Genomic DNA, 54960 nt, shown 5'->3' on the forward strand with positions numbered 1-54960 from the left:
CGCCCTCCTCGGGGCGGCGCTGCTGGTGCTCGTGGGGCCGCCGCTGCTCTCCACGGGCAGCGGCTCCGACACCGGCACGCAGATCCCCGGCCTGCGCTTCATGGTCCCCAACACGCCCGGCGGAGGCTACGACATCACGGCCCGCACCGCGGCCAAGAACGCCGAGGACGCCGGCCTCACCCACAACATCGAGGTCTTCAACCTGCCCGGCGCCGGTGGCACCGTCGGCCTGACCCGGCTCGTCGGCGAGCACGGCAACGGCAGGCTCGCCATGTCCATGGGCCTCGGTGTCGTCGGAGCCGTACACACCAACAAGACCCCCGCGACCCTCGCCGACACCACCCCGATCGCCCGGCTCACCGAGGAGCAGGACATCGTGGTCGTCGCCAAGGACTCCCCGTACAAGACCATCCAGGACCTCCTCGCCGCCTGGAAGAAGAACCCCGCGAAGCTGCCCGTCGGCGGCGGGTCGTCACCGGGCGGCCCCGACCACCTCGCGCCCATGCTCATGGCACAGGCCGCCGGAATCGCCCCGAAATCGGTGAATTACATCCCCTTCGACGGTGGTGGCGAGCTGCTCGCCTCCATCCTCGGCAACAAGGTCGCCTTCGGCGTCTCGGGCGTGGGCGAGTACCTCGACCAGATCAAGTCGGGGGAGCTGCGGCTGCTCGCCGTCACCGGGCCGAAGCGCGTACCGGGACTGGACGCGCCGACCCTGCGCGAGGCGGGGCTCGACACCGAGTTCACCAACTGGCGCGGCATCGTCGCCCCGCCCGGCCTCTCCGGCGCCGAGCGCGACAAGCTCATCGGTCTCGTCGAGAAACTGCACGCCTCCAAGCAGTGGCGCGACTCCCTGAAGAAGAACGGCTGGGACGACGCCTACCTGTCCGGTGAGGAGTTCGGGAAGTTCCTCGACGAGCAGAACGAGCGCGTCGGCTCCGTCCTGAAGGAGCTGGGACTGTGACCACACCCGCCACGAACAGCCGCCGCTCCTGGCTGCGCGAACACTCCGAGCTCGGCGTCAGCCTGCTCCTGCTGGTCCTCGGCGTACTCGTCCTCACGGACGCGCTGACCATGGACATCGCGGCGGGACAGCGCGGGCCCGTCGGCCCCACGACCGTCCCCGTCGTCGTCGGCGCGGGCCTGCTCCTCGTCGCCGTCCTCCTCGCCGTCGACGTCCTGCGCGGCGGCCGGGGCGAAGCCGAGGGCGGCGAGGACATCGACCTGTCCGAGCCCAGCGACTGGCGCACCGTCCTGCTGCTCGCCGGGGTCTTCCTCGGCGGCGCCGTCCTCATCGGCCCGCTCGGCTTCCCCATCGCCGGCACCCTGCTCTTCTGGGGCTCCGCGTACGCGCTCGGCAGCCGCCGCGCCGACCGTGACCCGCTGATCGCGGCCGTCCTCTCCCTCGTCACCTACGTCGTCTTCAACAACCTGCTCGGTGTCCCGCTCCCCGGTGGCCCGCTGATGGGAGTGCTCTGATGGACTCTCTGAACTCACTCCTCGACGGCTTCGGCACCGCCCTGACGCCGATCAACCTCCTCTGGGCCGCCATAGGCGTCCTGCTCGGCACGGCCATCGGCGTCCTGCCCGGCATCGGCCCGGCCATGGCCGTCGCGCTGCTGCTGCCGGTGACGTACGGACTCGAACCCACCGGCGCGTTCATCATGTTCGCGGGCATCTACTACGGGGCGATGTTCGGCGGCTCCACCACCTCCATCCTGCTCAACACGCCCGGTGAGAGCGCCGCCGTCGTCGCCGCCATCGAGGGCAACCCGATGGCCAAGGCGGGGCGCGGCGCCCAGGCCCTCGCGGCCGCCGCGGGCGGGCACTTCGCGGGCGGCATGATCGGCACGATCCTGCTGGTCGCCCTCGCCCCGACCGTCGCCGAGCTGGCGGTGGACATCGGCGCGCCCGACTACTTCGCCATCATGGTGCTGGCGTTCATCGCGGTCACGTCGGTGCTGGGCTCCTCCCGCATCCGGGGCCTGGCCTCCTTGCTCATCGGCCTCACCCTCGGCCTGGTCGGGCTCGACCAGATGACCGGCCAGCAGCGGCTCACCTTCGGCTCGCTCCAGCTCGCCGACGGCATCGACGTCGTCATCGTCGCGGTCGGCCTCTTCGCCATCGGCGAGGCCCTGTGGGTCGCCGCGCACCTGCGGCGCAGCGGCGGCGAAGCCATCCCCGTCGGCCGGCCCTGGCTCGGCAAGGACGATGTCAGGCGTACCTGGAAGCCGTGGCTGCGCGGGCCGCTGATCGGCTTCCCGTTCGGCGCCATCCCGGCCGGCGGCGCCGAGATCCCGACGTTCCTGTCGTACGTCACCGAAAAGCGGCTGTCCAAGCACAAGGACGAGTTCGGGCGCGGCGCCATCGAGGGCGTCGCCGGACCGGAGTCCGCCGCCTCCGCCTCGGCGGCCGGCACGCTGGTGTCCATGCTGACGCTCGGGCTGCCGACCACCGCCGTCGCCGCCGTGATGCTGGCCGCCTTCCAGCAGTACGGCATCCAGCCCGGCCCGCTGCTCTTCGAACGCGAACCCGACCTGGTGTGGGGCCTGATCGCCTCGCTCTTCGTCGGCATGGTGCTGCTCCTCGCGCTGAACCTGCCGCTCGCGCCCCTGTGGGCAAAGCTGCTGCGCGTGCCGCGCCCGTACCTGTACGCGGGCATCCTGTTCTTCGCCGCGACGGGCGCGTACGCGGTCGGCGGCGAGGCCCTCGACCTGGTGATCCTGCTGATCATCGGCCTCATCGGGTTCGGGATGCGCCGCTACGGCCTGCCCGTGCTGCCCGCCGTCATCGGCGTCATCCTCGGCCCGGCCGCCGAACAGCAGTTGCGCCGGGCGCTCCAGATCAGCGACGGCAGCGTCACCGGCCTGGTCAACACGCCGTTCTCGGTGACCGTGTACGCCGTGATCGTCGTCCTGCTGGCCTGGCCGTCGCTCAAGAAGGTGATCAAGCGCCGTCGTAATCTGACGGTATGACAATTCGCCGTGCGACCACCGACGACGTCCCCCGGGTGAAGGCCGTGACCGACGCGGCCTACCACCACTACATCGACCGGATCGGTCGCGCACCGGCCCCGATGGAGGCCGACCACGCGGCGGACGTGGCGGAGGGACGGGTGTACGTCACCGGTGACCCGGTGGTCGGCCTCGTGGTCCTCAGGACCGAGGCCGACCACCTCTACCTCGACAACATCGCCGTCCACCCCGACGCCCAGGGCACCGGCCTCGGCCGCCGCCTGCTGGCCTTCGTGGAGGAGCGCGCCCGCACCCTCGGCCTGCCCGAGGTGCGGCTCCTCACCCACTCACTGATGCGGGAGAACCGGGCGATGTACGAGCGGTACGGCTACGAGGTCGACGAGCCGCGCACGGCGGACGACCCCGAGCGCGTCCACTACCGCAAGCCGGTCTCCTGACCCGCACCCGGCAGCCGGCCCTCGCGGGCGAGGACTTCGAGGGCGTCCAGCGCCTCGCGGGCGGCGGCCGCCGCCCCCCGGTCCCGCTCGGCGAGGCCGCTCGCCTCGAACTCGTCCTCGTCCAGCCGCAGCACCTCGCCGCCGTCGGCAGAGACCCACAGGTCCAGGTCGAGGTCCTCGACGACCACCTCGGAGCCGGCCACCGACACCGGCCGGGTGATGTCGCAGTACCAGCCCTTCAGGACACCGTCCCCGCCCCGGACCTCCTTCACCGCGTACCACCGGTCGCGCCAGTAGTGCTCCGTGAAGACATCACCCGGCTCGAACCGTACGAAGCCGAAGTCCCGCACCCCGTCCGCCGCCCACGGGGCGCGCACGGTGAGGCGGGTGCCGTCGTCGGACACCACCTCGGCCGGGTAGCCGATCTTCGTCCGCCCGGCCTTGACCAGGCGGATCTCAACCGAGCGTGCGGACATGCCGGACCTCCGTCGCGCAGATCTCGTACCCGAACCACTTGTTGATCGCCAGCATCGGGCCGTTCGCACCGTCGTTGCTGGTGTACGCGTCGTTACAGCCCGCCGCGCGGGCCCGCCGCAGCGAGTCCGTCTTGGCCAGCTTCGCCAGACCCCGGCCCCGGTGGGCGCGCAGGGTGCCGGTCATGCCCGACACATAGCGGGTCCCGCCGTCCGTGTAGGCGGCGGTGAAGGCCGCCACCTCGCCGTCCACGGTCACGACCGTGGAGAGGCCGCGGTCGAGCAGCGGGTTGTTCCAGGTGTGGCGCACCCAGTCCTCGTAGTCGTCGAAGTCCGTGGCGATGTCGCTCGGCTCGTCGGACGTCGCCTCCGCGTCGGCGCGGAACATCGGGCGCGGATCGGCCTCGTAGTCGGCGCAGGTGCGCAGCTCGACACCGGGCGGGAGTGCCCCGGGCAGCTCGGGCAGGGTGGTGTGCGCCAGGTCCAGGCGCTGGAAGTGCGCGGTGCGGGTGGGGCGGTAGCCGCGCTTGGCGGCGAACGACAGGTTCTCCGGCTGGTCCAGCGCCCAGGCGTACAGGGACGTGCCGCCCTCGGCCGCCAGGTGCTCCTCGGCGGTACGCAACAGCAGCCCGCCGGCGCCATGGCCGCGGTGGTCCGGGTGGACGTTCGGCGTGGCGTACGCCTGACCGGGGTCGCTGCTGTCGTACGCGATGCCGGCGTACGCCGTCCCGATGATCTCACCGTCCTTCTCCGCCACCAGCAGCCGGAACTTCTTGGCGGGGTTGGCGGTCTCGACGTCGAAGAGCACCGAACGCGGCGTCGTCACCTGGAACGGTATGCACGCCTGCCGCGACCTGGCCACGGCCTCGGCGTCCTCGGGGCGGAAATCACGCACGATCACAGTCATGGAGCCGCACGCTACGCGCGCCCCGGCGCCGATCGCCTCCCAATTTCCGCGCCGTCGGGGACAATCGTGCCCGTGACCCTGAAGATCTCCATCGACGCGGCGTCGTCGACCGCCCCGTACGAACAGCTCCGCGCCCAGATCTCCGCCCAGGCCCGCTCCGGCCGCCTCCCGGTCGGCTACAAGCTGCCGACCGTCCGGGGCCTCGCCGAGGAGCTGGGCCTCGCCGCCAACACGGTCGCCAAGGCCTACCGGGTGCTGGAGACCGACGGCGTGATCGAGACCCGGGGCAGGGCCGGCACGTTCATCGCCCCCGCCGGAGACGCCGCCGCCCGTCAGGCGGCCACGGCAGCCGCCGCGTACGCCGCCGAGGCCCACCGCCTGGGCCTGACCCGCGCGGACGCGGAAGCCGCCGTGGCCGACGCGCTACGGGCGGCGTACGGCAAGTAGCGCCCCAGCCTCCTACAGGTACAGCCCCGCGTCCGCGCCCCGAGGCTGGTCCGGGATCGCCGCCGGGCCCGTACCGCGCCGCAGCGCGAACAGCTCCGCCAGCGTCGCCCCGTCCCGCCCGACGCCCTCCTCGGAGCCGAGCCACGCCACCGCCTCCGGGCGGGTCAGCGGGCCGACCTCGATGCGGGCCAGGCAGCGCCCGGGGCGGACCACCGCCGGGTGGAGGCGCTCCAGGTCCTCGTTGGTGGTGACCCCCACCAGGACGTTGCGGCCCTGGCCCAGCAGACCGTCCGTCAGGTTCAGCAGCCGCGACAGGGCCTGCCCCGCCGTGTGCTTGGCCTCGCCGCGGATCAGCTCGTCGCAGTCCTCCAGGAGCAGCAGCCGCCAGCGGCCCTTCGCGGTGCCCTCGTCCTCGCCGATCGCGATGTCCATCAGGTACCCGACGTCGGTGAACAACCGCTCCGGGTCCAGCACGCAGTCCACCTGGCACCAGTCCCGCCACGACCGGGCCAGGGTGCGCAGCGCCGATGTCTTGCCGGTGCCCGGCGGACCGTGCAGGAGCAGCAGGCGGCCCGCGATGTCGTCCGGGGTGACCTTCATCAGCCGGTCCATCGCGTCGGCCACCGGCGCCGTGTAGTTGGGCCGGATCTCCTCCCACGCCCCGGCGGCGATCCGGCGGGTCGTGCGGTGCGGGCCACGGCGCGGCGACACGTACCAGAAGCCCATGGTCACGTTGTCCGGCTGCGGCTCGGGGTCGTCCTTCGCCCCGTCCGTCGCCTGCGCCAGGACCCGCTGCGCCAGCTCCGCGTCGACCGCCGTGACGGTCACGTCGGCGCCCCGGTTCCAGCGGGAGACCAGCAGCGTCCAGCCGTCGCCCTCGGCGAGCGTGGCGCTGCGGTCGTCGTCGCGGGCGGAGCGCAGCACCGCGGCGCCCGGGGGGAGCAGGGTCGCGCCGGGCTTGACGCGGTCGAGACTGGAACTGTGGGAGTACGGCTGCTCGCCCGTCGCGAAGCGCCCGAGGAACAGCGCGTCGACGACGTCGGCGGGAGAATCGCTGTCGTCGACGGTGAGCCGGATCGGCAGAGCCTCATGAGGGTTGGCAGACATGCGCTCCATGATCCGGCACACACGCGTTCCCCGCACGGTGTTTATGTGCGTGTTCCAACCAGCACGGCGGCGGCCCGCCGCGCGCGCCGGACGATCGCGTACCCCTTGGTCAGCGCCCGGTCCCGGGCGAACGTCCGCCCGATGTCCCGGCCCTCGACCAGGCGCCCGAACCGCCCGATGTCCGTCGCCCGCCGCACCGTCACCCGCCGCAGCGCGTACGGGCCCTGGGGGCGCCGCGCCAGCGCGTTGCCCACGGCCAGCCCCTGCGCGAACCCGGCCCGGCGGACCACCTCCCGCACCCGGCGGCTGGAGTAGCCGTACGGGTAGGCGAACGAGACCGGGACGGTGCCCGCCTCCTCCCTGATGATGTCCCGGCACCGCACGGCCTCGAACCGGAGCCGTTCGTCGTCGAGCTGGTCGAGCTGCGGATGGGTGTGGGTGTGGCCGCCGATCTCGGTGCCGGCGGCGGCCAGCTCCCGCACCTGGTCCCAGTCGAGCATGGTGTCCGGGGCGCCGCCCTCGTCGTACGGGCCGCGCAGCCAGCCCGTCGAGACGAACAGGGTGGCGGCGAAGCCGTGCCCGGCCAGCACCGGCAGCGCGTGCCGGTGCACCCCCTCGTACCCGTCGTCGAAGGTGATCAGCACCGGGCGTTCCGGCAGCGGCGCCCCGGTCCGCCAGGCGTGCCCGAGCCGTGCCGTCGTCACCGGGGTGAACCCGCGCTCGCCGAGCAGCCCCATCTGCTCGGCGAACGCCTCCGGCGAGACGGACAGCCCGTACGCCGCCCTCGCGGGACGGTGCCCCACGGCGTGGTACATCAGGATCGGTACGGGGCCGGTCATGACGGGGCTCCGATCGGTCCGTACGAGAAGCCGCCGCCCTTACGGGACGTCAGGCGCCCGTGCGCGTAACCCGCCGCCGCCACCGCCACACCCGTGACGACGGCGCCCGCCCGGCCCGCGCCGCCGGGCCGGGCCAGGACGAAGTCCCTCAGGCCCCGCGCCACTGCGGCGGGCAGCACCCGCGTGGTGTACCGCCGCTCGGTCTCCAGCCCCTTGTCCGCGCCGACGCTCCGGGCGACGAGCGCCTTGGACAGCCCCTCGGCGTAGGCGCGGGTGCGGAAGTAGCGGTACGTCGCCCGGCCGGGCGGGACCTTGTGGTGGATCACCGCCCGGTCGTCGATCAGCAGGACCGCGTCCGGCAGGGCCTTGCCGAGCCGGATGCACAGCTCCGTCTCCTCGCAGCCCAGCGGCCGTTCGTCGCCGTCCCGCCCGATACCGGTGGCGAACCCGCCCGCCGCGTCGAAGGCGCCGCGCCGGAAGGAGGCGTTACCGCCCAGGACGTTGCGCACCCGCACCCGTCCGGCCGGCAGGCCCCGGTACGTACAGCCGACGATCCAGTCGAACTCCTCCGGGAACCAGGCCGGGCGCCGTCCCGACACCCAGGCCGGCACGGTCCGCCCGCCGACGGCCACCACCCGGGGGTCGTCGTACGCCTCGTCGAACCACCGCAGCCAGTCCCGCTCGGCGACGGCGTCGTCGTCGAGGAAGGCCACGATGTCGCCGCGGGCCGCGGCGATACCCGTGTTACGGCCGGCCGAGAGGCCGCGGGGGCCCGCGTTGGCGAGCACCCGCACCTCCTTCCCGGCGTCCGCGTACTCCTTGCCGAGCCGCTCCCGCAGCGGCTCGTTGTGGTCGACCACGAGCAGCGTCTCCAGCGCGGGCAGCGACTGCCGGCGCACCGAGCCGACCGCCGCGAGGATGTCCTCCCAGCGGTCCTCGGTGTACACGCAGATCACCACCGAGAAGTGACGTCCTCTCAAGAGAGCTCACCCCGGGGCACGCCGACCGAGAAGTCGGCCGTACGGCGGCGGCGATCGGCGCGCGGGACACCCTTCTCCCGGAGGATCACCTTCAGGACGCGGATGCCGTCGCGCACGGCGTTGAGGTTGCTGACGCCATGGATGCGCAGGTACTCGTGGCTGGGCACCTCCTGGACCTTCAGGCCGGCCTTGACGACCCGGATGTTGATCAGGGTCTCTATCTCGAAGCCGGTGCAGTCGAGGGTGACCCTGTCGAGGCAGTGGCGCCAGAAGGCGTTGTAGCCGTAGCAGAGGTCGGTGTACCGGGCGCCGAACTTGGCGTTGACGATGGCGCACAGCAGGCGGTTGCCCAGCCGGCGGACCGGGGTCATGTCGTCCGTGCCGCCGCCGTTGGCGAAGCGGGAGCCCTTGGCGAAGTCGGCGCCGCCGACCAGGGCGGAGACGTACGACACGATCTCCTGGCCGTCGGCCGAGCCGTCGGCGTCGACCATCACGATGATGTCGCCGGTGCAGGCGGCGAAGCCGCTGATGAGGGCGTCGCCCTTGCCCTTGCCGACCTGCTTGACGACCTTGACGTCGGGCCGCAGCGAGCGCGCCACATTGACGGTGTCATCCGTGGAATTGCCATCCACCAGGACGACTTCATGGATCCACTCGGGCAGGGTCTTGAAGACGTACGGGAGATTCTCCGCCTCGTTCATCGCGGGGATCACCACGCTCACCGGTGGTGTGATGGCGAGGTGGGATGTGATCGCCCGGTACTGGGCGGCTATTCGGCCGCTTTCGGAGTCGACGGCATCGCCGACGGCCGGGCGCAGGAAGGAGCTCATGGGTCATTTCCCTCTCGTCCGGTGGACCGCCCACCCCCGGGCGGTCCGGATGAGTATCCGGTTCGAAAGGGGGGTTTTACTCACTCGCCCATGACGGAACGGATCTCCGCGCATGACGGGTGAGCAGGTAATTCCGGCCGCGCGCGGTACGCGCCTCGGCACGGGAAACGTCACCGGGCACGGCACCCCCCTACCGCGCCCCGCTCCGGCCCCATCGCGGCGCTTGAGCCCTCCCCTTGAGCCGCCTTGCGTGATGGACCGTTGCGGGTGGATGTACGACGGTATTGATAACCGGGACTGTAAGGCAAGACTTGGGCCGAGGCTCCCCTTTTCGCTTCATTGACCGCACTTTGACGGGTCCGATCGGTTCCGTCGGAAAATCGGAAGGAGATCCTTCCGGGCATGAGGGGGAATTGTGGCCTGAGTTGCGCCTGGGGAATTCCCCACCGGAAGTCGGAATGAGAACCCGAACGGAGGACGCGGCGGTGCGCCGGGACCGACCGCCGTCGGTGGTCCCTGACCGGCAGGGTGTCAGGTCACCCTCCGCATGGGTGAGTTGCCCGCAACCTCCACATATCGACCCTCAAGGGCGGCTAGATTTTGACTCGGAGTCAACTACTCGCCACGCGCGGCTATTGGCATGGACACTGCATCCTGCTACGAACTTTTTAGGCAGAAATCCTGCTAAAGGGAGGTTCCATGAAACTGTCCCGAGCCGCGGCATTCTCGACCTCACTCCTCCTCGGCGCCGTCCTGACCCTCACCGGGGCGGGGGCGGCACAGGCCGGCTCGTCGGCCGCAGCCCTCGACTACGTGGCGCTCGGCGACTCGTACTCCTCCGGAGTCGGCGCCGGCGCGTACGACAGCTCCAGCGGCAACTGCAAGCGCACCCCCCGCGCCTATCCCGCCCTCTGGGCGGCCGCCAACGCACCCTCGTCCTTCGCCTTCACCGCTTGCTCAGGCGCCCGTACCAACGATGTGACGGCAGGTCAGCTCGGACCGCTGTCCTCCGCCACCGACCTCGTCTCCATCACCGTCGGCGGCAACGACGCGGGCTTCGCCGACGTCATGACCACCTGCGTCATGCAGTCCGAGGCCACCTGCATCGCCCGCGTCAACGAAGCGAAGCGCTATGTCGACACCACCCTGCCCGGCCGCCTCGACTCGGTGTACTCGGCGATCAGATCCAAGGCGCCGTCGGCCCGTGTCGTCGTCCTCGGCTACCCCCGCTTCTACAAGATCGGCGGTAGCTGCATCGCCGGACTGAGCGAGAACGAACGCCGCGCCATCAACGGCGGCGCGGACCACCTCAACGCGGCGACCGCCAAGCGCGCCGCCGACCACGGCTACACCTTCGCCGACGTCACCCCCGCCTTCACGGGCCACGAGATCTGTTCGGGCGCGTCCTGGCTGCACAGCGTGAACTGGCTCAACATCGGCGAGTCCTACCACCCCACCGCCGCCGGGCAGTCCGGTGGCTACCTGCCCACCTTCAAGGGCTCGCTGTAGGAGCGGCGCTCGATGACGTGACCCCGTCCGTAGGGATCGGCGTGCCGTCCGTCGGGGTGCCGGAAGGCGTCCCACCGGTCGGCGTACCCGTCGGGTGCGCGTCCCGGCACGTCACCGAGAAGCCCACCCAATTGGACCGCGCCTCGACCGGGCTCCGGATCTCCAGCCGGACCCGGTCGCGGTGCGTCCCGTCCGTCCGTTCCGTGTGCTCGACCTGCCGTACGGTCTCCCCGCCGAACTCCTCCTTCCGCCAGCCCGAGCCCGCGCCCTCGCCGCTCTCCGTCACCCACCGGTAGCCGACGGAGGCCGGCGTGCGGCCCACGGTGATCGTCGCGCGGAAGGCCGGCGCCTCCGCCTCCGGGGGCGGACACGTCCCGCGGTAACTCCCGCGCACCGCCTGGGCGTACACCTGCACCGACTGCGGAGTCACCGTACGGGGCGGCGGGCTCGGCTCCCGCGTGCCCTCACCGCCGCTCGGTGTGCCACTGGGCGTGGCCGTCACGCCCGGCGAGGTGGCGCCCGCGCCGACGCCCCCGGTGCCCGGGTCGTCGTCGCGCAGCAGGGCGTACGTCAGGCCGGCGAGCGCGAGCAGCACGGCGGCCACCCCCGCCGCCAGCGCGGCACCCCCGCGCCGCGACGAGGACCGCCCACCGTCCACCCCGGTGGTGGCCGTACCCGACCCCACCGCCCCCGCGACGACCGTCGGAGCCTGGTCCCCCGCCTCGATCGGAGCCGTACGCGGGTTCCCGCCCGCGCCCACGACCCGCAGCCAGTGCCCCGCCTCATCGGCCGTGAGCCGCTCTGCCGGGTCCTTGCGCAGCAGCCCCTCGATGACCGGCGCCAGCGGCCCGGCCCGGCGCGGCGGCGGCAGCTCCTCGTCGACCACGGCCCGCAGCGTGCTCAGCGGCGTGTCCTGCCGGAACGGCGTGCCGCCCTCCACCGCCGCGTACAGCAGCACGCCCAGCGACCACAGGTCCGAGGCAGGCCCCGGATTCCGCCCCAACGCGCGTTCCGGGGCGAGGAATTCCGGGGAGCCGATCAGCTCACCCGTCATGGTGAGGTTCGACGTGCCCTCCACCGCGGCGATGCCGAAGTCGGTCAGTACCACCCGGCCGTCGTTGGCCAGCAGGACGTTCGCCGGCTTCACGTCCCGGTGCAGCACGCCCGCCGCGTGCGCGGCGCTCAGCGCATCCAGCACCTGTGCCCCGATGTGGGCGGCCCGCCGCGGCGGCATGGGCCCCTCCGCGTCGAGCGTCTCGGCGAGCGTCAGCCCCCGGACCAGCTCCATCACGATCCAGGGCCGGCCGTCCTCGGTCGCCACGTCGTACACGGTGACCACGCCCCGGTGCGAGACCCGGGCGGCGGCCCACGCCTCCCGCTCCAGCCGCGCGTACAGCCGCTGCTCGTCGGCGGAGCCGAGACCGGCGGGCGCGCGCACCTCCTTGACCGCGACCTCGCGGCCCAGCACCTCGTCCTGTGCGCGCCACACGACGCCCATGCCGCCCTGGCCCAGCGGACTCAGCAATCGGTAACGCCCCGCCACTTTCCGCCCGGTGCCCGGCCCTTCGGTCATAGGACCCCAAGCTAGCTCAAGCCGCCCCTGAGGGGAACGTGTCCAACTCGCCGTGGAATCAGTTGTATTCGGAGGGTAGTCGTCAACCCTCGTACATGTGTGGTGAATCCCGCCACCGGGATACACGAGTGTGATGCGGGGAGGATAGGGTTAATCTGCAGCGGCCGGGTGCCCTCGTACGGGTGGGGAGTGACATGGAACAGATAACGGTGCGCAGCAGGCCTCGGGTGCCTGCGATCACATGCGGGAGCAGCGCGACCAGCACGCGCCTGGACCGCCATCTCTCGGTGCTGGGCGGCCCGGCCGTCCCGCAGCGCGAGACGGCCGAAGCGACGCTGCTCATGCGGGAGTTGACGACGCGTGATGTCGCACACACCCGCACCAGCAAGAGCGCCCGCGTCAGGCTCTTCGCGCCGCTGCGCCGCCTGCGCCGCTCGCTCTTCGGCAACCACGCCTGACGGCACCCCCGCACCCGCCGGAAGTCCACCGCGTACATCGTCCCGGCCGCGGTCCGCAGTCGGCGTTCCGGCCGGGGTGGGGCCGTGCAGGGTCGCCCCCGCAGAGGATGGGGGTCCCCCTGCTCGAGCGGAGCCGAGAGCTTGGGGGAGGCGAAGCTGGGGCTCCCCAACAGGCAACCCGAGGCCGCCGGCCTCGAGGAGGTGAGCCCGGAGGGCCCCGCCCCCACCCCACCGGCAGTGACCGCACCCACCCACCGGGCCGCGCGTCAGGCCACCACACCCTCCCGCCGCAAGGCCACCCGCTCGGCATCCCCAAGCCCCAGCTCCCGCAGCACCGCGTCCGTGTGCTCGCCCAGCGCCGGCACCGCGCCCATCCGTGATTCCGGCCCGCCAGGGAAGGTCACCGGCGGAAGCATCGCCCGCAGCGGCCCCACCGCCGTGTCCACTTCCCGCCACCGGTCCCGTGCCGCGAGCTGCGGGTGGGCCGCCACGTCCGCGACCGTGTTGAGGCGGGCGCACGCGATGCCCGCCGCCTCCAGACGCTCGATCGCCTCCACCGTCCCGAGCCGAGCCAGCGACTCCGCCACCACCGCGTCCGTCTTCTCGCGGTGCGCCACCCGGGCCGTGTTCGTGGCGAACGCCGCGTCGTCGCCCAGCTCCGGCCGGCCCAGCACCTGTTCGGCCAGCCGGCGCCACTCGCGGTCGTTCTGCACCGACAGCAGCACCTGCCCGCCGTCGGCGGTCGCATAGGCGTCGTACGGCGCGATGACGGCGTGCGCGACCCCCGTACGCGCCGGGGCTTCGCCCCCGTGCATCCCGTGGTGCAGCGGATGCCCCATCCACTCGGCCAGCGACTCCAGCATGGAGATCTCCACCGGCCCGCCCCGCCCCGTCGTCGCCCGCCGCAGCAGCGCCGCCAGCACGCCCGAGAAGGCGTACATGGCCGCCGCGATGTCGGCCGCCGGAATCCCCGCCTTGACCGGCTGCTCCGGCGTCCCGGTCACCGACACGAGCCCCGCCTCGCACTGCACGAGCATGTCGTAGGCCCGCTTGTGCGCGTACGGGCCGCCCGCCCCGTACCCGGAGATGTCCACCGCGATCAGCCGGGGGTGAGCCGCGCACAAGGCCGCCGCGTCCAGGCCCAGCCGGGCCGCCGCCCCCTGCGCCAGGTTCTGGACGAACACGTCCGCGCCCGCCACCAGCCGGCGCACCACCTCACGACCCCGGGGGTCCTTCAGATCGACCGCCACGGACTCCTTGCCCCGGTTGCACCAGACGAAGTGCGAGGCCAGCCCGGCCGCCGCCGTGTCGTACCCGCGGGCGAAGTCGCCGCCGTCCGGGCGCTCGATCTTGATGACACGGGCGCCCAGGTCGGCGAGCTGCCGGGTGGCGAACGGGGCGGAGACGGCCTGCTCGACGGCGACGACGGTGACACCCTCAAGGGGCAGCGGCAGGGGCAGCGGCTGAGTGCTCATGCAGCCGTACCTATCGTGTACGTACCACCTTTGTCACCCCTTCGGGGAGGCGTACCTCCGCACCGCCAGCGGCACGCACACCGCCAGCAGCGCCAGTGACCAGCCCACCGCCCCGGCCACCGGGTGGGCGACCGGCCAGGCGGCACCCTCCGGAACGGCCGCCGTGTTGCCGAAGAGGTCCCGTACCGCCGTCGTCACGGCCGAGACCGGGTTCCACTCGGCGACCGTCCGCAGCCAGCCGGGCATGTCGCCGGTCGGGATGTACGCGTTCGACAGCAGCGGCAGCATGAACGTGGCGCTGCCCAACTGGCCCGCCGCCTCCTCGCTCCGGGACGCGAGGCCCAGCAGGATGCCGACCCAGGTGGTCGCGAACCGGAACAGCAGCAACAGTCCGAAGGCCCCCACCGCCTCGACCGCGCCGCCCTCGATCCGCCAGCCCATCGCCAGCCCCACCAGCATCAGCGGCACCAGCCCGATGGCCGTGGTGACCAGATCGGCCGCCGCCTGGCCCAGCGGCACGGCCGCCCGGCTCATCGGCAGCGTGCGGAAGCGGTCCATCACGCCCCGGTGGGCGTCCTGGGCGGCGGTGAACATCCCGGTCATGATGCCGTTCGCGGCCGTGGCGACCAGCAGCCCCGGCACCAGGTACGCGCGGTACTCCGTACCCGGCATGGCGAGGGCGCTGCCGAAGACGTACCCGAAGAAGAGCAGGAAGACGATCGGCATCGTCTGCGTCATCACGAGCATCGCCGGCGCGTGCCGGACGCGCTGGAGGTGCCGGCCGAGGACGGCGGCTCCGTCGTGAGCGAGGGCGTTCATATCGAGATCTCCTCACGCGCGGTGAGGCGCAGGAACACCTCGTCCAGCGTCGGCGGCCGCAGCGAGGCGTCCACGATGAGCACGCCCGCCGCGTCCAGCGCGCGGACGACACGGGGCAGCGTGAGCGTCCGGTCCGTCGTTACCGCGCCGACGGTGCGCGTCTCGTCGTCCAGGACCGGCTGCGATCCCGTGAGCCGGTCGAGGACGGCCGCGGCGGCGTGCAGCCCGGCCGCGTCGGCGACGACGACCTCGGCGTAACTGCCGATCAGCGCCTTGAGCTGGGCGGGCGTGCCGGTGTGCGCGGCGCGCCCCTCGTCGATGAGGACGATGTCGTCGGCGAGCTGGTCGGCCTCCTCCAGGTACTGGGTGGTGAGCAGCACGGTCGTGCCCCGGGACGCCAACCCCCGTACGGCGTCCCGGATGGCGTTCCTGCTGTGCGGGTCCAGGCCGGTCGTCGGCTCGTCGAGGAAGAGCACCGAGGGCGGCACGATCAGGCTGGCGGCCAGGTCGAGGCGCCGCCGCATGCCGCCGGAGTACGTCCGGGCCGGGCGCCCGGCCGCCTCGTCGAGCCCGAAGCGCTCCAGCAGCTCGTCGGCGCGGGCGCGCGGGGCCCGCAGCAGCCTGGCGAACAGCCGCAGGTTCTCGGCGCCCGTCAAGTCCCCGTCGACGGAGGCGTACTGGCCGGTGACGCCGATGTGGCGGCGTACGGCGGCGGGGTCGCGCACCACGTCGTGCCCGGCGACCCGGGCGCTGCCGGAGTCGGGGGTGGTGAGCGTCGTCAGGACCCGGACTGCGGTGGTCTTCCCGGCGCCGTTCGGCCCGAGCACACCGCAGACGGTGCTCTCGGGGACGGCGAGATCGAGCCCGCGCAGGGCGCGTACGTCCCCGTAACGCTTCTCCAGGCCTTCACTAAGTACAGCGTACGTAGTTGTCATGCCGCGACCATACCCCACTACGTACGCTGTACGTAACTAGGATGGGAGGCGAGGTGATGATCAATGGCGGGCCGAGCGGCCGAACCGGAAGTGATCTGGGCGCGCCCCGAGCGCACGGGCCGTGGCCCCAGGCCGGCCCACAGCCGCGCCGACATCGCGGCGGCGGCGGTCCGGATCGCGGACGCCGACGGTATCGACGGGGTGTCCATGCGGCGGGTGGCGGCCGAGCTGGGCTGCGGCACGATGTCGCTCTACAACTACGTGCCGCGCAAGGAGGATCTGTACGAGTTGATGGTCGACGCGGTCAGCGGCGAGTACGAGCTGCCCGACGCGCCCAGCGGCGACTGGAAGGCCGACATGCTGGCACTGGGCCGCCAGACCCGCGCCATCATGTACCGGCACCCGTGGCTGACCAGGGTGATGTCGACCGTGTACGGCTTCAGCCCCAACGCCCTGCGCTACCTGGAGCACTGCCTGGACGCCCTGGCGCCGCTCGACGCGCCGGGCGGGGCCAAGATGGAGCTGATCGCGATGGTCAACGGCACCGCCATGATCACCGTCGCGAACGAGCTGGCCATGGCCGAGCGCACGCGTTCGCTGCCGTGGTCCGAGGAGCAGGAGCGGGCCGTGCGCGCCGCCTATCTGGGCCGGCAGGTGGCGAGCGGGGCGTACCCGAGGCTCGCCGAGCTGCTCGCGGAGGCACCGGTTCCGGACGATCCGGACGAGGTCTTCGACCGTGCGATCCGGCGGCTGCTGGACTCGTTCGGCTGACCGGCTGACCGGCTGACCGGCTGACCGGCTGACCGGCTGACTGGCTGACCGGCTCCAGGCGGGCTCCAGGCCGGCTACAAGCTACGAGGCGGGTTACAGAAGCGCGAGCTGTCCCTCCGGGCCCTCTTCCTCCCGGTCCAGCACGGAGGCGGGGCGGCGGGCCGCCTCGGGCGCGGGGAGGACGCCGGCCGCGCGGAGTTCGGCGCGGGTGACCTGCTCCCTTCCGGTCAAGTCCGGTACCTCCGCCTCCAGTTGGGCCTGGAGGGCCAGCACGGTGATCAGCTCGAGGAGCTCGGACGTCCACTCCTGCGGCCAGGCGGCGGGGCGGATCGCCTCCAGGGTGCCGGCTTCCGCCGGGGCGGTGCGGTGCTCGAACCAGAGCTCCAGCACGCGTACCCCGCCCACCCGGTAGTCCCACGCCTCCGCCGGCACGGGTGAGATCCGGCCGCCGTCGCCGACCAGCAGGGCCTCGTCCTCCGCGTCGTACGCCAGCGCGACCGGCCGCGCCGGGAGCGCGGCGCGCACGTAGGGGCGCCGCCCGCCGGGCAGCCGGGGCCGCTCGCCGCCCCGCGCGCCACGCAGTTGGACGTCCCTCATGCGGCGGCCCAGCGCCACGCCCGCCGCCCAGACGGCCGGGTCGGCGGGGAGCGGGACGGCGCACCCGGCGGGGGAGGGGCGGGCGGCGGCCAGCGCCCAGGCCAGCACGTCCTCGGGCGCGACCCCGTGGCCGTACCGCCCGCTCAACAGCGGCAGCAGCCCCGGCGCGAGGTTCGGCTCCCGGCCGCCCGGGCGCCGGTACAGCGGCCGGATACGGCCCGGGCGCCCCGCCGGGGAGCGGCCGTCCGGCAGCGCGGCCGTCACCAGCAGGGCCGGGCCCGGCCCCTGCGGCACGTACCCCTGCTCGACGGCGAACAACTGCCGCTCGTCCGCCACCCGCCACAGCTCCGGGCGGGCCACGTCCAGCAGCCGGTGGTCCGGCAGCAGCCACTGCTCGTCGAACGGTCCATGGGCCAGGCGCACCGGCTCCGGGCACGGCCCCGCCTCCCGCGCCAGCCGCACCGTGCCGGTGCGCTGCCCGGGCAGCGCGGCGACCGAACTCGTGAGCGTACGCGCCCGGCTGGGCCGGAACAGGGCCTCCCGCGTCTCGCCCCCGGCCGCCACCAGCGCCTCCCAGCGGGCCCGCAGGGTGCGCACGTCCGGGGCGACCACCCATGAACGCCCCAGCCGCAGCGGCGCCACGGACCAGGGCATCAGGTCGTCGAGCAGGGGCACATCATCCGTCACCCGCCGCATGCTAGTGACCGCGTTCAGTCCGCCTCCACCGTGACCGTGAAGGAGAACCGGTCGCCCCGGTAGCGGATGCGGGCCACGTCCACCACCCGGCCGTCCTCGTCGTACGTCACGCCCGTGTAGTGGAGGATCGGCGACAGCAGCGGGACCTGGAGCAGCTCGGCCGTCTCCGGGTCCGCGAGCCGCGCCTCCACGGTGTCGGTGATCCGGCTGATCCGTACCCCCACCGCGTCCCGCAGCACCTTCGTCATCGGCCACCGCTCCAGGTCCGCCAGGTCGATCCCGGCCGCGATGTCCGGGCGGACCGCGTTCTCCGCCCAGTTGGTCGGTTCCCCGCTCTCGCCGTCGCAGCGCAGCCGCCGGTACGTGACGACCTCCGTCAGGTCGGGGAAGTGCTCGGTGAGGTCGCCGGGGACCTTGTCCTCGCCGTGGCCGAGAATCGTCGTCCGCTCGCCCGACTGCTGCGCCACGATCGCGTCGATCGAGCCGAGCAGCCGGCGCGGCGCGCTGCGCCGGGCGCCCGGCTCGATGAACGTGCCGCGCCGCCGGTGCCGGCTGATCAGCCCCTCCGCCTCCAGTTCCTTGAGCGCCTGCCGCATGGTCAGCACGCTGACGCCGTAGTGCGCGGCGAGCTGCTCCTCGGTGGGCAGGCGCAGGGACGCGTCCGGCGCGCGGCCGAGTATGGAGGCGCGCAGGGACTGCGAGACCTGGTACCACAGCGGGAGCTTGCGGTTCAGGACCAGCGAGTCGGGGGCGAAGACGGTCACTTTTACTCCGTACCTACTCCGTACTACGGCCGAAAGTGGCGCTCCAGACCCTGCCACACGTCGTCGTAGCCCCGCTGAAGGTGGTCGGCGTTCGCCGCCTGGGCGGTGGCCGTGACCGGCCAGCGCGTCTCGAACATGAAGGCCAGGCCGTCGTCGATCTTCTGGGGCTTCAGCTCGGCGGCGCTCGCCTTGTCGAACGTCTCCCGGTCCGGGCCGTGCGCCGACATCATGTTGTGCAGCGAGCCGCCGCCGGGCACGAACCCTTCGGCCTTCGCGTCGTACGCGCCCTCGATCAGGCCCATGTACTCGCTCATCACGTTGCGGTGGAAGTACGGCGGGCGGAAGGTGTCCTCGCCGACCAGCCAGCGCGGCGCGAAGACGACGAAGTCGACGCCCGCGAGGCCGGGGGTGTCGGACGGCGAGGTGAGCACCGTGAAGATCGACGGGTCGGGGTGGTCGTAGGAGATCGTCCCGATGACGTTGAAGGTGCGCAGGTCGTAGACGTACGGGACGTGGTTGCCGTGCCAGGCGACGACGTCGAGCGGGGAGTGGTCGTACGTCGCGGTCCACAGGTTCCCGCAGAACTTGTTCACCACCTCCACCTCGCCCTCCACGTCCTCGTACGCGGCGACCGGCGCCCGGAAGTCCCGGGGGTTGGCCAGGCCGTTGGCGCCGATCGGGCCGAGGTCCGGGAGCTGGAAGGGCTGGCCGTAGTTCTCGCACACGTACCCGCGCGCGGTCTCGTCGAGCAGCTCCACGCGGAAGCGGACCCCGCGCGGGATCAGGGCCACGTCGCCGGGGCGGGCGGCGAGGATGCCCAGCTCGGTGCGGAGCAGCAGGCCGCCGCGCTCGGGGACGATCAGCAGCTCGCCGTCGGCGTCGCTGAAGACCCGGTCCATGGACGTGTTGGCGTGGTAGAGGTGCACGGCCATGCCGGTGCGCTGGGTGACGTCGCCGTTGCCGCCGAGCGTCCACAGGCCGGCCAGCCAGTCCGTGCCGGGCGCCGGGTCGGGGAGCGGGTTCCAGCGCAGCCGGTTGGGGTCGGGCACGGTCTCGGTGAAGGGCGCGGTGCGCAGGGCGCCGTTGTCGGTGCGCGTGAAGCTCGGGTGCGCGGCCGAGGGGCGGATGCGGTAGAGCCACGAGCGGCGGTTGTGGGCGCGCGGCTCGGTGAACGCGGAGCCGCTGAGCTGCTCGGCGTACAGCCCCAGCGGCGCGCGCTGGGGGGAGTTCCGGCCGAGCGGCAGGGCGCCGGGGACGGCCTCCGAGCTGTGCTCGTTGCCGAAGCCGGAGGCGTACTCCAGCGCCTCGGCGATCTTGTTCGCGTGTTCCCGCGCCTGTTCCCGCGTCTGTCCGGTGCCGTCCATCGTCATCGTCGCCCGCTCCTCGCTCGACCTGCCCCAACGGAATCCTATGGAAGACCGTAGGATTCCGCGCGGCCCGCGTCAACGGGGGGTGGGCCTTGGACGATTCCCGCAAGGCGCCGGTTCCGGTGGCGCGGCGCGGCATCATGGACCCCGTGCCTGAGCCCCCTCCGCTCCGCCGTACGCCCGTGCAGCGGCGCAGCGCCGAGCGCCTGAGCCGGATCCTCGACGCCTGCGCCGAGCTCCTCGAAGAGGCCGGTTACGAGGAGCTGAGCACCCGCGACGTCGCCGTGCGCGCCGGCGTGCCGATCGGATCGGTCTACCGCTTCTTCTCCAACAAGCGCGCCATGGCCGCCGCCCTCGCGCACCGCAACCTCGACCGTTACGCCGAGCGTGTGGCCGCCCGCCTCGCGGCCCGCGAACCGGCCCCGGTCGTCGATGTCGTACTCGACGAGTACCTCGCCATGAAGCGCACCGTCCCCGGCTTCGCGCTGGTCGACTTCGGCGTACCGGCGTCGGCGGAGGATGCCGGGGAGGAGGCCGGGGAGAGAGCCGGGGAGGACGTCCGGGAGGGCCCCGGCGGCGGCCCGGACGGCGACGCGTCCGGCCACCTCGTCAACCACGTCGTCGCCGACCGGATCTGCGGTCTGCTCGCCGCCCACCTCGGCCGCACCGCCGACGACGCGCTGCGCCGCAAGGTGCTCGTGGCCGTCGAGGCCACCGACGCGCTGCTCCAGCTCGCCTTCCGTGCCGGTCCTCCGGGGGACCTGGAGCTGATCGCCGAGACCCGCGCACTGCTGCACGCCTATCTGGCGCCCGTCCTCGCACGCTGAACCATCGCCACCATGCCTACCGGTCGGTATGCTCGGCGGAGTCTGCGCGTCACCGTCAACGCCGCCGCCCCGGGAGGCCCCCATGCCCACCGCCCTCCGCATCTGCCCGCTCTGCGAAGCCACCTGCGGGCTCACCCTCACCATCGACGGCACGCGCGTCACCGGTGCGCGCGGCGACCGGAACGACGTCTTCAGCCAGGGGTTCATCTGCCCCAAGGGCGCGTCGTTCGGCGAACTCGACGCCGACCCGGACCGGCTCCGCACGCCCCTGATACGCGAGGGCGGCGAGTTCCGGGAGGCGACCTGGGACGAGGCGTTCGACCTGGTGGCGCGCCGGCTGCCGCCGCTCGTCGAGCGGTACGGCGCCGACGCCGTCGGGGTCGTCCTCGGCAACCCCAACGTCCACACCATGGCCGGGGCGCTCTACCCGCCCGTCCTGCTGGGCGCCCTGCGCACCCGCAGCCTGTTCACCGCGTCCACGCTCGACCAGATGCCCAAGCACGTCTCCAGCGGGCTGATGTTCGGCGACGCGTTCGCCGTCCCCGTGCCCGACCTGGACAGCACCGCCCACCTGCTGATCATCGGCGCCAACCCGGTCGAGTCCAACGGCAGCCTGTGCACCGCCCCCGACTTCCCCGGCAGGCTCAAGGCGCTGCGCAAACGCGGCGGCACCCTCACCGTCGTCGACCCGCGCCGCACCCGCACCGCGCGCCTCGCCGACCGGCACGTCGCCATCCGCCCCGGCACGGACGCCCTGCTCCTCGCCGCCCTGGTCCACGTGCTGTACGCCGAGGACCTCACCGGCCTCGGGGCGCTCGCCGGGCACGTCGAGGGCGTCGAGGAAGTCGCCGAGGCGGTACGGGAGTTCACGCCCGAGGCGGTCGCCGCCGCGTGCGACGTGGACGCCGCCACCGTCCGGGAGCTGGCCCGCGCACTGGCGGCGGCGCCCTCGGCCGCCGTGTACGGGCGGATCGGCGGCAGCACCGTCCCGTACGGCACCCTCACCAACTGGCTCGTCGACGTCCTCAACGTCCTCACCGGCAACCTCGACCGGCCCGGCGGCGCCCTGTTCCCGCTCTCCGCCACCGCGCCCGCACCGCGCCCGGCGGGCCCCGGCAAGGGCTTCGCGCTGGGCCGCTGGACCAGCCGTGTGTCCGGGCACCCCGAGGCCAAGGGCGAACTTCCCCTGGCCGCCCTTGCGGAGGAGATCGAGACCCCGGGCGAGGGCCGCATCCGCGCGCTCGTCGCCGTCGCCGCAAACCCGGTGCTCTCCGCACCCGACGGCGACCGCCTCGACCGGGCCCTCGGCGCACTGGACTTCATGGTGAGCGTCGACCCGTACCTCAACGAGACCTCCCGCCACGCCGATGTGATCCTGCCCCCGCCGCCGCCCGCCCAGAGCGCCCACTTCGACTTCGCGTTCAACGGCTTCGCCGTCCGCAACCAGGCCCGCTACACCCCCGCGCCCGTGCCCCTGGAGGCGGGCCGCATGGACGAGTGCGAGATCCACGCCCGGCTGATCCTCGCCGTGACCGGCATGCACGGTGCCGACCCGGGCGCCGTCGACGACATGGTCATCGCACGCACCCTCGCCAAGGCCGTCACCGAACCGCACTCACCCGCCCACGGCCAGGACCCCGAGGAGTACGCGGCCCGGCTCACCGGCCGCACCGGCGCCGAGCGGCGGCTGGACCTGATGCTGCGCCTGGGCCCGTACGACCTGACCCTGGACCGGCTCCTGGAACACCCCCACGGCATCGACCTCGGCCCGCTGAAGCCCCGTGTCCCGCAGGTCCTCAAGACCCGCAGCGGGCGGATCGAGCTGCTGCCCGCCCCGATCGCCGCCGACCTTCCCCGGCTGCGCACCGCACTCCGGGAGCGGCCGGCCGAACTCGTCCTCGTCGGCCGCCGCCATCTGCGCTCCAACAACTCCTGGATGCACAACGTCCCCACCCTCAACAGCGGCACCAACACCTGCACCCTCCAGGTCCACCCCGACGACGCGGCCCGCCTCGGTCTCACCGACGGCGCGCCCGCCCGCGTCAAGGCCGAGGGTGGAGAGCTCATGGTCCCGGTGGAGGTCACCGACACCGTACGCAGGGGCGTGGTGAGCCTCCCGCACGGCTGGGGACACGACCGGCCCGGGACGCGCATGACGGTCGCCGCGACACGCCCCGGCGTCAACGTCAACCAGCTCCTCGACGGGACCCGGCTCGACCCCCTGTCGGGCACGGCCGTGCTCAACGGCTTCCCCGTCCACGTATCACCAGCGGGCTGACCTGGGGTTTTGCTCGTATTGCTCACACGTCAACATCTTGTTAAGCGCTGAACGAGGCACCTAACGTCATCCGGACCGCCGCCCCCCGGTGGAGTTCAAGGGTGAACGTTAGGTGTCCTCCATGCTGACAATCCTCGGCTTCGCCATGATCGCGACCTTCCTGGTCCTGATCATGATGAAGAAGATGTCGCCGATCGCGGCGCTCGTCCTCATCCCCGCCCTCTTCTGTGTCCTCGTCGGACAGGGCGCACAGCTCGGCGACTACGTCATCGAAGGCGTCGGCAATCTCGCGCCCACCGCCGCGATGCTGATGTTCGCCATCGTCTACTTCGGCGTGATGATCGACGTCGGCCTCTTCGACCCGATCGTCCGGGGCATCCTGCGCTTCTGCAAGGCCGACCCGATGCGGGTCGTGGTCGGTACGGCGGTGCTCGCCGCGATCGTCTCGCTGGACGGCGACGGCTCGACCACCTTCATGATCACCGTGTCGGCGATGTACCCGCTCTACAAGCGCCTGAAGATGAGCCTGGTCGTGATGACCGGTATCGCCGCCACCGCCAACGGCGTCATGAACACCCTCCCCTGGGGCGGCCCCACCGCCCGCGCGGCCACCGCGCTCAAGCTGGACGCCGGCGACATCTTCGTACCGATGATCCCGGCCCTCGGCGTCGGACTCCTCTTCGTCTTCGCCCTCGCGTACGTGCTGGGGCGGCGTGAGCGCAAGCGCCTCGGCTACCTGACGCTGGACGAGGTCCTGGAGCCGCAGTCCGAGACCGTGCTGGTCAAGGCCGGCGGGGGAGAGGACCGTCCCAAAGCGGCGGCGGGCGGCGCCGGTGCCGGACCGGACTCCGGCGACGGCTTCCAGGGGCTCGACCCGAACCGCCCCACTCTCCGCCCCAAGCTGTACTGGTTCAACGCGGCCCTCACCGTGGCCCTGCTCACCGCCATGATCATGGAGGTGCTGCCCATCCCGGTGCTGTTCCTCATCGGCGCGGCCCTCGCCCTCACGGTCAACTTCCCGCACATGCCCGACCAGAAGGCCCGCATCGCCGCCCACGCCGACAACGTCCTCAACGTCGCCGGCATGGTCTTCGCCGCCGCCGTCTTCACCGGCGTCCTCACCGGCACCGGCATGGTCAAGCACATGGCCGACTGGCTCGTCGGCGCCATCCCCGACGCCATGGGCCCGCACATGGCGCTCGTCACCGGCCTGCTGAGCCTGCCGCTGACGTACTTCATGTCCAACGACGGCTTCTACTTCGGCGTCCTGCCCGTCCTCGCCGAGGCCGGCGCCGCGCACGGCGTCTCCCCGCTGGAGATCGCCCGCGCCTCACTCGTGGGCCAGGCCCTGCACATGTCCAGCCCGCTCGTGCCCGCCGTGTACGTCCTGGTCGGCATGGCCAAGGTCGAGTTCGGCGACCACACCCGGTTCACCGTGAAGTGGGCCGCGCTCACCTCGCTGGTGGTGCTCGGCGCCGGAATGCTCTTCGGGATCATCTAGGTGAAGCGGTACTGGCTGCTGCGCCTCGTCATCGCCTTCGGCTTCGCGCAAGGGGCGGTGTCGATGGCGCGGCCCGCCGTTTCGTACCGCGCCCTCGCGCTGGGCGCGGACGAACGCGCGATCGGGGTCATCGCCGGGGTGTACGCGTTGCTCCCGCTGTTCGCGGCCGTACCGCTGGGCCGCAGGACCGACCGGGGGCGGTGCGCGCCCCTGCTGCCCGTCGGGGTGGTGCTGATCGCGGGCGGCTGCGCGCTCAGCGGGACGGCGGGCTCCCTGGTGTGGATGGCGGCGTGGAGCGGCGTCATGGGGCTCGGTCACCTGTGCTTCGTGATCGGCGCCCAGTCCCTGGTGGCCCGCCAGTCCGAGCCGGCCGAACAGGACCGCAACTTCGGGCACTTCACCATCGGCGCCTCGCTCGGGCAGCTCGTGGGGCCGGTCGCGGCCGGGCTGCTCATCGGCGGCGACATGGGCCGCAGCAGCGCCCTCGCGCTCGTTGCCGCGGCCGCCGTCGCCGCCGTGTCCCTCACGTCCCTCTGGCGCATAGAGCACCGCGACGAAAACCGGCTCCACGCGCGCGTGGAGCGGGACAAGGTGCCCGTCCACCGCATCCTCCGTACGCGCGGAGTGCCCGCCGGGATCTTCATCAGCCTCGCCGTGCTGTCCGCGACCGACATCCTCACCGCCTACCTGCCGGTGATCGGCGAGCACCGCTCGATCGCCCCCGCCACCGTCGGCCTGCTGCTGAGCCTGCGCGCCGCCGCCACCATCGCCTGCCGGCTGGTCATGACCCCGATGATCCGGCTGCTCGGCCGTACGGCGCTGCTGACCGTGACGTGTCTGCTCGCGGGCCTGCTGTGCGCGGGCATCGCGCTGCCCGTCCCCGTGTGGGCGCTCGCCGTGATGCTGGCCGTGCTGGGGTTCTGCCTGGGGGTCGGCCAGCCGCTGTCGATGACGACCGTGGTCCAGGCGGCCCCCGACGAGGCCCGCTCCACGGCCCTCGCCCTGCGCCTGACGGGCAACCGGCTCGGCCAGGTCGCGGCGCCCGCGTCCGCCGGGCTGATCGCCGGCCTGGGCGGCACGGCCGCCCCGTTCGTCATGCTGGGCGCCCTGCTCCTCGCGGCGGCGGGCCTGGGCGTCCGGGTGGGCCGGGCGCCGGGGACGGACCCGGCCCGCGCGGGGAAGGGACGCCGCAGGGCGCGTCAGGGCGCGTGATCCTGGGCGCGCGGGACGCCGGGCGCGTACAGGGGGCGTGATCCTGGGCGCGCGGGACGCCGGGCGCGTCAGGGGGCGTGATCCCGGTCGTCCGGCGCGGGCGTGCCGAGGAGCGTCCGGGCGTGGCCGATCAGCCCCTCCAGGGCCACGTCGAACGCCGCGTCCGCGCGGCCGGCGCCGACCGCCGTCAGGGCGCGGGCGAGCTGCGGGGTAGGGGAGTCCTCGGGCAGCTCCCACATCGTCTCGGGGGCGGCCAGGTCCAGAGCGGAGCCCAGGACCAGGTTCTCCAGGCCGGTGAGGACCGGCATGACGTCTGCTACCGCGAACCCGGCGCCGAGCAGCAGGCCGACGGCCCGCTCGTACTGCTCCAGCACCTTCGGCGCGCGTACCGGTGACGTCGTCAGCAGCGGGATCACGCGCGGGTGCGCGGCGAAGGCGGCGCGGTAGGAGCGCGCCCAGGCGGCCAGCGCGGCGTCCCAGGGCTCCAGGTCCAGCGTCCGCGAGTCGATCGCCTCGCAGATCCGCTCGCGCATCAGCTCGACGATGCCGTCCCTGCCGTCCACGTGGTGGTACACCGAGCCCGTCTGCGTACCGAGCCGCCGGGCGATCTGCGGCACGCTGAACTCACCCTGCTCGTCGACCAGTTCCAGCGCCGTCGTCGTGATGCGTGCCCGGTCGAGCAGCGGTGTGCGCGGCCGTCCCATTGCCAGCTCCTGTCGTCGGGTCTTCCCGGATGCCCTGATGGAGGCTACATTGCCGAAACCGAAAGCCTTTAGGTTTCCGCTCGTGGCTTCCCGCGGCTTTCGGTTCCCCCCTTGTTCGCAGCCCCGCTTCCGCTTGCAGAAGGGCTCGTCCACGCCCATGTCCGTGACCTCCAAGGCCTCCCCGCCCAGAGCCGGGCAGCAGCCCGCGCCCGGCCGGCTCCGCACCGGCACACTCGGCACCGCCGACATCGCCTTCTTCGTCGTCTCCGCCGCCGCCCCGCTCACCGTCATGGCGGGCGTGGCGCCCATCGCCATCGTGCTGGGCGGCATCGGTGCCCCCGTCGCCTACCTGATCGCCGGCATCACCCTGACCGTCTTCGCCGTCGGGTTCACCACCATGAGCCGCCACGTCCGCAGCGGCGGCGCCTTCTACGCGTACATCACCCAGGGCCTCGGCAAGCCCGTCGGCATCGGCGCCGCGCTGCTCGCCGTGGTCGGCTACAACGGCATGGAGATCGGCGTGTACGGGCTGCTCGGCAGCGCCACGGCCGACACCGCCCACGCCCTGTGGGGCGTCGACATCCCCTGGCTGCCCATCACGCTCGCCGGGCTGGTCCTCATCTGGTACGGCGGCTACCGCTCCATCGACTTCGGCGCCAAGGTCCTCGGCGTCCTCCTCGTCGCCGAGACCGGGATACTCGTCCTCCTCGCGGGCGGCGTGCTGCTCAAGGGCGGCGCCGACGGGCTGTCCCTGGCCTCCCTCGCCCCGGACAGCTTCCTCGTCCCCGGCACCGCCGCCGTCCTCGCGTTCGCCTTCATCGCCTTCACCGGGTTCGAGTCCACGGTGATCTACCGCCGGGAGGCCCGCGACCCCGCCCGTACCGTCCCCCGTGCCACCTACATCGCCGTCTGCTTCCTCGGGGTGTTCTACGCGTTCATCGTGTGGGCCGTGATCCAGGCCTTCGGCGACGCGCAGGTCGTCAAGGCGGCGGCCGATGACCCCGGCGGGCTGTTCTTCGCCGCCATCACCACCTACGTGGGCGCGTGGGCCGCCGACCTGATGCACATCCTGATCGTGACCAGCATCCTCGCCTCACTGCTGGCCTTCCACAACGCGATCAACCGCTACAGCCTCGCCCTCGCCGAGGAGGGCGTGCTGCCCGCGTCCCTCGCCAAGGTGCACCCCCGGCACGGCTCCCCGTACCTGGCCGGAGCCGCGCAGACCGTCCTCGGGCTGGCCGTCGTGCTCGCCTTCGCGCTCGCCGGAGCCGACCCGTACACACAGCTCCTGCTCTGGGTGAACACCCCCGGCGGCATCGGGCTGATGGCGCTCCAACTGCTCGCCGCCATCGCCATCCCCTGCTACTTCCGCCGCGTCCCGCACGACGAGGGGGTCGTCCGTACGCTCATCGCGCCGGTGACCGCCGCCGTGCTCCTCGCCGCCGCGATCGGACTCGTCGTGTCCAAGATCGACCTCTTCACCGGCGCGTCCGCCACCGTCAACACCGTGCTCGTCGCCGTCGTCCCCGCCGTCTTCCTCCTCGGCCTGCTGCTCGCCGCCCGGCTTCGCCGCAGCCGCCCCGAGGTGTACGCGAGGTTCGCCGAAGAGCCCACATCGTCCCCCGACTGAGGAGTCCTTCCGTGCCCGCAGCCGACCTCGTCCTCACCGGCGCCAAGGTCCGCACCCTCGACCCCGGCCACCCGCACGCCACCGCCGTCGCCGTACGCGACGGGCTGATCGCCGCCGTCGGCGACGCCTCCGTCGTACGCGACTGGACGGGCCCCGGCACCGAGACCATCGACCTCGCCGGGGCCACCCTCACCCCCGGCCTCACCGACTCCCACAGCCACCCCGTGTGGGGCCTGGAGATGGCCACCGGCCTCGACCTGTCCACGGTCACCGACCTGGACGGGCTGCTGGCCGCGCTGCGCGGCGCCGGGCGCACCGGCGGCTGGGTCGTCGCGTACGGACTCGACCACAACGCCTTCGGCGGCCGCCCCGTCGACCGCGCCCTCATCGAGGAGGCGGTGCCCGGCGCCCCCGTCTTCATCCGGCTGTACGACGGCCACTCCGCCCTCGCCAACGGAGCCGCCCTGGAGGCCGCCGGGATCGACGGGCCCCGCGCCTTCGCCCAGCGCTCCGAGGTCGTGTGCGACGACACCGGCCGGCCCACCGGCCACCTCGTCGAGCACGCGGCCATGGCCCTGGTCACGGCCGTGATGCCCAAGCCGTCGTACGGCGAACGGCGCGCCCGGCTCGTCGAGTTGCTGTCCGCGATGGCCGCCACCGGGCTGACCGGCGCGCACGTCATGGACCTCGGTGACGGTGACGTACCCGATCTGCTGGCCGCCGTCGAGGAGTCGGAGGACCTGCCGCTGCGGCTGCGGCTGGCCCCCTGGTGCATGCCGGGGGCCGACGAGGAGGAGCTGGACGAGCTGATCGCCCTCCAGCGGTCGCGCGGCCGGAACTGGCTGGTCGGCGGGGTGAAGTTCTTCATGGACGGCACCGTCGAGGGCGGCACGGCGTGGCTGGAGCACGCCGACTGCCACGGCCAGGGCACCGAGGCGTTCTGGCCGGACCCGGCCGCCTACAGCGCGGCCGTGCGCAAGCTGCACGCGGCCGGGGTGCGCACCGCCACGCACGCGATCGGCGACGCCGCCGTGCGGCACGTCCTGGACACCGTCGCGTCCCTGGGGGAGGGCGGCCGGCTCGCGCACCGCATCGAGCACATCGAGACCGTCCCGGACGACCAGCTCGCCCGGTTCGCCGGACTGGGCGTCATCGCCTCGATGCAGCCGCCGCACACCGCGTACACCCGCGCCGACCGCACCGACGAGTGGTCCAGGCGGCTCGGCGGCGAACGGGCCGCCCGCGCCTGGCGCTGCCGTGACCTGCGGGACGCCGGGGCGTACCTGGCGCTCGGCTCGGACTGGCCGATCGCCCACTACGACGCCCGGCAGGTGCTCGCCACGGCCCGTGCCCCGCGCGGCGCGGCGGCCGGCGGCCGGGGACTGACCGGCCTGATGGCGCTGGAGGGCTGCACGACCCACGCGGCGGTCGCGGCCGGCGAGCAGGCGGTGGCGGGCCGGATCGCGCCGGGACTGCGCGCCGACCTCACGGCGTTCGCGGTGGACCCGGTCGACGCGCCCGCCGACGAGGTCGCGGACGCGCCGGTCCGGCTGACGGTCTCCTTGGGCCGGGTGACGCATCAGCGGCCCTGACGGTCTCCCCGGCCGGGTGACGCATCAGCGGCCCTGACGGCGACCGACGCCCGGATCCGGCCGAATCCGGTGTTTCGGCCGGACCGCGCGGCGGTGGGCTGCCAGAGTGATCGGCGCTCACGCACTCCCCGCACGGAAGGGCCCCGCCATGCCGACCCTCACCACCACCCGCGCCCGCCTGGCCGTGACCACGGCGACCGTCCTGCTCGCGGCCGGCGCCCCCGCCGCGTACGCGACCCTCGGCGACCAGGACCCCGGTGCGACGGCCACCGCCCGTGGCGCGGCCTACCTGGAGACCCGCCTGTTCTTCGGGACCGAGCGGCCCGACGGCGGCCCGGACGTCACGGACCAGCAGTTCATGGCGTTCGTCGACCGCGAGGTCACGCCCGCCTTCCCGGAGGGGCTGACCGTGCAGGACGGGCGCGGGCAGTGGCGGGACGCGAGCGGCCGGATCGAGCGGGAGCGGTCCTACGAGCTGATCCTGCTGTACCCGGCGGCGGAGGCCAAGGCCCGCGATCCGAGGATCGAGCGCATCCGCGCCGCCTACCAGCGCGCTTTCGGACAGGAGTCGGTGGCCCGCCTCGATGAACGGACCTCCGTGGACTTCTGATGTGATGGGGTCGCTCTGTGACGTGGTCGGCCCCGCACCCCCTGGCGCCCGAAAACTACCACCGCTAGTTTGGTGCGGACGACCACGCGGCACCAGCTCCGAAGGCCCACGAAGGAGAAGCGGATGAAGGCCCACGACGGGATGTACATCGGCGGGGCGTGGCGGCCCGCCGCCGGCACCGACACCATCGCCGTGGTGAACCCGGCGGACGAGCAGGTCATCGCCCATGTCCCGGCAGGCACCGCCGAGGACGTGGACGCCGCGGTACGCGCCGCCCGCGCCGCCTTCCCGGCGTGGGCCGCCACCGCGCCCGCCGAGCGGTCCGCCCGGCTCACCGCCCTGCGCGACGCGCTCGCCGCGCGCCAGGAGGAGATAGCCGAGACCGTGACGGCGGAGCTGGGCGCGCCGCAGCAGCTCGCCCAGCAGGTGCACGCCGGCCTGCCGGTCCTGATCGCCGGCACCTACGCCGAGATGGCGGCCACGTACCCGTTCGAGGAGAAGGTGGGCAACTCCACCGTGCTGCTCGAACCGGTCGGCGTGGTGGGCGCGATCACGCCCTGGAACTACCCGCTGCACCAGGTCGTCGCCAAGGTGGCGCCCGCCTTGGCCGCCGGGTGCACCGTCGTCCTCAAGCCCGCCGAGGACACGCCCCTGACCGCCCAGCTCTTCGCCGAGGCCGCGCACGAAGCCGGCCTGCCCGCCGGGGTGTTCAACCTGGTGACCGGCCTCGGACCGGTCGCCGGGCAGGCGCTGGCCGAGCACGACGGCGTGGACCTGGTGTCCTTCACCGGCTCCACCGCGGTCGGCAAGCGGATCGGCGCGCTCGCGGGCGGTGCCGTCAAGAAGGTCGCCCTGGAGCTCGGCGGCAAGTCCGCCAACGTCATCCTGCCCTCCGCCGACCTGGCCAAGGCGGTCCAGACCGGCCTCGCCAACGCGCTGTCCAACTCGGGCCAGCGGTGCAGCGCGCTGACCCGGGTCCTGGTGCACACGGACCAGTACGACGAGGCCGTGGCCATCGCCGCGGAGGCCGTCGCCAAGTACACCCCGGGCGACCGGATCGGACCGATGGTCAACGCCAAGCAGTTGGAGCGCGTGCGCGGTTACATCCGCAAGGGCGTCGAGGAGGGCGCGCGGCTCGTCGTGGGCGGCACCGAGGCGCCCCTCGACCGGGGCTACTACGTCAGCCCGACGGTCTTCGCGGACGTCACACCGGATATGACCATCGCCCAGGAGGAGATCTTCGGGCCGGTCGTCTCGTTCCTGAGGTACGAGGACGAGGAGGACGCCCTGCGGATCGCCAACGGCACCGTGTACGGCCTCGCGGGCGCGGTCTGGGCCGGCGACGAGGCGGAGGCCGTCGCGTTCGCGCGCCGCATGGAAGCCGGCCAGGTCGACATCAACGGCGGCCGGTTCAACCCGCTCGCCCCCTTCGGCGGCTACAAGCAGTCGGGCGTCGGACGCGAACTCGGCGCGCACGGCCTCGCCGAGTACCTCCACACCAAGTCCCTCCAGTTCTGAGCCAGCCCCGCTGAGTCGAAGGAATCCGATCGTGGTCCGCGCCGCCGTCCTGCCCGCCATAGGTGCTCCGCTGGAGATCACCGGCATCGAACTCCCGGAACCCGGCCCCGGCAGGGTGAGGGTCCGCCTCGCCGCCGCCGGTGTCTGCCACTCCGACCTGTCCCTCTCCAACGGCACCATGCGGGTGCCCGTCCCCGCCGTCCTCGGCCACGAGGGCGCCGGCACCGTCGTCGCCGTCGGCGAGGGTGTCACCCATGTCGCCCCCGGCGACGGTGTCGTCCTCAACTGGGCGCCGTCCTGCGGCTCCTGCCACCACTGCGGGCTCGGCGAGGTGTGGCTGTGCGCCGACGCCCTCACCGGTGCCAGCAGCGTCCACGCCATCACCGAGGACGGCACGGAACTCCACCCGGGCCTGAACGTCGCCGCGTTCGCCGAGGAGACCGTCGTCGCCGCGAACTGCGTGCTGCCCGTCCCCGACGGCGTGCCGCTCACCGACGCGGCCCTGCTCGGCTGCGCCGTCCTCACCGGCTACGGGGCGATTCACCACTCGGCACGCGTGCGTGAGGGCGAGTCGGTCGTCGTGTTCGGCGTCGGCGGGGTGGGCCTCGCCACCCTCCAGTCGGCCCGGATCGCCGGCGCGGGGACGATCATCGCCGTGGACGTGTCGCCCGAGAAGGAGGCGCTCGCCCGGCAGGCCGGTGCCACCGAGTTCGTGGTCGCCTCCGAGACCACCGCCAAGGAGGTGCGCAAGCTCACCGGCGGCCAGGGCGCCGACGTGGCGGTCGAGTGCGTCGGCCGTGCCGCCACCATCCGTACCGCCTGGGACTCCACCCGGCGCGGTGGCCGCACCACGGTCGTCGGCATCGGCGGCAAGGACCAGCAGGTGACCTTCAACGCCCTGGAGATCTTCCACTGGGGCCGCACGCTCTCCGGCTGTGTCTACGGCAACTCCAACCCGGCCGAGGACCTCCCCGTCCTCGCCGGGCACATCCGCGCCGGGCGCCTCGACCTGGGCGCGCTCGTCACCGACCGGATCGCGCTGGAGGGCATCCCGGCGGCGTTCGAGAACATGATCGCGGGCAAGGGCGGGCGCGCGCTGGTCGTCTTCTAGACCGTCCCCGCGCCCCCGTCGGAACACCCCGGCCGCCACCCGCGCCCGGGGTGTTCGCGCTGCCCAGAAGCGTGTACGGGCCAGTGAAGGCGGGCCGGTACGGGCCGGTGAGGGCGGCCGGTACGGGCCGGTGAGGGCGGCCGGGTCGGGCTGGTGAGGGCGGCCGAAAACTGTGACCGTACGGGCCGTTGACCGACGTACCAGCCGGTCGGTACGGTCCCCGACAACTTCACGGCGCCGCCCCCCTCCCGTCCCCCGCACCCAATCGGAGTGTGCTCGCATGGACACGGCACCTTCCCCCGCCTCACCCACCTCCGCCCCCGACAGCTCGCGCCGGCGCAGAGTGGCCACCGCGGCCGCGCTCGCCTCCGCCGTCGAGTGGTACGACTACTTCGTCTTCGGCATCGCCGCGGCCCTCGTCCTCGGCGACCTGTACTTCCCGTCCGGCAGCCCGTCCGCCGGGGTCCTCGCCGCCTTCGCGACCTTCGCCGTCGGCTTCCTCGCCCGCCCGATCGGCGGGATCGTCGCGGGCCAGCTCGGCGACAAGCGGGGCCGCAAGCCGATGCTCGTCCTGGCGCTCACCCTGATGGGCGTCGCCACCGCCGGAATCGGCCTCCTGCCCACGTACGAGACGATCGGCGTCGCCGCCCCGCTGCTGCTCGTCCTCTTCCGCGTCCTCCAGGGCATCGCCGTCGGCGCCCAGTGGGGCGGCGCGATGCTCATGGCCACCGAGTACGCCCCCGAGGGCAAGCGGGGCCTGTACGGCAGCCTCGTCCAGCTCGGCGTCCCGATCGGTGTGGTCACCGCCAACACCGTGTTCCTGGTCGCCGGGGCGTTCACCAGCGATCAGGCGTTCGCCGCCTGGGGCTGGCGGGTGCCGTTCTTCGTCGGTTTCCTGGTCCTCGGCCTCGCCTGGTACATCCACACCCGCGTGGAGGAGACCCCCGAGTTCAAGGCGGCCGAACGGGCCCTGTCGGAGCGGGAGAAGAGCGAGGCCCGGTCGCCGCTCGGCACCATCCTGCGCAAGCACCTCGGCACGGTCTTCCTCGCCGGCGGCTCCTTCGCCGTCAACACCGCGACCTTCTACATCATCATCACCGGCGTGCTGGACTACGCGACCCGCGAGCTCGACATGAAGCGCAGCGCCGTCCTGATGGTGTCCCTCTGCGTCAGCCTCACCCAACTGGTGCTGATACCCGCCGCGGCGGCCCTCTCGGACCGCATCGGACGGCTGCGGATCTACGCGCTCGGCGCGGTCGGGCTGCTGGTGTGGGCGGTCCCCATGTTCCTGCTCATCGACACCAAGTCGCTGCTGTGGCTGGCCGTCGGCACGTTCGTCACGAGCTGCTTCCTCAGCATCATGTACGGGCCGCAGGCGGCGCTGTTCGCCGAGCTGTTCACGGCGGAGATGCGCTACACCGGCGCCTCGCTGGGCTACCAGATCGCCGCGGTGTTCGGCGGCGGCCTGGCGCCGTTCGTCATGGTGCTGCTGCTGGAGGCGACCGGAACGTCGATGGCCGTCTCCGCCTACATCATGGGCCTCGCCGTCATCGCGCTGGTCTCCATCAAGGTCCTGGCCTCCCGGGCCGCGGCCGCCGCTCGCCAGCGGCCACCCGCCGCTCACTAGCGGCGCCCGCGCTCCCGGCCGCCTCCGTTCCGCTACGGCCGGGAGCGCGACGCCCGTACGGCCTCGTACTGCACCGCCAGTCCGTCCAGCAGCGCCCGCAGGCCCGTCTCGAAGGCGCCCTCGTCCACCTGCGTCTGGTGTTCGGCGAGCAGGTGCGCCTGGCCCAGGTGGGGGTAGTCGGCCGGGTCGTACGCCGTCTCGTCGTCGACGAAACCGCGCGCGAAGGAGCCGAGGGCCGAGCCGGTGATGAAGTACCGCATCAGCGCGCCGATGTGGGTGGCCTGGGCCGGGGGCCAGCCCGCGCGGACCATCGCGCCGAAGACGGCGTCGGCGACCCGGAGGCCGGCGGGCCGGCGGCCGGGGCCGCGGGCGAGGACCGGGACGATGTTGGGGTGGTCGGTGAGGGCCGCCCGGTAGGAGACGGCCCAGTCGTGCAGCGCCGTGCGCCAGTCCCGGCCGTCGTCCTCGGCGAACATCGACAGGTCGACCTTGGCGCTCACGGAGTCCGCGACCGCCTCCAGGATCTCGTCCTTCGTGCGGAAGTGGTTGTAGAGCGACGGCCCGCTGACGCCCAGTTCGGCGGCGAGGCGCCGGGTCGAGACCGCGTCCAGTCCCTCCGCGTCCACGAGAGCACCGGCGGTCGCGACGATGCGGTCTCGGCTGAGGAGGGGCTTGCGCGGTCGGGCCATGCGGCACATAGTAGGCGTGGCACAAGAAACTAGCAGTGATAGTTAAAGTGGGGTGTCCGCGCGTGAACCTGGAACCGAGCGAGGAGCAGGCGGCGGTCCGGCAGCTCGCCGAGGACTTCGTCAAGCGCGAGATCGCCCCGCACGTCATCGAGTGGGACCGCGCCGAGAACGTCGACAGATCGATCGTCAAGAAGCTCGGCGCGCTCGGCTTCCTCGGCCTCACCATCCCCGAGGAGTACGGCGGCTCGGGCGGCGACCACCTCGCGTACTGCCTCGTCACCGAGGAACTGGGGCGCGGCGACTCGTCCGTGCGCGGCATCGTGTCCGTCTCGCTGGGCCTCGTGACCAAGACCATCGCGGCCTGGGGCGACGAGGACCAGAAGCGGCACTGGCTGCCCAGGCTCACCGCCGGTGACGCGATCGGCTGCTTCGGCCTCACCGAGCCCGGCACCGGCTCCGACGCCGGCAACCTCACCACCCGGGCCGTGCGCGACGGCGGCGACTACGTCATCAACGGCACCAAGATGTTCATCACCAACGGCACCTGGGCCGACGTGGTGCTCCTCTTCGCCCGCACCAACGACCGCCCCGGCCACCGGGGCGTGTCCGCCTTCCTCGTCCCCGCCGACACCCCCGGCCTGACCCGCCGCACCATCCACGGCAAGCTCGGCCTGCGCGGCCAGGCCACCGCCGAGCTGGTGCTGGAGGACGTCCGGGTGCCCGCCTCCGCGCTCCTGGGCCCGGAGGGCAAGGGCTTCTCCATCGCCATGTCCGCGCTCGCCAAGGGCCGCATGTCGGTCGCCGCCGGGTGCGTCGGCATAGCCCAGGCCGCACTGGACGCCGCCGTGCGGTACGCGGGGGAGCGCGAGCAGTTCGGCAAGCCGATCGCCTCGTACCAGCTCGTCCAGGAGCTGATCAGCGACATATCCGTCGACGTGGACGCGGCGCGGCTGCTGACCTGGCGGGTCGCCGATCTCGTCGACCGGGGCGAGGAGTTCGCCACCGCCGCCTCCAAGGCCAAGCTCTTCGCCTCCGAGGCCGCCGTGCGCTCGGCCAACAACGCCCTCCAGGTCTTCGGCGGTTACGGCTACATCGACGAGTACCCGGTCGGCAAACTGCTGCGGGACGCGCGCGTGATGACCCTCTACGAGGGCACCAGCCAGATCCAGAAGCTCATCATCGGCCGGGCGCTGACCGGGGTGTCCGCGTTCTAGGAGACCGCTTCAGTACGGGTCCTGAGTACGGGTCCTGAGTACGGGAGCGGATGTGGGCCGGGCCACAGCCCGCGCATCCTTGCCCGCATGAGTGACACACCGGTCAAGCAGCAGAACACGGCCGCCTACTACGGCCAGGCCGTGGCCTCCTTCGCGATCGCCCTGGGCGCGGTGGCCATCGGCATCTTCAACCTGGACGCCGACGCCTGGGTGCGCGCCTTCCTCGGCATCGCGGTCCTCTACCTCACGACCTCCGCCTTCACCCTCGCCAAGGTCGTCCGCGACCGGCAGGAGGCCGGGCAGATCGTCAGCCGGGTCGACCAGGCCCGGCTCGAGAAGCTGCTCGCCGAGCACGACCCGTTCCAGAAGCTCTAAGCGCTTGCTCACTGTCGGGGTATGGTGTTCGTCCTTGGACACCGGAAGGTCCTGGACACCGGAAGGGGCGAACGATGAGCACGGCGGAGGAAACGGCCGGCGGCGAGGACACGCCGTGGGACGAGGTGACCCCTGACGCGGCCAGGCGGCTGCTCGTCGCCGCCGTCGAGGCCTTCGCCGAGCGCGGCTACCACGCCACCACCACCCGCGACATCGCGGGCCGGGCCGGGATGAGTCCGGCCGCGCTCTACATCCACTACAAGACCAAGGAAGAGCTGCTCCACCGGATCAGCCGCATCGGCCACGTGAAGGCCCTGGAGATCCTGGAGGCGGCCGCCGACGGCCCCGGAACCGCCGCCGAGCGGCTCGCCGACGCCGTACGCTCCTTCGTCCGCTGGCACGCCGGACGCCGCACCACCGCGCGCGTGGTCCAGTACGAACTCGACTCCCTCAGCGACGAGCACCGCGCCGAGATCTTCGAGCTGCGCCGCAAGAGCGACGCCGCCGTGCGCCGCATCATCAACGAGGGCGTGGCGGCGGGCGAGTTCGACGTCCCGGACGTCTCCGGCACCACCCTCGCCGTGCTCTCGCTCTGCATCGACGTGGCCCGCTGGTTCAGCACCGGGGGGCGCCGGACGCCCGACGAGGTCGGCGCGCTCTACGCCGACCTCGTGCTGCGCATGGTGGGCGCCGGGGCCCCCGGGGGCGCTCAGAAGTAGTAGCGGGACACCGACTCGGCGACGCACACCGGCTTGTCGCCGCCCTCGCGCTCCACCGTCACCACGGCCGTCACCTGCACACCGCCGCCCGCGTCGGTGACGTCCTTGAGGAGGGCCGTCGCCCGCAGCCGCGACCCGACCGGCACGGGGGCGGGGAACCGGACCTTGTTCGCCCCGTAGTTGACGCCCATCTTCATCCCCTCGACCCGCATGATCTGGGGTACGAGGAGGGGGAGCAGCGACAGCGTCAGGTACCCGTGCGCGATGGTCGTGCCGAACGGCCCCGCCGCGGCCCGCTCCGGATCCACGTGGATCCACTGGTGGTCGCCCGTGGCCTCGGCGAACAGGTCGATCCGCTTCTGCTCGATCTCCAGCCAGTCGCTGTGCCCCAACTGCTCGCCGACCGCGCCGCGCAGCTCGTCGGCGGACGTGAAGATCCTCGGCTCTGCCATGTCCCGGCTCCCTGACTCTCGATGTCTAAGCGCTTGCTCAGCATGCTGGGGCGGGTGCTGTCCTGTCAACGGACCGCCGGGAGGCGACCAGTAGGGTTCGAGGGGTGCCGCAGATTCCAGAGAAGATCCACGAGCTCACCGTCGGCCAGCTCTCCGCGCGCAGCGGGGCGGCCGTCTCGGCCCTGCACTTCTACGAGTCCAAGGGCCTCATCAGCAGCCGCCGCACCAGCGGGAACCAGCGCCGTTACGGCAGGGACGCGCTGCGCCGCGTCGCCTTCGTCCGCGCCGCGCAGCGCGTGGGCATCCCGCTCGCGACGATCAGGGAGGCCCTCGCGCAACTCCCTGAGGAGCGCACGCCCAACCGGGAGGACTGGGCGCGCCTGTCCGAGGCGTGGCGCTCGGAGCTGGACGAGCGGATCAAGCAGCTCGGCCGGTTGCGGGACCACCTCACCGACTGCATCGGGTGCGGCTGTCTCTCGCTGGAGACGTGCGTGCTGTCCAACCCGGACGACGTCTTCGGTGAGCGCATGACAGGCTCGCGCCTCCTGCCCGAACGGCGCCGGCCGGCGGAGCGGGAGGCGCGCTGAACCGGCGAGGCTCAGCCCTCCGGGGGCAGGCCGGGCTCGGTCATCCCCGGCAGGGACCGGCCGGCTCCGGTGGGGGCGGCCTCGGGCGGGCCCGGCTCGGTCATGCCGGGGCGCCCGAACAACAGGTCGTAGCCGGGCGGAAGCTGGAGCAGTATCCGGCGCATCAGGTCCTCGTCCGCCGTGTCGGCCACGACGCTGAGGACGGCGCCGATGTCCCACTTGGCCGTCTCCTCGGTGGCGCCCTCGATCCACGCGGCCGTGGCGCGCACGAACCGGTCGGGCCCGAGGGGTTCGGCGGCGGGGAGCGGGTTGAGCAGCACCAGGGCGCAGGTCTCCGGCAGGCCGGCGGCCAGCTCGGCCCGCTCGTTGCCCACGAGGTGTGCGCCCAGCAGGGCCAGGACGACGCGGGCGGCCCGGTCGGCCTCCCGCCGGGAGGGGTATTCGCCGCGTTCTTGCACCGCGGCCAAGAACGCGTCCCACTGCATGCGCATCTTTCTCCCTCGGCCTCGTTCGATGGGCATGGGCGGGGCCGGGCCGGAAAGGACCCGTCCCCGCCCATCATGCGGTGCGGCGGGCCGGATCAGCCGCTGATCTGCTTGCGGTCGCTGCCGCCGCTGATCTCGATCTTGCGCGGCTTGGCCTGCTCGGCGACCGGGACCCGCAGGGTCAGGACACCCATGTCGTAGGACGCCTCGATCCGGTCGGTGTCCAGCGTCTCGCCGAGGAAGAGCTGGCGGCTGAACGTGCCGGACGGCCGCTCGGCGATCACCATCTCGGCCTCACCCTCCGGAGTGGTGCGGCGCTCGGCCTTGACGGTGAGCACATTGCGCTCGACATCCAGGTCGATGCTGTCGGGGGTGACGCCCGGCAGGTCGAGCTGGACGACGAAGGTGTCCCCTTCCCGGTAGGCGTCCATCGGCATGGCCGCCGGGTGGGCGCTGGTGCCCAGCAAGCGCTCGGTGAGCCGGTCGAGCTCACGGAAGGGGTCGGTCCGCATCAGCATCATCGGTCCCTCCTTGCGTACTCACGGATGCTGCTGACCGTCTGCCTTTTTTCTTATAACTCCCCGGGCCAAAGTTGACAAGAGGGGGCTCAAGAAAACTCACTCGTACTCGGTGCCGCCCTTCCGGGTGAGGTAGGCCGGGCTGACCGCCTTGGCGATCGCCCGCCCGCCGACCACCGGGCTGTACCGCTCCGTGGCCGGGCGGATGACCACGCCCTCGCGCAGATGCAGCTCCCGCCCCGAGACCGTCTCGCGGCCGGTGGCCAGCTCCAGGACCTTCGCGATGTCGTACGGCCCCGCGTACAGCCGGGGCACCAGCGGCAGCTCACCCGTCGGCAGCTCGGCCGGGTCCAGCCAGCGCAACCGGCCGTCGATCTCGGCCGACACGTCGAAGACCGCGTAACCCAGCTCCTCGCTCCGGCCGTTCGCGCCGTACCCGAGGTCCTGCACGCCGGCGCCGTACACCTCGCCGAACACCCCGACCCGGGTCGCGCCCAGCGCTGCGGCGAGCCGCGCGGCGACCGCCGGCACGTCGTACGCACGGATCGCCCGCCAGTACAGATTGCGCGCGTCCTCCTTCAGGGCCAGGCCCTTGGCGCCGAAGCCCTTCGACGAGACGAGCACCCGGCCGTCCTCGGCGGTGTACGTCATCAGGCAGGCCGTGCCGTGCAGCTTCTCCGTCAGGACCACCGGCTCGCCCGGCTCGAAGATCCCCGGGTACCGCTGGATGTTCTCGATGTCGACCCACGGCAGCAGGCCGGGGGCCGGCTCCACGTCGCCGTTCATCGTCGTCGGCACCGGCGGCACCCACTTGGTGATGCCCAGTACCTCCGCGAAGTCCGTGCCCTCGGCCGCCGCCCGCGCCAGGTCCACATCCGCCAGGGCGCGCGGCCGGCACACGATGCCCTGCGACAGCTCGCCGCGCAGCCGTACCGCCTTCACCCGGTCCGACGCCTTCCCGGCGAGCCGCCCGGTCAGCCCCAGCTCCTCCACGAGCGCGGGCGGCAGCACCGCCTGCTCGGGTATGTACACGGCGACGTCACCGGTGCGGTAGGCGCCCTTGGCGACGACGGCGCGGTACAGGCCGACTTGGGCCAGCTCCAGGGCGTCGGCGTTGGGATGCTCGTGGACGGTCAGCGGCTCGGCGGTGACCCGCAATGTCGACATGGATGTGCTCCTCGTGGTGCGGTTCTCATCGCCGCCCACTGTCGCGGTACGCGAAACCGCTGGCCCACCGGATTTGGCGCCTGATAGCGTCACGCTCCTCCAACGCCGCCGCGACCAGCCGGGCGTTGGACCGTGCGGGCCGCCCGTCCGGCAGGAGCAGCGTGTCGCCAAGGCCCACGCGCGTGTCCAGCCCCAGCCGTACCGCCAGGCGCAGCACCGGCCACGCCCCGCCGTCCTCGCCGTGCAGCAGCACCGGCCGGTCATGCGCGCCGCCCAGCTCCGCCAGCAGGGCGCGGGCCGACGCCTCGGCCGTCCCCGCGTCCCGGTCCGTCACCCCCGCCACCACCCGCGACACCCGGGGCGCCAGCGGCGACGCCAGGAACCGCCGAGCGCCCTCCGTCCCCGGCCGGATGACGGCCTCCACGCCCACGCCACGCTCCAGCAGCACGGCGGCGACCTCCTCGGCACCCGGCTCGTGCCAGTCGACCGAGGCGTGGTCGGGCAGCACCGTCCAGGAGCGCACCCGCTCCACCCGCCGCCCCGGCTCCGGCTCGGCCCACGCGCCGGTGGTCACCCCCACCGGGACGTCCACCACGTCCCGTATCGCCGTGAGCACCGAGGCCAGCACGCGCGGGGACAGCGTGTCGCCCCCGCACGGCGTCTTCGGGTGGACGTGCACCTCATCGGCCCCGGCCGCGACCGCGCCGGCGGCCGACTCGGCCATGGCACCCGGCGACATGGGCACGGCCGCGGAATCCCCCGTTCCGCGACGGCCGTTCAGACAGACCTGGATCATGCCTCGATGGTGACAGCCGCCACTGACAACGGGGGCGTGCCGAGCCCGGCGCCCGCCCCCGCGCCGTCCCGCCCGTGCCGCCGGCCTCACGCCACCGACACGAGCTCCTTGCGCCGCCCCCGCTTGGCCGCCGCCAGCGCCCCGGGCGTCAGGACCGGCTGCGGTATGACCACGCCGCACCCCGTGCACACCGGCCCGAACCACGGTTCGCTCGACAGATCCGGCCGCCAGACGATCTCGTCCGCCGCGCAGATGGGGCAGTGCTCACCGGGCTCCGCCTCCAGGGCCTTGATCAGCTTGCGCAGCGCCTCGGCCAGCGCCACCGTCGGGTGCACCGACGGGTCGTCGCACCGCGCTATGCCGTTGCCGCCCCAGGTGCGCCGGTGCCAGTCGTCGATCCAGCCGGGCCGCCGCAGCCCGTCGTGCTTCTCGCGCCTGCGGCGCGCCGCGAACTTCTCCTCGTAGGCGAGCCACACGGCCCGCGCCTCCTCCAACTCGTCGAGCGCGGCCACCAGCCGCGCCGGATCGGGGTCCCGGTCCTCGGGCCCGAACCTGTGCCTGGTGCACAGGTGGTCCCAGGTCGCACGGTGCCCATAAGGGGCGAACCGCTCAAGGCACTTGCGCAGCGAATACCGCCGCAGCGCCAGATCGCACCCCGGATCACGCACCTGTCTCGCCAGACTCCGGAAACCGGCCACAGCACTGCCACCTCCGTCACTCGTACTTCGGCGTCGATGAATGGACGTACGGGTTCCCAGTTCGGCTCCATCGAAAAACGAATGGAACCCATCAGCGGGACATCTGACGTGAAATGCCCCCACGGCGCCCCGTGTGGCGATCCGAGAAAGTGACGGCTGTTCACCTTACTGACAAGGCATACCGCCAGTAACCTCCGGCTTGCCCGTCCCCTCCAGGAGCCCCCCATGTGACGACGCGCCGGAAGACCGAGAATCGCCACCGCGGCCGTACTCGCCCTGACCGCCCGCCAGTTGAGGTCCAGCCATCCGTCACGGCCGCAGCCACCCGGCCCCCCGAACCGCTGTGGGCCGGACCGGGCCGGGCGGCTCACTCGGCAAGGACCGCCCTACCGGTACACCAGGTACTCCCGGCGCACCGCCCGGAACGCCGCCAGGTCCGCCTCCCAGGCGCCCACGACCTCGTCCGTGTCCGCGCCCGCGCCGATCAGCGTCCGGACCTTCGCCGAACCGGTCAGCTTGTCGATCCAGTTGTCGGCGCGCCAGGCGAAACCGCTCCAGCTCCGCTTCGCCGTCACCAGCAGCCCGATGCCGGTGCGCACCGGGTCGAAGGCCACCCGGTCGTCCACGTGCACCTGCACCCCGCCCACCGTCTTGCCCTGGAACTTGGAGAACGTGGGCGTGAAGTACGCCTCGCGGAAGCGCACGCCCGGCAGCTCCAGCGCGTTCGCCGCCTCCGCCCAGCGCCGGTCCACGCCCTCCGCGCCCAGCAGTTCGAACGGCCGGGTCGTGCCCCGGCCCTCCGACAGGTTCGTGCCCTCGAACAGGCAGGTGCCCGAGTACACCAGCGCGGTGTCCGGAGTCGGCATGTTGGGGCTCGGCGGCACCCACGGCAGGCCGGTCTCGTCGAAGAAGTCCGCCCGCCGCCACCCCGACATCCGTACCGTCGTGAGCGGAACCGGCTTCGCCAGGAACTCGGCGTTGAACAGCCTCGCCAGCTCCGCGACCGTCATCCCGTGCGCCTGCGCGATCGGCTCACGCCCCACGAAGGTCGCGAACGCCTTGTCCAGTACGGGCCCGAGGGCCGCCCGCCCGGTCACCGGGTTCGGCCGGTCCAGCACCATGAAACGTTTCCCCGCCAGCGCGGCCGCCACCATGCAGTCGTACAGCGTCCAGATGTACGTGTAGAACCGGGCGCCCACGTCCTGGATGTCGAACACCACCGTGTCGACACGGGAGGCGGTGAAGATGTCCGCCAGCGCCTGCCCGCTCTTCAGGTACGTGTCGTACACCGGCAGCCCCGTGGCCGGGTCGTCGTACCGCCCCTCCGACCCGCCCGCCTGGGCCGTCCCCCGGAAGCCGTGCTCGGGGCCGAACACCGCCACCAGGTCCACCCGGTCGTCGGCGTGCATGACGTCCACGATGTGCCGCACCTCGGCGGTCACCCCGGTCGGGTTGGTCACCACGCCCACCCGCTGCCCGGCCAGCGCCGCGTACCCGTCGGCCGCGAGCCGGTCGAAGCCGGTCCGCACCCGGCGGCGGCCCCGGTCCTGCGCGGCGGCCCGCCCCGGAGCGGCGGCCGTCACCCCCACCGCGCCGCCCGCGACCAGCAGACCCCGTCTGGACACGCTCATCCGCCACACCTCCGTGACCGTCGACCGATCCGGCCACGCACGCTAGCGCGCCCGCCCACCCCAGGGAACGAGGCGGGCGCCACGGCCTTCCCCGATCACATACCGACTGGTTAGTCTGTCGACCCGGACAGCAGTGACCGGACAGCAGTGAGCAGTCACGACGGAGAGGCGGTTGCCGATGAGTACGGTCCAGGGCGCGGGCGTGGTCGTCACCGGAGCGGGCGGCGGAATCGGAGCCGCACTCGCCCGGCGGTTCGCGGCGGAGGGCGCCCGGGTCGTCGTCAACGACATCGACCCCGCCCGCACCAAGGCCGTCGCCGACGAGATCGGCGCCACCGCCGTCCCCGGCGACGCCTCCGCGATCGTGGAGCAGGCCCGCGAGGCCCTCGGCGGCACCGTCGACGTCTACTGCGCCAACGCCGGGCTCGCCTCGCCCGGCGACGCCTTCGCCGGCGAGGAGGTCTGGGCGGCCGCCTGGGACGTCAACGTGATGGCCCACGTCCGCGCCGCCCGCGCCCTGCTGCCCGCCTGGCTGGAGCGCGGCTCCGGCCGCTTCGTCTCCACCGTCTCGGCCGCCGGACTGCTCACCATGGTCGGCGCCGCGCCCTACAGCGTCTCCAAGCACGGCGCGTACGCCTTCGCCGAATGGCTCTCCCTCACCTACCGCCACCGCGGCCTGAAGGTCCACGCGATCTGCCCGCAGGGCGTCCGTACCGACATGCTCACCGCCGCCGGCTCGGCCGGCGAACTGGTCCTCGCCCCCACCGCCATCGAGCCCGAGGACGTCGCCGACGCGCTGATCGAGGGCATCGAGGCAGACCGGTTCCTGATCCTGCCCCACCCCGAGGTCGCCGACTACTACCGGGCCCGCGCGAGCGAGCCCGAGCGCTGGCTGAACAATATGAGCCACATCCAGCAGAAGTGGGAGGGCGCCGGGCAGTGAACCCGACCTCGATCTACGCGGCCAAGCCGTGGCTCGGCCGGCTCAGCGACGCCCAGCGGGCGCCCGTACGCCCGGCCGCCACCGTCGTGCACGCCTTCCGCGCGGCCGTCGCCCGCGCCCCCCAGCACCCCGCGCTGGTGTACTTCGACGGGCGCCTGACCTACCGCGAGACCGACGCGCTCTCCGACTCGGTGGCCGGATTCCTCGCCGCCCGGGGCGTCCGGCGCGGCGACCGGGTCGCCATCATGCTCCAGAACACCCCGCACTTCGTCCTCGCCCTGCTCGGCGCCTGGAAGGCGGGCGCGACCGTCGTCCCGCTCAACCCCATGTACAAGTCGGCCGAGGTCGCCCACGCCCTGAACGACTCCGGGGCGAGCGCGCTGATCTGTGCCGACCACGCCTGGGAGCGGTACCTGCGCGAGACGGCCGCCGGCACGCCCGTAGGCGTCGCCCTCACCGCCTGCGAGAAGGACCTCCAGACGCGCGACGACCCGCGCGTCCTCGGCTTCGAGCGGCTCCCCGTACCGGCAGACGCCGACGACCTGGTCACCGTCGCCCGCGCCGGACACCCGGCGCCCCAGTACGGGCGGGACCTCACCGCCACCGACACCGCTCTGATCAGCTACACCTCCGGCACCAGCGGCACGCCCAAGGGCGCCATGAACACCCACCGCGGGATCATGTACAACGCCGAACGGCAGCGCACCGGTCACCCCATCGCCGAGGGCGCCGCGTACTTCGCCCTGGCCCCGCTCTTCCACATCACCGGCATGGTCTGCGAACTGGCCACCTGCCTCGCCAACGCCGGCACCCTCGTCCTCACCTACCGCTTCGAGGCGGGCGTCGTGCTGGACGCCTTCGCCGAGCACCGCCCCGCCTACACCGTCGGCCCCTCCACCGCCTTCATGGCCCTGGCCGCCCACCCCGCCGCCACGCCCGGCCACTTCGCGTCCTTCCAGGTGATCTCCTCCGGCGGCGCGCCCGTGCCACCGGCCCTGGTGGAGAGGTTCCGAGCCGCCTTCGGCCCGTACATCCGCAACGGCTACGGCCTCACCGAGTGCACCGCCCCCTGCGCCTCCGTACCCCCCGACAAGGAGGCCCCGGTCGACCCCGCCTCCGGCACCCTCTCGGTCGGCGTCCCGGGACCTGAGACCGTCGTACGCATCCTGGACGACCGGGGCAACGAGGTGCCGTTCGGGGAGCAGGGCGAGATCGCGGTACGCGGGCCCCAGGTCGTCCCCGGCTACTGGCGCCTGCCGGAGGCCACCGCCGAGACCTTCCCGGACGGCGAGCTGCGCACCGGCGACATCGGCTTCATGGACCCGGACGGCTGGCTCTACGTCGTCGACCGGAAGAAGGACATGATCAACGCGTCGGGCTTCAAGGTGTGGCCGCGCGAGGTCGAGGACGTCCTCTACACCCATCCGGCGGTCCGCGAGGCGGCTGTCGTCGGCGTCCCCCACGCCTACCGGGGCGAGACGGTCAAGGCGTACGTCAGTCTGCGCCCGGGGACCCCGGTCGGGCCCGCCGAGCTCTCCGCGTACTGCGAGGAGCGCCTGGCGGCGTACAAATATCCCCGTGAGGTCGAGATCCTGCCGGAGCTGCCCAAGACGACGAGTGGGAAGATCCTCAGGCGGGAACTGCGTTACTCCGCGTAGATGACGGCGACACGCACGAGTGGACGAGAGAGGTGGCGGCACATGGCCAGGACGACGGACGGGAACGGCACCCCCGTCCCCCAGAGGCTGCTGGCCACCGCCACCCGGCTCTTCGCGGAGCAGGGCTACGACCGCACCTCCGTCCAGGAGATCGTCGAGGCGGCCGGCGTCACCAAGGGCGCCCTCTACCACTACTTCGGCTCCAAGGAGGACCTGCTCCAGGAGGTGTACGCGCGCGTGCTGCGGCTCCAGCAGGAGCGGCTGGACGCCTTCGCGGAAGCGGACGCCCCCGTCGAGCAGCGGCTGCGCGACGCCGCCGCCGACGTGGTGGTCACCACCATCGAGAACCTCGACGACGCGTCGATCTTCTTCCGGTCGATGCACCACCTGAGCCCGGAGAAGAACAAGCAGGTACGGGCCGAGCGGCGCCGCTACCACGAGCGGTTCCGGGCCCTCATCGAGGAGGGGCAGGCCGCCGGCGTCTTCTCCTCCGCCACGCCCGCCGACCTTGTGGTGGACTACCACTTCGGCTCCGTCCACCACCTGTCCACCTGGTACCGCCCGGACGGGCCGCTCAGCCCCCAGCAGGTGGCCGACCACCTGGCCGACCTCCTGCTGAGGGCCTTGCGGCCGTAACAGCGGCTAACAGCGGGGAACTAGTTGGCGTTCACCAGGTCGTGCGCGGGCACGGTCACCGTACGCGCGCCCTTCTTGCCGCCCAGGACGATCTTGCGCAGGGCGCTGTTGTTGTTCAGGTTGGTCTCCTTCAGCCGCTTCTCCGGGTTGGCCAGCACCTGGATGTAGTAGGTGCCGTTCGGCAGCGTGGTGATGTCGAACGACTGGCCCGGCAGGTCCTGGGTGTAGGTGTCGCCGGAGCCCACGTCGAGCACCTCACGGACGGAGATCGAGTTCTGCTGCCCGCACGCCGTGGACAGGTCGGTGTTGTACGGGTGCCAGTTGGCGTTCTTCACCGTGTAGTCGACCGCGTCGGTGTTGGCGAGGCAGAACGCCTCCTTGCCGCTGCGGACGGCCTCCTTCTGGTCGGCCTTGAGCAGCCGGTAGCTGGCGAAGTCGGTGAAGTGCCAGTGCTCGTGGCCGGGGCGCGGGTCCCACTCCATGGTGCCCGTCGGCGTGTAGCCGACCTGCTTGCCGTTGGCGTCGTAGAAGTACTGGTAGGCGTCCATCAGCTCCTTGCCGGGCGAGCGGAAGCCGTCCACGACGAGCTGGGCCGGGCCCGCGTTCCACACGTTGGCGCTGAAGGCGAGGAAGTCCTTGCCCTTGTCGGGGCCCTCCTTGGCGGGCTCGCTGATGTTGATGCCGTAGGCGGGCAGCGAACGCAGGTCGGGCTTGGGCACGTCCGGCACGGTCGCCTTGCCCGTCGGCCGCTTGGCAGCGGGCTTCAGCGCGGGGGCCTTGCGGGAGCCGTCGGTCTGCCCGCCCCCGTCGCCCATCCGCGCGGCCTTGAGGCCCTGCTTCTTCACCGCCCACGGGACGGCGGGCGGCGCCGGGATCAGCGGCCCGTGGCCCACGTTGTACGAGGGCCCGGCACCGCTCGTCGGGGCGGCGGGAGCGGCCGGGGCCACCGCGCCGTGCCCGGCGTGCCCGGCTGCGGCACCGTGCCCGGCTGCGGCTCCGTGCCCGGCCGTGGCACCGTGTCCCGCGTGCCCCGCCTGCCCGGTGGGCGCGGCGTGACCGGCCGCGTGGGACTGGCGGCGCGCGTCGGGCGCGCCGGCCCCGCCCTCGGAGCTGACCTCGCGCACGGTCACCTTGACCGTCTGCGGCTTGTCCGCGATGCCGAAGAAGTCGCGGTACCGCTTCGCCACGGTCACCTTGGCCGTGTACTTCCCGGCCGGCAGGACGACGGGCTTGGAGTAGATGCCCGCGTACGTGTTGGCGGCCCAGCCCTTCTCCACACCCCACACGGAACCGAGCGTGAACGGGTTGGTGGGACAGCTCTCGGGGTACCTCGAGGTGGCCGGCGCCTCCGGACTCACCCGCCCGGACGCGTTGTTCGGGCAGAAGTCCTCCGCCTTGTTCAGCACCGTCTTGCCGGCCGCGTTGGTCATGGTGATCTGGAGGAAGCCAGGCAGCCCGGCGAAGTCCTTCACCATGCCCTTGGGCAGGGGCTTGGAGACGGTCTTGCCGCCCTCCCGCACGATCTGCGCGGCGACGACCGGGTCCTTGTAGGACTTGCGGGTCACCTTGAGTTCCAGTGGGGCGTTCGCGGCGGTGAGGTACGTACCGAGGTCGAGATAGACGCCGGGTTCTTCCTTGTACGAGTCGAGGGTCACGGACGTCGAAGCGGCGATCAGGCTGAGCTGCGGCGTGGCCGGGGCCGCCTTGCCGTCGGGCGCGGCGGCGATGATACCGGCGGTCACGGCGATGGCCGCGGCTCCGGCGATCACCGAGCGCCCGAGACGGGCCTGGTGGGATCTGGTCATCGTTCCTCGTTCTACGAGTGCCTGTCGGGACGGCGGAGGCCGGCCTGCGCGGTGGTCATGTCGCGCGGCTGTCCCCGGCATGTGAGAGGCGGCAGTCGGCCCTGTGGGTTGTCTGTGGGCCGGGCAGTCGGTGAATCCTTGGCCGAAACGAGGCCGAGCGCACCGCTTTGCGCCGTCTTGGTGCCGTTTTCGCCGGGCAGGCTGCCCGTATGTGGTAAAAGCCCGGGGCCGTAAAGCCCCGGGCTTTCACCGGCGTTCACGATCCGGACCTTCGTAGCCCGAACGTTCGCACTCAGAGGTACTTCTTCAGCTCCCGCCGCGCCAGCGACCGCTGGTGCACCTCGTCCGGGCCGTCCGCCAGTTGCAGGGTGCGCGCCCCGGCCCACAGTTCGGCGAGCGGGAAGTCCTGGCTGACACCGCCCGCGCCATGCACCTGGACCGCCTTGTCGATGATGTCCACCACCGCGCGCGGCGTCGCGATCTTGATGGCCTGGATCTCGGTGTGCGCGCCCCGGTTGCCGACCGTGTCCATCAGCCAGGCGGTCTTCAGCACCAGCAGCCTGAGCTGCTCCACGGCCACCCGGGCGTCCGCGATCCAGCCCTGGACCTGCCCCTGGGCGGCCAGCGGCTTGCCGAAGGCCGTACGGGACACCGCCCGGCGGCACATCAGCTCGATCGCCCGCTCCGCCATGCCGATCAGCCGCATGCAGTGGTGGATCCGGCCGGGGCCGAGCCGTGCCTGGGCGATGGCGAACCCGCCGCCCTCCTCGCCGATCAGGTTCGAGGCCGGGACGCGGACGCCGTCGAAGACCACCTCGGCGTGCCCGCCGTGGGAGTGGTCCTCGTACCCGTACACCTGCATCGCCCGCCGGACTTCGAGGCCGGGCGTGTCGCGGGGGACGAGGATCATCGACTGCTGGCGGCGGATGTCCTCACCGTCCGGGTCGGTCTTGCCCATCACGATGAAGATCGCGCAGTCCGGGTTCATCGCGCCGGAGATGTACCACTTGCGGCCGTCGATGACGTAGTCGTCGCCGTCCCGCCGGATGCGGGTCTCGATGTTCGTCGCGTCGGACGAGGCGACCTCCGGCTCCGTCATCGCGAAGGCGGACCGGATCTCCCCGGCGAGCAGCGGCTGGAGCCACTGCTTCTTCTGCCGCTCGTCGCCGAACTGGGCCAGCACCTCCATGTTCCCGGTGTCCGGGGCCGCGCAGTTCAGCGCGGTGGGCGCGAGCTGCGGCGAGCGGCCGGTGATCTCGGCGAGCGGCGCGTACTGGAGGTTCGTCAGGCCGGCCCCGTACTCCTCGTCCGGCAGGAAGAGGTTCCACAGGCCCTGCCTGCGTGCCTCGGCCTTCAGCTCCTCCACCACGGCCGGGGTGTCCCAGGGGGAGGCGAGCTTCGCCCGCTGCTCGTGCGCGACCTCCTCCGCCGGGTACACGAACTCGTCCATGAAGGCGAGCAGTTGAGCCCGCAGTTCCTCGGTGCGCGCGTCGAATGCGAAGTCCATGGTGCCGGTCAGCCTTCCTGGAGTGTGGTGAGGCCGTGCTCGATGAAGACGGGGACGAGGTCGCCGATCCGGTCGAAGCCGGCGCCGACGGTCTGCCCGAGGGTGTAGCGGTAGTGGATGCCCTCCAGGATCACGGCGAGCTTGAACCAGGCGAACGCCGTGTACCAGGAGATGGCGGAGGTGTCGCGGCCGGACCGGGCGGCGTAGCGCTCGACCAGCTCGGCGGCCGGGGGGTGGCCGGCGGCGCCCGCGGTGGTGCTGATGGGGGAGCCCGGCAGATCCAGGGGGGTGCTGTACATGGCCAGCAGGCCCAGGTCGGTCAGCGGGTCGCCGAGCGTGGACATCTCCCAGTCCAGTACGGCGTTGACGCGGTCGTCCGCGCCCAGCAGGGCGTTGTCCAGGCGGTAGTCGCCGTGGATGACCGTCGGGGCGGGGGAGCGCGGCAGTTCGCGGCCGAGCGCGGCGTGCAGCTCGTCGATCCCGGCCAGGTCGCGGCTGCGCGAGGCGTCGAGCTGCTTGCCCCAGCGCCGGAGCTGCCGGTCCAGGAAGCCCTCCGGCCGTCCGAAGTCGCCGAGCCCGACCGCCCCGGGGTCCACGGCATGCAGGTCGACCAGCGTGTCGACCAGGCCCAGGATCGCGGCGCGGGTGCGCTCCGGGCCGAGCGGGGCGAGCTGCTCGGCCGTGCGGTACGGGGTGCCGGCCACGAACTCCATGACGTAGAACGGCGCTCCGAGCACGTCCTCGTCCTCGCACAGCACCAGCGGCTCCGGGACCGGCACCGCCGTCGGGTGCAGGGCGCTGATCACCCGGTGCTCGCGCTTCATGTCATGGGCGGTGGCCAGGACGTGGCCGAGCGGCGGGCGGCGCACCACCCACTGTCCGGTGCCATCGGTGACGACGTACGTGAGGTTGGACCGGCCGCCTTCGACGATGCGGGCGCTGAGCGGTCCGCTCACCAGGCCGGGCCGCTCGCGGTCCAGGAAGCCGCGCAACCGCTCGGGGTCGAGACCTGGTGGGGGAGCTGAGCTCATCGTTCGCACCTCCGGTGACGGGAAGAACAGTGGCGTACGCAGCATGACCGACCAGTCGGTATGTCGTCCAGTGCCGTGCCCGTTCCGGTCCGGGAACCGGCCGCACGACTCTGGTCCCGTGATTACTCCGCTGAATACAGTTCACGTATGGATACCGCGCTGCTGATCGACGACGTCCGGCTCACCCCGATCCTGATCGCCGACCCGCCCCTGCTCAACACCCAGGGCGTGCACCAGCCCTACACCCCGCGCCTGATCGTGGAGGTCGTCACCCGGGGTGGCGTCACCGGGCTCGGCGAGACCTACGGCGACGGCGCGTACCTGGACCTCGCCCGGCCGCTCGCCGAGGCGCTCCCCGGCCACCCGGTCACGGATGTGAACGGCCTGTTCCGGCTGGCCGAGCGGGTGTGCGGCGGCTCACCCGGCCCGGAGGCGGGCGTGGACGAGGCGGGCGTGGACGCGGGCGGGCTGCGAGGCGTCCGTACCGCCGGCAAGCTGCGGCTGTCCGTGGTGTCCGGCTTCGAGGTCGCCTGCCTGGACGCGCTCGGCAGGAGCCTCGGCCTGCCCGTGCACGCCCTCCTGGGCGGAAAGGTGCGCGACGCCGTGGACTACAGCGCGTACCTCTTCTACCGCTGGGCCGAGCACCCGGCGGGCGGCGAGAAGGACGACTGGGGCGCGGCCCTCGACCCGGCCGGCATCGTCGCCCAGGCCCGGCGCCTCGTCGCCGAGCACGGCTTCCGCTCCTTCAAGCTCAAGGGCGGCGTCTTCGCACCGGACCAGGAGATCGCCGCCGTCCGCGCGCTGGCCGAGGCGTTCCCCGGCCGGCCGCTGCGCCTGGACCCCAACGGCGCCTGGTCGGTGGAGACTTCCCTGTACGTCGCCGACCGGCTCGGCGACGTCCTCGAATACCTGGAGGACCCGGCGAGCGGCACCGACCGCATGGCCGAGGTCGCCGCCGGTACCGGCGTACCCCTCGCCACCAACATGTGCGTGACGACGTTCCCCGAGATCGCCGGGGCCTTCGCCCGGGACGCCGTCCAGGTCGTGCTCTCCGACCACCACTACTGGGGCGGCCTGCACCGGACGCGTGAACTGGCCGCCGTCTGCCGGGCCTTCGGGGTCGGGCTGTCCATGCACTCCAATACCCACCTGGGCATCAGCCTCGCCGCCATGACGCACGTCGCCGCGACCGTCCCCAACCTCGACTACGCCTGCGACAGCCACTACCCCTGGCAGACCGAGGACGTCATCACCGCCCGCCACGTCTTCCGGGACGGCCGCCTCACCGTCTCCGACGCGCCCGGCCTCGGCGTCGGGCTGGACCGCGAACGGCTCGCCGCCCTCCACCGGCGCTGGCTCGACGACGACGGCACGATGCGTGAGCGCGACGACGCGGCGGCGATGCGGCAGGCGGACCCGGAGTGGGTCACGCCGGCGGTTCCCCGCTGGTGACGGAGGTCAGTGGTCGTCCCAGTGCGCGCCGTGCGCGGCGTGCCGGTGCCCCTCGTGCACGTAGTCGACGTGGTCGCCGTGCGCGACGGCGGGGTGACCGCAGTTGTCGCCGTGCTCATGGGCGTGCCCGCTGTGGGCGATGTGCTCGCCCGGCTCGCACTCGTCCCAGTGGCCGGAGTGCTCCCGGTGCAGGTGCCCGTCGTGGACGTAGTCGAGGTGGTCGTTGTGGACCACGGCCTGATGCCCGCAGGCCGGGCCGTGGACGTGGCCGTGCGAGAGGTGTTCCTGATGGAGGACGGTCATCGCGGGCCTCCGGCGTGGGCGTCGGTAACACCTCCAGGCTAGTCCTTTTTGTCGTTAATGATCCGTTTCCGCTTGCGTGGGGGCGGGACGGGCCGGAGGGTCGGACCATGAAGGCGATCAGCTACCGCCACTACGGCGGCCCGGAGGTCCTGGAGTTCGGCGACCGCCCCGACCCCAAGGTGGGCCCCGACAAGGTGCTCGTCAAAGTGCGCGCGGCGGCCGTCAACCCGGTCGACCTGAAGGCCCAGGCCGGGTACCTCGACACGGCCCTGGACGCGGTCTTCCCGGTGGTCCCCGGCTGGGACGTCTCCGGCGTCGTCGTCCAGCCCGGGGTCTCCGTGCCGGAGTTCGCCGTCGGCGACGAGGTCATGGGGTACGTACGCGAGGACGTCCTGTGCCACGGCACCTTCGCCGAGTACGTCGCCGCGCCCGTCCGCACCCTCGCCCGCAAGCCGCGCAACGTGGGCTTCGAGGAGTCGGCCGCCCTGCCGCTGGCCGGGCTCACCGCCTACCAGGTCCTGCACCGGGCGCTGCGAGTGCGGTCGGGCGACACCGTCCTGGTGAACGCCGCGTCGGGCGGCGTCGGCTCCATGGCCGTCCAGATCGCCCGGCACCTCGGCGCCCGCGTCATCGGCGCGGCCCGCGAGACCGGCCAGGACCGGGTTCGCGAGCTGGGGGCGGAGCCGGTGCTGTACGGCGACGGGTTCACCGGCCGCGTCCGGGAGCTCGCCCCCGACGGCGTGGACGCCGCGCTCGACACGGTCGGCGGCCAGGTCCTGAAGGACTCGGCCAACCTGCTCGCCCCCGAGGGCCGGCTGGCGTCCATCGCGGACGGCGAGGTGATCGGCCTGGGCGGCCGCTACTACTGGGTGCGCCCCGACCCGGCGGACCTGACGGCGCTGGCCGAGCTGGTCGAACAGGGCGCCCTGACCATCCGGGTCGCCAAGACGTTCCCCCTGGAACAGGCCGCCGACGCCCAGCGCGCCGCCGTGGAGAGCGGCCTGAACGGCAAGGTCGTCGTCACCGTGGACTGGGACGACTGACCGGTCCGCACCGGTCCGCACCCGTCCACACCGGTTCACACCACCACGCCCACCGCGAAGGCCGCCAGCGCGATCGTGCAGCCGGCCGCCCAGACCGCGCCCCGGGGCGTCAGCGGACGCGGACGGGTGGTCGCCAGGGCGCGCACGCGGCGGTGCGCGACGCCCAGGAACGCCAGCCACACCAGCAGCGACAGCCCCGTCCCCACCAGCCCGGCCGCCGTGACCCCGTCGTGCACGGCCTGCTTGGCGGCGAGCACCGCCACGACGGTGGCCGCCAGCGTCGTACGCCGCCACGCCAGCCGCGTCCGCTCCGGCTGGAGCCCAGGATCGCGGACGTCCAGGGGCTCGGCGCCCATCAGTCCCGCCAGCCGAACAGGACGACCACCACCATCGCGCCGGCGACCAGGCCCACGGCCAGGCTCAGCAGCGTCGGGAAGCGGCTGACGGGCAGGTCCTCGTCCCGCCGCATGGCCCGCTCGCACCGCACCCAGTGGTTCACCGCCCGCAGCGCGCACAGCGCCCCGGCGGCCAGCAGCGCCAGCGCCATCCCGACGCGGACGCCCCAGCGCAGATCGGGCAGGAACTGGTCCACCGCGAACCCGCCGCCGACCAGCGCCAGCGCCGTACGGATCCAGGCGAGGAAAGTGCGCTCGTTGGCGAGGGAGAAGCGGTAGTCGGGCGT

54 protein-coding genes and 1 pseudogene (2 of these 55 only partly in view) are annotated in these 54960 nt (G+C 72.7%); 27 read left to right on the forward strand and 28 right to left on the reverse strand.

All coding sequences use genetic code 11. From position 1 onward, the window contains the following. The 4 genes in view from AB0J57_RS30445 to AB0J57_RS30460 are tightly spaced (each overlapping or abutting the next) and all read left to right on the forward strand, a layout consistent with a single transcriptional unit that may run on beyond the window. A protein-coding gene (locus tag AB0J57_RS30445) for a tripartite tricarboxylate transporter substrate binding protein (protein ID WP_366131575.1) crosses the window boundary here: on the forward strand, positions 1-964 show its 3' portion. Its footprint begins 20 nt before the window's first position; only the last 964 of its 984 coding nucleotides appear in the window; its start codon lies off the left edge, out of view; its stop codon occupies positions 962-964. After that, entirely contained in the window at positions 961-1479 is a 519-nt protein-coding gene (locus AB0J57_RS30450) for a tripartite tricarboxylate transporter TctB family protein (protein ID WP_366131576.1), read from the forward strand. The genes AB0J57_RS30445 and AB0J57_RS30450 overlap by 4 nt, the downstream gene beginning before the upstream one ends. Next, positions 1479-2975 carry a tripartite tricarboxylate transporter permease gene (locus AB0J57_RS30455; protein ID WP_366131577.1) on the forward strand — a complete coding sequence of 499 codons (1497 nt, stop codon included), beginning with the start codon at positions 1479-1481 and terminating at the stop codon, positions 2973-2975. The genes AB0J57_RS30450 and AB0J57_RS30455 overlap by 1 nt, the downstream gene beginning before the upstream one ends. Further along, positions 2972-3412, forward strand: a complete 441-nt coding sequence (locus AB0J57_RS30460; RefSeq protein WP_366131578.1) for a GNAT family N-acetyltransferase — start codon at positions 2972-2974, stop codon at positions 3410-3412. The genes AB0J57_RS30455 and AB0J57_RS30460 overlap by 4 nt, the downstream gene beginning before the upstream one ends. Here AB0J57_RS30460 and AB0J57_RS30465 read toward each other — a convergent pair. Both AB0J57_RS30465 and AB0J57_RS30470 read right to left on the reverse strand, forming a co-directional pair. Next, complete coding sequence (locus AB0J57_RS30465) at positions 3391-3888, reverse strand: DUF402 domain-containing protein (RefSeq protein ID WP_366131579.1); 498 nt, start codon at positions 3886-3888, stop codon at positions 3391-3393. The genes AB0J57_RS30460 and AB0J57_RS30465 overlap by 22 nt on opposite strands. Next, complete coding sequence (locus tag AB0J57_RS30470) at positions 3869-4792, reverse strand: GNAT family N-acetyltransferase (RefSeq protein WP_366131580.1); 924 nt, start codon at positions 4790-4792, stop codon at positions 3869-3871. The genes AB0J57_RS30465 and AB0J57_RS30470 overlap by 20 nt, the downstream gene beginning before the upstream one ends. A 72-nt stretch (positions 4793-4864) precedes the next feature. On the opposite strand from AB0J57_RS30470, the gene AB0J57_RS30475 reads away from it, so the two are divergent. After that, complete coding sequence (locus AB0J57_RS30475; protein ID WP_366131581.1) at positions 4865-5239, forward strand: GntR family transcriptional regulator; 375 nt, start codon at positions 4865-4867, stop codon at positions 5237-5239. A 12-nt stretch (positions 5240-5251) separates the two neighbouring features. On the opposite strand, the gene AB0J57_RS30480 is transcribed toward AB0J57_RS30475, so the two are convergent. The 4 genes from AB0J57_RS30480 to AB0J57_RS30495 are packed head-to-tail and all read right to left on the reverse strand — an operon-like array spanning position 5252 to position 8995. Continuing rightward, a complete protein-coding gene (locus AB0J57_RS30480; RefSeq protein ID WP_366131582.1) occupies positions 5252-6355 on the reverse strand; it encodes a DUF5925 domain-containing protein in 1104 nt (367 codons plus the stop codon). Between the two features lie 32 nt (positions 6356-6387). Next, positions 6388-7185 (reverse strand): polysaccharide deacetylase family protein, encoded by a 798-nt coding sequence (locus AB0J57_RS30485; protein WP_366131583.1) that lies wholly within the window; start codon positions 7183-7185, stop codon positions 6388-6390. Continuing rightward, positions 7182-8165, reverse strand: coding sequence for a glycosyltransferase family 2 protein (locus tag AB0J57_RS30490; protein ID WP_366131584.1), 984 nt, complete (start codon positions 8163-8165; stop codon positions 7182-7184). Before AB0J57_RS30490 ends, AB0J57_RS30485 begins: the two co-directional genes overlap by 4 nt. After that, positions 8162-8995 carry a glycosyltransferase family 2 protein gene (locus AB0J57_RS30495; protein WP_366131585.1) on the reverse strand — a complete coding sequence of 278 codons (834 nt, stop codon included), beginning with the start codon at positions 8993-8995 and terminating at the stop codon, positions 8162-8164. The genes AB0J57_RS30490 and AB0J57_RS30495 overlap by 4 nt, the downstream gene beginning before the upstream one ends. A gap of 699 nt (positions 8996-9694) precedes the next feature. On the opposite strand from AB0J57_RS30495, the gene AB0J57_RS30500 reads away from it, so the two are divergent. Continuing rightward, complete coding sequence (locus AB0J57_RS30500; protein WP_366131586.1) at positions 9695-10504, forward strand: SGNH/GDSL hydrolase family protein; 810 nt, start codon at positions 9695-9697, stop codon at positions 10502-10504. Here the strand turns inward: AB0J57_RS30500 and AB0J57_RS30505 are convergent. Continuing rightward, on the reverse strand, positions 10488-12077 hold the full coding sequence (locus AB0J57_RS30505; RefSeq protein WP_366131587.1) for a serine/threonine-protein kinase: 1590 nt from the start codon (positions 12075-12077) through the stop codon (positions 10488-10490). The two genes, AB0J57_RS30500 and AB0J57_RS30505, sit on opposite strands and share 17 nt — an antisense overlap. 194 nt (positions 12078-12271) lie before the next feature. On the opposite strand from AB0J57_RS30505, the gene AB0J57_RS30510 reads away from it, so the two are divergent. Further along, a complete protein-coding gene (locus tag AB0J57_RS30510) occupies positions 12272-12535 on the forward strand; it encodes a hypothetical protein (protein ID WP_351825453.1) in 264 nt (87 codons plus the stop codon). A gap of 266 nt (positions 12536-12801) precedes the next feature. On the opposite strand, the gene AB0J57_RS30515 is transcribed toward AB0J57_RS30510, so the two are convergent. From AB0J57_RS30515 to AB0J57_RS30525, 3 genes are read right to left on the reverse strand one after another with little or no spacing between them, the layout of a single operon-like run. After that, positions 12802-14010 carry a CaiB/BaiF CoA-transferase family protein gene (locus AB0J57_RS30515; RefSeq protein ID WP_366131588.1) on the reverse strand — a complete coding sequence of 403 codons (1209 nt, stop codon included), beginning with the start codon at positions 14008-14010 and terminating at the stop codon, positions 12802-12804. A 33-nt stretch (positions 14011-14043) separates the two neighbouring features. Continuing rightward, positions 14044-14829: an ABC transporter permease gene (locus AB0J57_RS30520; protein ID WP_366131589.1), complete on the reverse strand. Its 786-nt coding sequence runs from the start codon at positions 14827-14829 to the stop codon at positions 14044-14046. Then, positions 14826-15764 (reverse strand): ATP-binding cassette domain-containing protein, encoded by a 939-nt coding sequence (locus AB0J57_RS30525; protein ID WP_366131590.1) that lies wholly within the window; start codon positions 15762-15764, stop codon positions 14826-14828. Before AB0J57_RS30525 ends, AB0J57_RS30520 begins: the two co-directional genes overlap by 4 nt. A gap of 63 nt (positions 15765-15827) precedes the next feature. Between AB0J57_RS30525 and AB0J57_RS30530 the strand changes: the two genes are divergently transcribed. Further along, a complete protein-coding gene (locus AB0J57_RS30530; protein ID WP_366131592.1) occupies positions 15828-16535 on the forward strand; it encodes a TetR/AcrR family transcriptional regulator C-terminal domain-containing protein in 708 nt (235 codons plus the stop codon). Between the two features lie 93 nt (positions 16536-16628). On the opposite strand, the gene AB0J57_RS30535 is transcribed toward AB0J57_RS30530, so the two are convergent. Genes AB0J57_RS30535 through hmgA form a run of 3 tightly spaced genes read right to left on the reverse strand, consistent with a single transcriptional unit; the run spans position 16629 to position 19962 of the window. Then, positions 16629-17828, reverse strand: coding sequence for a type ISP restriction/modification enzyme (locus tag AB0J57_RS30535; RefSeq protein ID WP_366131593.1), 1200 nt, complete (start codon positions 17826-17828; stop codon positions 16629-16631). A gap of 14 nt (positions 17829-17842) precedes the next feature. Further along, a complete protein-coding gene (locus AB0J57_RS30540; RefSeq protein WP_366131594.1) occupies positions 17843-18592 on the reverse strand; it encodes a GntR family transcriptional regulator in 750 nt (249 codons plus the stop codon). 23 nt (positions 18593-18615) lie between these two features. Continuing rightward, complete coding sequence (hmgA, locus tag AB0J57_RS30545) at positions 18616-19962, reverse strand: homogentisate 1,2-dioxygenase (RefSeq protein WP_366131595.1); 1347 nt, start codon at positions 19960-19962, stop codon at positions 18616-18618. A 137-nt stretch (positions 19963-20099) separates the two neighbouring features. On the opposite strand from hmgA, the gene AB0J57_RS30550 reads away from it, so the two are divergent. From AB0J57_RS30550 to AB0J57_RS30565, 4 genes are all read left to right on the forward strand, one after another. Continuing rightward, the gene (locus AB0J57_RS30550; protein ID WP_366131670.1) at positions 20100-20786 is read left to right on the forward strand and encodes a TetR/AcrR family transcriptional regulator; all 687 of its coding nucleotides are present in this window, start codon (positions 20100-20102) and stop codon (positions 20784-20786) included. A gap of 82 nt (positions 20787-20868) precedes the next feature. Beyond that, entirely contained in the window at positions 20869-23064 is a 2196-nt protein-coding gene (locus tag AB0J57_RS30555; RefSeq protein ID WP_366131597.1) for a molybdopterin oxidoreductase family protein, read from the forward strand. 121 nt (positions 23065-23185) lie between these two features. Beyond that, a complete protein-coding gene (locus tag AB0J57_RS30560) occupies positions 23186-24565 on the forward strand; it encodes a CitMHS family transporter (RefSeq protein WP_366131598.1) in 1380 nt (459 codons plus the stop codon). After that, positions 24566-25777, forward strand: coding sequence for an MFS transporter (locus AB0J57_RS30565; protein ID WP_366131599.1), 1212 nt, complete (start codon positions 24566-24568; stop codon positions 25775-25777). Between the two features lie 68 nt (positions 25778-25845). Here the strand turns inward: AB0J57_RS30565 and AB0J57_RS30570 are convergent, their stop codons facing one another. Beyond that, on the reverse strand, positions 25846-26481 hold the full coding sequence (locus tag AB0J57_RS30570) for a TetR/AcrR family transcriptional regulator C-terminal domain-containing protein (RefSeq protein ID WP_366131600.1): 636 nt from the start codon (positions 26479-26481) through the stop codon (positions 25846-25848). A gap of 157 nt (positions 26482-26638) precedes the next feature. On the opposite strand from AB0J57_RS30570, the gene AB0J57_RS30575 reads away from it, so the two are divergent. The 6 genes from AB0J57_RS30575 (at position 26639) to AB0J57_RS30600 (ending at position 34569) form a co-directional block, all read left to right on the forward strand. Next, positions 26639-28111: an APC family permease gene (locus AB0J57_RS30575; protein ID WP_366131601.1), complete on the forward strand. Its 1473-nt coding sequence runs from the start codon at positions 26639-26641 to the stop codon at positions 28109-28111. Between the two features lie 11 nt (positions 28112-28122). Next, positions 28123-29703 (forward strand): amidohydrolase, encoded by a 1581-nt coding sequence (locus tag AB0J57_RS30580; RefSeq protein ID WP_366131602.1) that lies wholly within the window; start codon positions 28123-28125, stop codon positions 29701-29703. A 148-nt stretch (positions 29704-29851) separates the two neighbouring features. Beyond that, positions 29852-30313 carry a DUF3574 domain-containing protein gene (locus AB0J57_RS30585; protein WP_366131603.1) on the forward strand — a complete coding sequence of 154 codons (462 nt, stop codon included), beginning with the start codon at positions 29852-29854 and terminating at the stop codon, positions 30311-30313. Positions 30314-30436: 123 nt separating this feature from the next. After that, positions 30437-31831 (forward strand): aldehyde dehydrogenase family protein, encoded by a 1395-nt coding sequence (locus AB0J57_RS30590; protein ID WP_366131604.1) that lies wholly within the window; start codon positions 30437-30439, stop codon positions 31829-31831. Between the two features lie 31 nt (positions 31832-31862). Further along, positions 31863-32942, forward strand: a complete 1080-nt coding sequence (locus AB0J57_RS30595; protein ID WP_366131605.1) for a Zn-dependent alcohol dehydrogenase — start codon at positions 31863-31865, stop codon at positions 32940-32942. A 280-nt stretch (positions 32943-33222) separates the two neighbouring features. Next, positions 33223-34569 carry an MFS transporter gene (locus tag AB0J57_RS30600; protein ID WP_366131606.1) on the forward strand — a complete coding sequence of 449 codons (1347 nt, stop codon included), beginning with the start codon at positions 33223-33225 and terminating at the stop codon, positions 34567-34569. A 32-nt stretch (positions 34570-34601) separates the two neighbouring features. On the opposite strand, the gene AB0J57_RS30605 is transcribed toward AB0J57_RS30600, so the two are convergent. Beyond that, the gene (locus AB0J57_RS30605; RefSeq protein WP_366131607.1) at positions 34602-35267 is read right to left on the reverse strand and encodes a TetR/AcrR family transcriptional regulator; all 666 of its coding nucleotides are present in this window, start codon (positions 35265-35267) and stop codon (positions 34602-34604) included. A gap of 53 nt (positions 35268-35320) precedes the next feature. On the opposite strand from AB0J57_RS30605, the gene AB0J57_RS30610 reads away from it, so the two are divergent. The 3 genes from AB0J57_RS30610 (at position 35321) to AB0J57_RS30620 (ending at position 37566) form a co-directional block, all read left to right on the forward strand. After that, the gene (locus tag AB0J57_RS30610) at positions 35321-36472 is read left to right on the forward strand and encodes an acyl-CoA dehydrogenase family protein (protein WP_366131608.1); all 1152 of its coding nucleotides are present in this window, start codon (positions 35321-35323) and stop codon (positions 36470-36472) included. A gap of 87 nt (positions 36473-36559) precedes the next feature. Beyond that, positions 36560-36847, forward strand: coding sequence for a YiaA/YiaB family inner membrane protein (locus AB0J57_RS30615; protein ID WP_366131609.1), 288 nt, complete (start codon positions 36560-36562; stop codon positions 36845-36847). Between the two features lie 74 nt (positions 36848-36921). Then, positions 36922-37566, forward strand: a complete 645-nt coding sequence (locus AB0J57_RS30620; RefSeq protein ID WP_366131610.1) for a TetR/AcrR family transcriptional regulator — start codon at positions 36922-36924, stop codon at positions 37564-37566. Here the strand turns inward: AB0J57_RS30620 and AB0J57_RS30625 are convergent. Continuing rightward, complete coding sequence (locus AB0J57_RS30625) at positions 37557-38018, reverse strand: MaoC family dehydratase (RefSeq protein ID WP_366131611.1); 462 nt, start codon at positions 38016-38018, stop codon at positions 37557-37559. The genes AB0J57_RS30620 and AB0J57_RS30625 overlap by 10 nt on opposite strands. A 104-nt stretch (positions 38019-38122) precedes the next feature. Here AB0J57_RS30625 and soxR point away from each other — a divergent pair, with 104 nt between their 5' ends. Beyond that, on the forward strand, positions 38123-38605 hold the full coding sequence (soxR, locus tag AB0J57_RS30630) for a redox-sensitive transcriptional activator SoxR (protein ID WP_366131612.1): 483 nt from the start codon (positions 38123-38125) through the stop codon (positions 38603-38605). A 107-nt stretch (positions 38606-38712) separates the two neighbouring features. Here soxR and AB0J57_RS30635 read toward each other — a convergent pair. The 6 genes and pseudogenes from AB0J57_RS30635 to AB0J57_RS30660 all read right to left on the reverse strand — a co-directional run. Continuing rightward, positions 38713-39096, reverse strand: a pseudogene (locus AB0J57_RS30635) (DUF2267 domain-containing protein); the annotation flags it as partial. 89 nt (positions 39097-39185) lie between these two features. Further along, positions 39186-39611: an Hsp20/alpha crystallin family protein gene (locus AB0J57_RS30640; protein ID WP_366131613.1), complete on the reverse strand. Its 426-nt coding sequence runs from the start codon at positions 39609-39611 to the stop codon at positions 39186-39188. A 96-nt stretch (positions 39612-39707) separates the two neighbouring features. After that, a complete protein-coding gene (locus tag AB0J57_RS30645) occupies positions 39708-40775 on the reverse strand; it encodes an RNA ligase (ATP) (protein WP_366131614.1) in 1068 nt (355 codons plus the stop codon). Between the two features lie 25 nt (positions 40776-40800). Continuing rightward, complete coding sequence (locus AB0J57_RS30650; RefSeq protein ID WP_366131615.1) at positions 40801-41571, reverse strand: 3-keto-5-aminohexanoate cleavage protein; 771 nt, start codon at positions 41569-41571, stop codon at positions 40801-40803. An 86-nt stretch (positions 41572-41657) separates the two neighbouring features. Beyond that, positions 41658-42269 (reverse strand): hypothetical protein, encoded by a 612-nt coding sequence (locus AB0J57_RS30655; protein ID WP_366131616.1) that lies wholly within the window; start codon positions 42267-42269, stop codon positions 41658-41660. Between the two features lie 386 nt (positions 42270-42655). Further along, positions 42656-43900 (reverse strand): DUF1343 domain-containing protein, encoded by a 1245-nt coding sequence (locus tag AB0J57_RS30660; protein ID WP_366131617.1) that lies wholly within the window; start codon positions 43898-43900, stop codon positions 42656-42658. Between the two features lie 178 nt (positions 43901-44078). On the opposite strand from AB0J57_RS30660, the gene AB0J57_RS30665 reads away from it, so the two are divergent. Genes AB0J57_RS30665 through AB0J57_RS30675 form a run of 3 tightly spaced genes read left to right on the forward strand, consistent with a single transcriptional unit; the run spans position 44079 to position 47137 of the window. Next, complete coding sequence (locus AB0J57_RS30665; protein WP_366131618.1) at positions 44079-44843, forward strand: SDR family oxidoreductase; 765 nt, start codon at positions 44079-44081, stop codon at positions 44841-44843. Continuing rightward, positions 44840-46501: an AMP-binding protein gene (locus AB0J57_RS30670; protein ID WP_366131619.1), complete on the forward strand. Its 1662-nt coding sequence runs from the start codon at positions 44840-44842 to the stop codon at positions 46499-46501. Before AB0J57_RS30665 ends, AB0J57_RS30670 begins: the two co-directional genes overlap by 4 nt. 42 nt (positions 46502-46543) lie before the next feature. Then, positions 46544-47137, forward strand: coding sequence for a TetR/AcrR family transcriptional regulator (locus AB0J57_RS30675; RefSeq protein ID WP_366131620.1), 594 nt, complete (start codon positions 46544-46546; stop codon positions 47135-47137). Positions 47138-47157: 20 nt separating this feature from the next. Here the strand turns inward: AB0J57_RS30675 and AB0J57_RS30680 are convergent, their stop codons facing one another. From AB0J57_RS30680 to AB0J57_RS30690, 3 genes are all read right to left on the reverse strand, one after another. Continuing rightward, complete coding sequence (locus AB0J57_RS30680) at positions 47158-48942, reverse strand: lysyl oxidase family protein (protein WP_366131621.1); 1785 nt, start codon at positions 48940-48942, stop codon at positions 47158-47160. Between the two features lie 292 nt (positions 48943-49234). Beyond that, positions 49235-50449, reverse strand: coding sequence for an acyl-CoA dehydrogenase family protein (locus tag AB0J57_RS30685; protein ID WP_366131622.1), 1215 nt, complete (start codon positions 50447-50449; stop codon positions 49235-49237). Between the two features lie 8 nt (positions 50450-50457). Further along, a complete protein-coding gene (locus AB0J57_RS30690; protein ID WP_366131623.1) occupies positions 50458-51480 on the reverse strand; it encodes a phosphotransferase family protein in 1023 nt (340 codons plus the stop codon). 147 nt (positions 51481-51627) lie between these two features. Here AB0J57_RS30690 and AB0J57_RS30695 point away from each other — a divergent pair, with 147 nt between their 5' ends. Beyond that, positions 51628-52932: an enolase C-terminal domain-like protein gene (locus AB0J57_RS30695; RefSeq protein WP_366131624.1), complete on the forward strand. Its 1305-nt coding sequence runs from the start codon at positions 51628-51630 to the stop codon at positions 52930-52932. Positions 52933-52938: 6 nt separating this feature from the next. Here AB0J57_RS30695 and AB0J57_RS30700 read toward each other — a convergent pair whose 3' ends face one another. Beyond that, positions 52939-53235: a hypothetical protein gene (locus AB0J57_RS30700; RefSeq protein ID WP_366131625.1), complete on the reverse strand. Its 297-nt coding sequence runs from the start codon at positions 53233-53235 to the stop codon at positions 52939-52941. Positions 53236-53342: 107 nt separating this feature from the next. Between AB0J57_RS30700 and AB0J57_RS30705 the strand changes: the two genes are divergently transcribed. Next, positions 53343-54278 carry an NADP-dependent oxidoreductase gene (locus tag AB0J57_RS30705; protein ID WP_366131626.1) on the forward strand — a complete coding sequence of 312 codons (936 nt, stop codon included), beginning with the start codon at positions 53343-53345 and terminating at the stop codon, positions 54276-54278. A gap of 35 nt (positions 54279-54313) precedes the next feature. On the opposite strand, the gene AB0J57_RS30710 is transcribed toward AB0J57_RS30705, so the two are convergent. Together AB0J57_RS30710 and AB0J57_RS30715 are read right to left on the reverse strand one after the other, a co-directional pair. After that, the gene (locus AB0J57_RS30710; protein ID WP_366131627.1) at positions 54314-54634 is read right to left on the reverse strand and encodes a DUF202 domain-containing protein; all 321 of its coding nucleotides are present in this window, start codon (positions 54632-54634) and stop codon (positions 54314-54316) included. Further along, positions 54634-54960 carry the 3' portion of a DUF202 domain-containing protein gene (locus AB0J57_RS30715; protein ID WP_366131628.1) on the reverse strand. Its footprint extends 66 nt past the window's final position, so 327 of the gene's 393 nt are visible here — the last part of the coding sequence; its start codon lies beyond the right edge, outside the window; it ends in the stop codon at positions 54634-54636. The genes AB0J57_RS30710 and AB0J57_RS30715 overlap by 1 nt, the downstream gene beginning before the upstream one ends.

Source organism: Streptomyces sp. NPDC049837, from assembly GCF_040674455.1.
GTDB lineage: Bacteria > Actinomycetota > Actinomycetes > Streptomycetales > Streptomycetaceae > Streptomyces.

Coding starts and splice junctions, on each gene's coding strand:
- AB0J57_RS30455 (WP_366131577.1), top strand. CDS start 1,479: ATGGACTCTCTGAACTCACTCCTCGACGGCTTCGGCACCGCCCTGACG.
- AB0J57_RS30460 (WP_366131578.1), top strand. CDS start 2,972: ATGACAATTCGCCGTGCGACCACCGACGACGTCCCCCGGGTGAAGGCC.
- AB0J57_RS30465 (WP_366131579.1), bottom strand. CDS start 3,888: ATGTCCGCACGCTCGGTTGAGATCCGCCTGGTCAAGGCCGGGCGGACG.
- AB0J57_RS30470 (WP_366131580.1), bottom strand. CDS start 4,792: ATGACTGTGATCGTGCGTGATTTCCGCCCCGAGGACGCCGAGGCCGTG.
- AB0J57_RS30480 (WP_366131582.1), bottom strand. CDS start 6,355: ATGGAGCGCATGTCTGCCAACCCTCATGAGGCTCTGCCGATCCGGCTC.
- AB0J57_RS30485 (WP_366131583.1), bottom strand. CDS start 7,185: ATGACCGGCCCCGTACCGATCCTGATGTACCACGCCGTGGGGCACCGT.
- AB0J57_RS30495 (WP_366131585.1), bottom strand. CDS start 8,995: ATGAGCTCCTTCCTGCGCCCGGCCGTCGGCGATGCCGTCGACTCCGAA.
- AB0J57_RS30500 (WP_366131586.1), top strand. CDS start 9,695: ATGAAACTGTCCCGAGCCGCGGCATTCTCGACCTCACTCCTCCTCGGC.
- AB0J57_RS30505 (WP_366131587.1), bottom strand. CDS start 12,077: ATGACCGAAGGGCCGGGCACCGGGCGGAAAGTGGCGGGGCGTTACCGA.
- AB0J57_RS30510 (WP_351825453.1), top strand. CDS start 12,272: ATGGAACAGATAACGGTGCGCAGCAGGCCTCGGGTGCCTGCGATCACA.
- AB0J57_RS30515 (WP_366131588.1), bottom strand. CDS start 14,010: ATGAGCACTCAGCCGCTGCCCCTGCCGCTGCCCCTTGAGGGTGTCACC.
- AB0J57_RS30520 (WP_366131589.1), bottom strand. CDS start 14,829: ATGAACGCCCTCGCTCACGACGGAGCCGCCGTCCTCGGCCGGCACCTC.
- AB0J57_RS30525 (WP_366131590.1), bottom strand. CDS start 15,764: ATGACAACTACGTACGCTGTACTTAGTGAAGGCCTGGAGAAGCGTTAC.
- AB0J57_RS30530 (WP_366131592.1), top strand. CDS start 15,828: ATGGCGGGCCGAGCGGCCGAACCGGAAGTGATCTGGGCGCGCCCCGAG.
- AB0J57_RS30535 (WP_366131593.1), bottom strand. CDS start 17,828: ATGCGGCGGGTGACGGATGATGTGCCCCTGCTCGACGACCTGATGCCC.
- hmgA (WP_366131595.1), bottom strand. CDS start 19,962: ATGACGATGGACGGCACCGGACAGACGCGGGAACAGGCGCGGGAACAC.
- AB0J57_RS30550 (WP_366131670.1), top strand. CDS start 20,100: ATGGACCCCGTGCCTGAGCCCCCTCCGCTCCGCCGTACGCCCGTGCAG.
- AB0J57_RS30555 (WP_366131597.1), top strand. CDS start 20,869: ATGCCCACCGCCCTCCGCATCTGCCCGCTCTGCGAAGCCACCTGCGGG.
- AB0J57_RS30560 (WP_366131598.1), top strand. CDS start 23,186: ATGCTGACAATCCTCGGCTTCGCCATGATCGCGACCTTCCTGGTCCTG.
- AB0J57_RS30570 (WP_366131600.1), bottom strand. CDS start 26,481: ATGGGACGGCCGCGCACACCGCTGCTCGACCGGGCACGCATCACGACG.
- AB0J57_RS30575 (WP_366131601.1), top strand. CDS start 26,639: ATGTCCGTGACCTCCAAGGCCTCCCCGCCCAGAGCCGGGCAGCAGCCC.
- AB0J57_RS30585 (WP_366131603.1), top strand. CDS start 29,852: ATGCCGACCCTCACCACCACCCGCGCCCGCCTGGCCGTGACCACGGCG.
- AB0J57_RS30590 (WP_366131604.1), top strand. CDS start 30,437: ATGAAGGCCCACGACGGGATGTACATCGGCGGGGCGTGGCGGCCCGCC.
- AB0J57_RS30600 (WP_366131606.1), top strand. CDS start 33,223: ATGGACACGGCACCTTCCCCCGCCTCACCCACCTCCGCCCCCGACAGC.
- AB0J57_RS30605 (WP_366131607.1), bottom strand. CDS start 35,267: ATGTGCCGCATGGCCCGACCGCGCAAGCCCCTCCTCAGCCGAGACCGC.
- AB0J57_RS30615 (WP_366131609.1), top strand. CDS start 36,560: ATGAGTGACACACCGGTCAAGCAGCAGAACACGGCCGCCTACTACGGC.
- AB0J57_RS30620 (WP_366131610.1), top strand. CDS start 36,922: ATGAGCACGGCGGAGGAAACGGCCGGCGGCGAGGACACGCCGTGGGAC.
- AB0J57_RS30625 (WP_366131611.1), bottom strand. CDS start 38,018: ATGGCAGAGCCGAGGATCTTCACGTCCGCCGACGAGCTGCGCGGCGCG.
- AB0J57_RS30640 (WP_366131613.1), bottom strand. CDS start 39,611: ATGATGCTGATGCGGACCGACCCCTTCCGTGAGCTCGACCGGCTCACC.
- AB0J57_RS30645 (WP_366131614.1), bottom strand. CDS start 40,775: ATGTCGACATTGCGGGTCACCGCCGAGCCGCTGACCGTCCACGAGCAT.
- AB0J57_RS30650 (WP_366131615.1), bottom strand. CDS start 41,571: ATGATCCAGGTCTGTCTGAACGGCCGTCGCGGAACGGGGGATTCCGCG.
- AB0J57_RS30660 (WP_366131617.1), bottom strand. CDS start 43,900: ATGAGCGTGTCCAGACGGGGTCTGCTGGTCGCGGGCGGCGCGGTGGGG.
- AB0J57_RS30665 (WP_366131618.1), top strand. CDS start 44,079: ATGAGTACGGTCCAGGGCGCGGGCGTGGTCGTCACCGGAGCGGGCGGC.
- AB0J57_RS30675 (WP_366131620.1), top strand. CDS start 46,544: ATGGCCAGGACGACGGACGGGAACGGCACCCCCGTCCCCCAGAGGCTG.
- AB0J57_RS30680 (WP_366131621.1), bottom strand. CDS start 48,942: ATGACCAGATCCCACCAGGCCCGTCTCGGGCGCTCGGTGATCGCCGGA.
- AB0J57_RS30685 (WP_366131622.1), bottom strand. CDS start 50,449: ATGGACTTCGCATTCGACGCGCGCACCGAGGAACTGCGGGCTCAACTG.
- AB0J57_RS30690 (WP_366131623.1), bottom strand. CDS start 51,480: ATGAGCTCAGCTCCCCCACCAGGTCTCGACCCCGAGCGGTTGCGCGGC.
- AB0J57_RS30695 (WP_366131624.1), top strand. CDS start 51,628: ATGGATACCGCGCTGCTGATCGACGACGTCCGGCTCACCCCGATCCTG.
- AB0J57_RS30700 (WP_366131625.1), bottom strand. CDS start 53,235: ATGACCGTCCTCCATCAGGAACACCTCTCGCACGGCCACGTCCACGGC.
- AB0J57_RS30705 (WP_366131626.1), top strand. CDS start 53,343: ATGAAGGCGATCAGCTACCGCCACTACGGCGGCCCGGAGGTCCTGGAG.
- AB0J57_RS30710 (WP_366131627.1), bottom strand. CDS start 54,634: ATGGGCGCCGAGCCCCTGGACGTCCGCGATCCTGGGCTCCAGCCGGAG.